We start from the raw sequence: 56,332 nt of genomic DNA, 5'->3' as shown, positions 1-56,332 counted from the left end.
GATGGGCGACCCGTGGGGGTCGCGGGTGCTGCGCCTCGGGGCGGTCACGGTCGCCGAGACCAGGGTCGTCGCGCTGGCCGTGGCGGGAGTGCTGATCACGGCGTTCCTGCTGGCGTTCAAGTACACCGGGTGGGGGGTGGCGATGCGGGCCACCGCCGAGGACCCCGAGACGGCCGCGCTCATGGGCGTGCGGCTCGGCCGGGTCTCGGTCGGCGCGTGGGCCGTGGCCGGGGCGCTGGCGGCGGTGGCCGCGCTGTTCCTGTGCGTCTTCCCGACGCCCGGCCTGGACCGCGGCACCTCGGTGGCCGCGCTGAAGGCCTTCCCCGCCGCGATACTCGGCGGCCTGGACTCCACCACGGGCGCCCTGGCCGGCGGCCTGATCGTCGGCGTCACCGAGGCCCTGACCACCGGCTACCAGAACGACCTGGCCTTCCTCGGCCGCGGGATCGGCGACGTGGCGCCGTTCCTCGTCATGGTCGTCGTGCTGCTGCTGCGGCCCGCCGGGCTGTTCGGGACGAGGGAGCGGGCCCGTGTCTAGGACCGTCGTGTCACTGGCCGCCCTGGCCGCCTTCGTCGCCGTGCCCTTCTACCTGGAGGGATTCTGGCTGCAGGCGGGGCTGTTCGCCATGGCGGCCGCGATCGGCGCGATCGGCGTCAACCTGCTGACCGGGGCGACCGGGCAGCTGTCCATGGGCCACGCGTTCTTCCTGGCCGTGGGCGCCTACGCGTACGTGTACCTGGCCGCCGAGCCCACCGCGTCGCTGGGCGGCCTGGGCCTGCCGCCGCTGCCGTCCGCCGTGCTGGCGGTGGCGCTGGCGGGGGTCGCCGGCGGGCTGTTCAGCCCGATCGCCGGGCGGCTCAAGGGCGCCTATCTGGGCATCGCCACGCTGGCGCTCATCTTCGGCGGGCAGCACCTGCTGTTCAACGCCGGGCCGGTCACGGGCGGGTTCAACGGGCGGCCCGTGCCGGCGATGGAGGTCTTCGGGTTCGCCTTCGCCGACGGGCCCGAGCTGGTCGTCCTGGACGTGCCGTTCGGCGCGCTGGAGCGGCTGTGGTTCCTGGGCGGCCTGGCGCTGCTGGGGGCGGCGCTGTTCGCCCGCGGCGTGCTGCGCGGACGGCCGGGCCGGGCGCTGAACACGATCCGCGACCACGAGATCGCGGCCGGGGTGATGGGGGTGCCCGTCACCCGCTACCGGGCCGGCGTGTTCGTGCTGTCGTCCATGTACGGCGGCCTGGCCGGCGTGCTGCTGGCCCTGGTCTTCCAGCGGACCGTGCCGGACCACTTCGGCATGCTGCTCTCCCTCGACTACCTGGCGATGATCGTCATCGGCGGCCTGGGCTCGGTGGGCGGCGCGGTGCTCGGCGCCGTCTTCGTCTCCCTGCTGCCGCAACTGCTCACCCGTTACGGCGACGCCATCCCCCTGGTGTCCCCTCCCGGCTCCGGCGGCGGCCTGTCCCCCGCCGAGGCCGCCCGCATCCTGTACGGCGCCGCCGTCGTCGCCGTCGTCCTCTTCCTCCCCGGCGGCCTGCTCGGCCTGCCGCGCGCCCTGCGCCGCGGATCACCGGGCCGCCCGTCGACGTCCCCGGAACCGTCCCCCGAGACCAGGAGCTCACATGTCACGTAACCGAACGGCCGTCCTGGCCGCGCTGCTGGCGCTGGGGCTGGCGGCCACCGCGTGTGGCAGCGGCAAGGCCACCGGCGGCGGCCAGGCGTCCACCGCCGCCGGCGGCGACGGCGTCAGGACCGGCCCCGGCGTCACCGCCGACACCATCACCCTCAGCCTGCTCACTGACCTGACCGGCCCGTACGCCTCGCTCGGCAAGAGCCTCACCCAGGCGCAGCAGCTCTACTTCGAGCAGGTCAACCAGGGCGGCGGCGTCTGCGGCAGGAAGATCGAGACCATCGTCCGCGACCACGGCTACGACGCGCAGAAGGCGATGGCCGCCTACGCCGAGGTCGCGCCGAAGACGGCCGCCATCCCGCAGTTCATCGGCTCGCCGATGGTCACCGCGCTCAAGGACAGGATCACCGCCGACAAGATCCTCACCCTGCCCATGGCGTGGGCCACCGGCCTGCTCGGCAGCGAGGCCATCCAGGTCACCGGCACCACCTACGACGTGGACATGATCAACGCCGTCGACTTCCTGGTGAAGGAGAAGGGCGTCAAGGCCGGGGACCGCATCGGCCACCTGTACTTCGAGGGCGACTACGGCGAGAGCGCGCTGGCCGGGTCCAAGTACGCCGCCGGCGAGCTGGGGCTCACGCTGGTCGAGCAGAAGATCAAGGCGACCGACCAGGACATGACCGCGCAGGTGGCGGCGTTCAGGAAGGCGGGCGTCGAAGCCGTGCTGGTGTCGGTCGGCCCGCGCCAGACGGCCTCGCTGGTCGGCGTGGCCCTGGCCGCCGGGATGGACGTGCCGTTCGTGGGCAGCAACTCGGCCTACAGCCCGCAGCTCCTGGCCACCCCGGCCGCCCCGGCGCTGCTGAAGGACTTCTTCTACGTGACCGCGGGCGCCCCGATCAGCGCGCCCCTGCCGGCCTACGCCAAGCTCATCGCCGACTACCGGGCCAAGTACGCCGGCCAGCCCCTGGACAGCGGCGTCGCGGCCGGCTGGACCGCGGCGGTCATCGTCGGCGACGCGCTGCGCAAGGCGTGCCAGGCCAAGGACCTCAGCCGGGCGGGCATCGTGGCGGCCCACCGGTCGCAGAAGTCGTGGGAGGCCGGGCTGGGCGGCACGCCGATGGACTTCAGCGTCTTCGACCGGCCCGCCTCGCGCGCCTCCTACGTCGTCAAGCCCGACAGCAAGGCGGTGGGCGGCGCCGTCGTCCTGAAGGAGGCGGCGGTGTCGGAACCGGCCGGGAAGTACACCGTGCCGACGGCCGGCTGACCGGGGCCGGCGGGCTCACCGCCCCTCGTCGGTGAGCCGCACCGGGCGGGGGGCGGCCAGCAGGCGGCGGTAGACCGCCTCGTAGGCCGCGGCCATCGCCTCCACGCCGAAGTGCCGCTCGACGTGGTCGCGGCAGGCCCGCGGGTCGAGCCGCCCGGCCGCCTCGATCGCCGCGGGCAGCTCGGCCGCCTCCCGCAGCACGAACCCCGTCACGCCGTCCACGACGATCTCCGGCACCGCACCCCGGCCGATGGCGACGACGGGCGTGCCGCAGGCCATGGCCTCGATCACCACCATCCCGAACGGCTCCTCCCACTGGATGGGGAAGACCATGCAGCGGGCGGCGGCCAGCAGCTCGCGCTTGCGCTCGGCGTCGGCCTCGCCCACGTAGGAGACGCCGGGGCCCAGCCGGGGCCGTACGTGCTCGTCGAAGTAGTCCCGCTCGCACGGCTCGGTGAGCTTGCCCGCCAGCACGATGGGACGGCCCGCCGCGCGGGCGGCGTCGATGGCCAGGTCCGGCCCCTTGCTGTGGCTGAACCGGCCCAGCCACAACACCCAGTCCTCCTTGTGCTCCCGGAAGGGGAAGGAGGCGGCGTCGAGCGCGTTGTGCACGGTGGCGACCCAGTTGAGGTCGGGCGCGTCGGCGCGCTGGGCGTCGGAGACCGCGATCAGGTTGACGTGCTCGCCGAGCGCCCGGTACACCTCGCCCAGCTCGCCGCCGGCCGGGCCGTGGCAGGTGACCACGGTCGGGGTCGCCCGGCCGAGCGCGGTGAGCGGCCCGGCCAGCGAGTGGTCGTGCACGATGTCGGCGGGCAGCCCTTCGAGCGCCCGCCAGGCGTGGGCGGCGTGCAGCACCTCGGGCAGCGACTCGCCGATCCGCTGCGAGGGCGCCTCGGGGTAGGTGGCCAGGAACTTGGCCGGGACCGCCGTGCTGCCCGAGCCGATCAGCGTCACCTCGTGGCCGCGTGCGGACAGGCCCGTGATCAGGTCGGCGAGCATCTGCTCGATCCCGCCGTAGGCCCGTGGCGGCACCTCCTCCCAGGGTGGGGCGACCATCACGATGCGCAGCGCGCCTGCCCAGTCGTCCTCGGAATCCGTCATCCCGGCACCTCCCCGTGTCGATCCGGTCGTCACAGCGCCGTGTCATCGCGCCGGCAGCTCGTGTGCTCCGCGGCCGGAGCCGCAGGGGCCGCTGATCGGGCGGCGCGGTTCGGTGACCAGCTCGACGCCGTCGGGCAGGCCGGACACCATCGGCGTGCCGCCGTCGCCCCTGACGCGGATGCCGACCCTGGAGCCCCCCACCGGCATGCCCTTGATCGTCACGTCCCCGAACCCCTCGGGCAGCGCCGGGACCAGCCACAACTTGCCGTACGGCACCCCCGGGTCCAGCCGCAGCAACGTGCGCACGAGCTGGATGGGCGCGGCGGCGGCCCACGCCTGCGGCGAGCACGACGTCGGGTACGGCACCGGCCGCCGGTACTCCTCCTTGCCGAACCCGCAGAACAGCTCCGGCAGCCGCCCGCCGAAGGAGTGCGCGGCCTCCAGCAACCCGACGGCGACGCGCTGGGCCTCCTCGACGTGGCCGTAACGCATCAGCCCGGCGGCGACGATCGCGCTGTCGTGCGGCCACACCGAGCCGTTGTGGTAGCTCATCGGGTTGTAGGCCCCCATGGACGAGGCCAGCGTGCGCACCCCGAACCCGGTGAACATCTCGGGCGAGAGCAGGTGGCGGGCCACCTGCTGCGCCTTGTCCTCGTCGGCGATGCCGGCCCACAGGCAGTGGCCCATGTTGGAGCCCAGGCCGTCGATGGGCCGGCCGCGCCCGTCCAGGCCCATGGCGTAGTAGCCGGGGCCGGGCAGCCAGAACCGCTCGTTGAACGCCTCCCTGATCGCCTGCGCCCGCTGCGCGTAGCGCCGCTCGCCGGCCTCGTCGCCCTGCTGGCAGGCGAAGCGGGCGCGGGCCAGGTAGGCGGCGTAGACGTAGCCCTGCACCTCGGCCAGGGCGATCGGCGGGCGGGCGATGGTGCCGTCGGCGAAGTTGACGCCGTCGAAGGAGTCCTTCCAGCCCTGGTTGACCAGGCCGCGGTCGGTCTTGCGCTGGTACCAGACGAAGCCGTCGCGGCTGCCGTACTGCTCGATCCAGTCGAGCGCGGCGTCGGCGTGCGGCAGCAGTTCGTCGACCGCCTCGCCGTGCACGCCCCAGCGGCGCAGCTCGCCGAGGAGCATGACGAACAGCGGGGTGGCGTCCACCGAGCCGTAGTAGGCCCGTCCCCCGTACGGCGAGGAGCCGTCGTGGACGCCGAAGCGCAGCTCGTGCATGATCTTGCCGGGCTCCTCCTCCGACAGCGGGTCTACCTTCTCGCCCTGGAGCCGGGCCAGCCTGCGCAGGGTGCCGAGCGCGAGCGTCTGGTCCAGCGGCAGCGCCATCCAGGAGGTCAGCAGCGAGTCGCGGCCGAACAGCGTCATGAACCAGGGCGCGCCCGCGGCGATGGCGGGCGGCTCGTCGGGGTGGTCGCGGTCGAACAGGCGCAGGCTGCCCAGGTCCTGGCGCGAGCGGTCGAGCGCCTCGACGAGGCCGGCGTTCGTGCTCTCCAGGGTGGGGGTGCTGGCGGTCCACTCGGCCAGGCGGCGGGCCGGCTCGGCGTTGTGGGCGGGACGGGCGACGGGGAACCAGGCCGAGGTCTCCTCGCCGTCGTGGATCGGCGTCACGAGCACGGTGGCGTGCCATTCGCCGCGGGCGGGGACCACGATGTCGAAGGTGAGCAGCCCCTGCGCGGTGACGACCGGCGTGCCGGCCGGCTCGACGGCGATCTTGGCGCCGCGGGCCCGGCTCGACGAGTGGATCTCGATGCCGTGCTCGCCGGGGTTCACCTCGACGTCGTCGGCGGGCCAGATGCGTTCGGACTTCACCTCGAACAGGTCGGCCAGGTCGGCGCCGGCCTGCACGCACACGACGCAGCCCGCGGCCTCCTCGGACATGTTGCGCAGCGTGAGGTCCTCGCGCAGCCCGACGCCGACGAAGCGGTCGCGCACCACGAGCAGCGTGCTCTCCGCCCACCCGGGACGCGGCCTGGCCTTGCCGAGGAATGTGGCGTGGTACGGCTCGCCCATGATCACTTGCAGCGGTTCGACGGGATGGTCGTCCACCCGCAGCATCCAGCGGGACAGCAGCCGGGTGTCGGAGTGATAGACGCCCTGCGCGCCGCCGGGGACGATGTCACCGCAGTGCTGGGACACGCAGAACGAGGCGCCCTCCACGAGCGTGACCGTGTCCCCCAGCGCGCCGGGTTGTCCCTCGAAGGTCCATGCGTTCACCGACGAGCCCCCCCCCAGTCCTTCCCCCGGCCCCGTGGCCTGCGGGGGCAGGTCCCCGCACGTCAGGAGTGCTATCCGGGGGAAGAATGGGGAATCCCATGGCTGTCTAGATTCTTAACACTTCATCCCGATATTTCGGGATTCAGGGGGTTTTCGGCCAGGGAGGGTGGTCCCTCCCTGGCCGGGGGCTCAGGCCGCGGCCTTGGCGGTGATCGCCACGCTCGCCTGGCGGGTGACCCCGCTGACGGTGACGGCGACCGTCACCTGTCCGGCCCGCAGGGCCGTGATCGTGCCCGCGTCCGGGTCGAGCACCGCCACGTGCCACGGCTTGGCCGTCTGACGGGTGCCGACGTGCAGGTTGGGCGAGCCCGACCAGGAGACCGAGACCGGGTAGGCGGCCGGCACGGTCCGGTCGTCCTGCCGGATCGCCGCCGTGACCGGCGCGGGCGCGCCGACCGCGAGGGTCGCGGGCGCGGTGAGCGTCAGCTCGTCCACGTGCGGCCGCACCTGCGTGCCGATCCAGCCGGGCGCGTCGATGAACCAGTTGCGCCGTACGTGCTCGGCCTCGGCGGGCGTCACGGGGTCCACGCCCCACAGCGACCAGCCGGTGAAGCCTCCGTCGTCGGGGGCGGTGGCCGGGTTCTTGCCGGAGTTGCCGTTGACGAAGTACGGCACCGCGTCCACGCGCGAGGCGTTGAACGTGCCCACGTGCCCACCGATGTAGGCCGCGCCCTTGCCGGTGTCGCGCTGGAAGTCGGCCAGCCAGCCCTCGACCAGCGCGGCCTCCTTCCGGTCGCCGAGCTGGCTGCCCTTGCCCGGCGTCGGGTCGCGCGGCGGCACGTGGAACAGCACGGTGACCGACCCGACGGAGGCGTCCTTGGCCGCCTTGTCGAGCTCGGAGCGGAGCATCGCCACCTGGTCGTAGTCGCCGCCACGCAGGTTCAGGCGGGAGGTGTCCAGGGTGATGAAGCGGGTGCCCTTGTGGTCGAACGTGCCGTACGTGTCGCCGAAGACGGCCTTGAAGTTGTCGATCTTGCCGCCCATGACCTCATGGTTGCCGGGGATGTAGCGATATTTCAGCTCTCCTCCCAGCTCCTCGTCGAGGATCTTCTTCGCCAGCGCGAAGTCCTCCGGCGACGCCTCGTCCACCAGGTCGCCGTTGATCAGCAGGAAGTCGGGCTTGGCGGCCTTGATCTCCTTGAGCGTGCGGCGGGCGTTCCTGACGATGTCGCTGTCGGGGTTCCGGGCCACGAACTGGGCGTCCGACATGACCGCGAACCGCCATGGCGCCTTGGCCACGTCCGCCTTGACGACGGGGTCGGCGACCTTGGGCACGGCCGGCGCGGTGATCGACGGCGACACCTTGGCCACCAGGCCGTCGATCAGGATGTCGTTGCCGTACTTGGCGTCGGCCCTGGTCTCGGCCACGTAGAAGCGCCGGAGCTTGAGCGGGTAGTTGACCCCGGCGGGCACCGGGAACTCGACGTACTGCCAGCCGGTCCACGTCATGTACGGCCCACGCAGGATCTGCGACTGGCCGAGCGCGTCGTAGAACTCCAGGCTGGGCCACTCCCCCTTGCCGGTGGAGTTGATCCACAAGCCGAACGCCTGCGGCTGCCCGTCCACCACGATCTGCTGCGGCGGGCTGGCGTAGGCGGCCCGGGTGGCGGTCGAGGTGGTGAAGTCGTAGGACAGCTTGAGCCCACCGCCGCTCTGGCCGGGCGCGGCCGACAGCGAGCCGGTGGCGCGGGCGGCGGCGAAGGTCCACTTGGCCGCGTCCTCGAAGTCGGCGACCGGCTTGGACTCGAAGCCGACCGTCACCGGGACGGCCGTGGTGATCTTCCCGACCTTGGCGGTGATCAGCCCGGAGCCGGTGGCCTGCCGGGCCTTGACGGTGAAGTACCCGTGCTCGGCCGGGGTGACCTCGAACAGGTTCCGGTCGTAGTCGAGGGTGAGGTCGTCCGGCTCGATGGGCGCGGAGTTGCCGTTGTGGTCGTAGCCGACGACGCCGAAGGCGGCGCTGCCGTCCGCGCCCGAGATGCCGAGCCGGTCGGCCGTCGCGCCGAGCCGCTGCAACGGCTGGAGCACGGTCAGGCCGATCGTGCCCTTCGCGCCGCCGCGCGAGGCGGTGACGGTGGTCTGGCCGGGCACCAGAGCGTGGAACCTGCCGTTCCTGATCACGCCGTGCACGGCCGGGTTGGCCCGCCACGACGGCGTGCCGGCCGCGGGCCCGTACGTCTCGTCGTAGCCGGCGGCGGTCAGCCGCCTGGTGAGGCCGGGGAAGACGCGGTCGGGACGGCCGCCCGCGACGGGCCCGACGCCGGGCGCCTTGGCCGGGTCGCTCGCGGTCTCCAGCCAGAAGCCCTTGAGCTTGCCGCTGCCCTCGGGCGCGTACAGCGCCAGGCCGTTGGGCACGTGGCGCTCGCCGCCGTCGGAGGGGCTGTTCTCCACCTGCACCTCGGCCGAGCCGGGCTCGCGCGCCAGCAGGGTGGAGGAGCCGCCGCCGTCGAGGTTGAGCGCGTTGGCCGCCCCCAGGTCCACCATCATGGCGGCCAGCTCGTTGAGCGTGACGCCGCGGCTGTCGGCCTGGCGGCCGTCCACGGTCAGCAGGTACATCTTCCTGCCGTCGGCGGAGAAGCCCACGGCGGTGCGCGGGTGCGCGGCCGGGTCGGTGCTGTTCTGCACGACGCCGTCCTTGACCAGGACGTAGTTACCGCCGACGGCCGCCTTGACGGCGGAGCCGTCCGACGCCTTCGGCTGGTACTTCACGTCCACCCGGTCGCCGGCCTTCAGAGCCGACAGGGCGGCGGCGCCGGCGTCCCGGCCGAGCAGGATCGTGGTCCCGGCGGGGATGGGCCCGCTGCCGGCGGCGGCGCGCACCTCGGTGACGACGCCGTCCACCAGCACGACCTCGGCGACCGTGGCGGCGCCCTCGACGGCGCGGGCCCGGTTGTAGGAGCCCCACAGCGGCGTGAACAGGCCCACGCCGCCGTTCTGCACCATCTGGTTGAACTGGGTGAGCGCGATCGGCGCGGCGCCGGAGGGCGTGGCGGTGCCCTCGAAGTACATCTTGAGCACCCGCCCGACGCCGTCGCCGGTGACGGCGACCGCGTTGTCGTGCCCCGCGACCGGCGACTGGACCAGCGTGCCGTCCTGCACGCCGATGCCCTGGGCGGCGCCGGAGTTGTTGATGTCGAAGAAGTCGCCGTTGACCGCCGCCACCGCGCGGGAGCGCCCGGCGGGGCCGGACAGCGGCTCGGTCCTGGTCACCTCGCCGGAGAAGACGTAGTCGGCCTTGGGCCCGCCCTTGCCGCCGCCGAGGTCGGCGGTCAGCGCGTCGGCGCGCAGCCAGCCCAGCGCGTCATAGGTGTCGAACGAGGTCAGCGAGAGGCCCGGCGCGACCGGCCGGGTCCTCTTGGCCGTCTCCAGCCGGGGCTGCCCTGCGGCGGCCTGGCTGATCAGCGTGGAGGGCGGCGGGTAGGAGGACGCCGTCAGCGCGTCCTCGGCGGGCGTGGTCGGGTCGGCCTGCGCGGGCGCGCTCAGGGCCACCGGCCCTAAAACGAGCGCGGCGGCGGCCAGGAAACGGAGGGTCTGCACGACCGAACTCAATCGCTCGTGGATATAAGTTTCAAGACTTGAGAGTGAACTAAAAGAAAATTTCAGATCTTGTCGCGTCCCCGGCCACGCCGGACGATGGGACGCGTGGATCGACAGGCGCTCTACCGCGACCCGTACCCGCTCTACGCCCGTGCCCGCGCCGCCCCCGGGCTTACCTTCGCCGAGGAGCTGGACGCCTGGCTGGTGGCCCGGCACGACGACGTGCGCGAGGTGCTGTCCAGGCCGGACGACTTCTCCTCCAAGGGCGCCCTGCGGCCGGACGTGATCCCGAGCCCGCGGGCGTTCGCCGAGCTGGCCGGGGTGCCGGGCGGCGCGCCCGTGGTGCTGAGCACGGACGGCGAGGCGCACCAGCGTTACCGCAGGCCGCTCACCCGCGGCCTGTCGCCCGCCCGGGTGGCCGCCGCGCTGCCGTTCGTCACCGCCACGGCCGCCGAACTGGTCGCCGGGCTCGTCAAGACGGGTGGAGGCGAGTGGATGTCCCGCTACGCCAGGCCGCTGCCCGCCGCCGTGATCGGCCACCTGCTGGGCCTGGACCCGGCCGATGTGCCGACCGCGATCAGGGGCGGCTTCCGGGCCGAGGAGCTGCTGTTCACCCCGATGCCCGAGGAGCGGCAGATCGCCGCCGCCCGCGAGGTGGCCGCGCTGCGGCGCCTGCTGGCCGCCCACGCCGGCCGCTCAGCCGAGGCCGCCGACCTGACCGGCGAGGTGGTGCGCGGCCTGGCGCCCGGCCCCGGGGAGCCGACGGCCGCCCAGCGCGACGAGATCGCCTCCAACGTCGAGAACGTCATGCTCGCCGGACATCTCACCACGACCGCGCTGCTCGGCTCGGTCGTGCACCGCCTGCTGCGCGACCGCCGCCAGTGGGAGCTGCTGTGCGCCGCCCCGGCCGAGCTGATCCCGGCCGCGATCGAGGAGGCCGCCCGGTACGAGGCGCCCGTCCAGGGCTTCCGCCGCCGTGTCACCAGGCCGCTCACCCTGGCCGGCACGCCTTTGGAGGAGGGCGCAACGGTGTTCGTCTCGTTCGCCTCGGCGGGCCGCGACGAGGCGGCGTACGAGCGGCCCGACGTCTTCGACATCACCCGTCCGCGCGCCCGTCACCTGGCGTTCGGTCACGGCGTGCACGGCTGCCCCGGCGCGTTCCTGGCCCGCGAGCAGCTCCGGGTGACGCTGGAGCTGCTGGTGGCGGAGCTGCCCGGCCTCCGGCTGGCCCGCGAGGACGTGGTGATGGCCGCCACGCTCATCCACCGCGCGCCCGAGGAACTCCATCTGACCTGGTGAGCCGGGCAAGGGTCTCCTCGTAGGCGGGGTCGAGCCAGTAGTCGGAGTGCCAGCGCGCCTCGGGCAGCGGCTCACCCGGCCCCGGCTGGAGCGGGTCCCAGCAGAACCGGTCGACGGTCTCCTCACCCTCGCCCGCCGGACGGGGGCCGAACGGGTCGACCCGGCGGAAGACGGGCCCGCCGATGGGATCGCTCAGCCGGTAGAGGTTCCGCCAGCGGACGGCGTCGCGCATCGCCGACAGGCCGGGGGTGCCGAAGTAGGCGGGGAAGAAGGCGGCGTACAGGCGGCGCAGCGGCGAGCCGTGGGTGAGCAGCCGGACCCGGGGCCGCAGCTCGGGCCGCACCTGGAGCACGAGCGCGGCGGTGAGCACGCTGCCCTGGCTGTGCCCGGACAGCACGACCTCGTCGTCGGCCGTCCTGGTCAGGATCTTGACGCGGGCCAGCAGCTCGGGGATCACCCGCTCGGTGTAGCAGGGCGGCGCGAGCGGGTGGATGGCCCGGGGCCAGAAGGTCGAGACGTCCCAGAGGATGCCGACCGTGCGCCGCAGCCGCGTGTCGCTGTACGTGCGGCGGCCCAGCAGGACCAGGCCCACGACGATCGCCGTCATGGCCCAGCTCCCGACCGAGGCCAGCAGTCCGGCCAGCCCGCCCACCGGGGCGAACAGGTGGAACCGGTAGATCACGGTCACCGCGGCGGACCCGGCCACGCCGAGGCCGGTGAGCACGGCCAGCACGAGCCCGGCGCGGTCGGTGAGCGAGGCCAGCGCCCACTTGCCCGCCACGTCACGGTCATAGGCGCCGTAGTAGGGGGTCAGCTTGGGCGTGAGCGCGGCGGCGGCGGACCCGCGGACCATCCACAGCTCGGCCGCCACGGCGACGAACCCGATCACCAGCAGCGGCACGAGCGCGGCCGTCCACCAGACCGGGTCGTCGAGGTAGAGCCTGCGGTCGACCGGACCGGGCTCGGCGACGGAGGCCGGCACGCCGAAGAAGGTGGCGGTCCAGAACAGCAGGCCGAGGGCGAGCACGTTCGCGCTGCCGGCCGCCACCATCAGCGTGAACCAGGCCGCCACGCCGCACAGCGCCCGCCGCTCGATCGGGTCGCCGGTCTCGGCCGGCCGGTCCATGCGGGCCAGGACGATCGACGCCACCAGGATGAACAGCCCGAGCCCGAGCGTCAGCCCGAACTGGAACGCTCCCACGCCGATGCCGGGAAGCTGCCGCCCCGGCAGCGCGGGCGACATCCCGGTGAGGGCGGCGGCGATCGTGGCCACGAAGGTCAGCGGCCCGGCCACCCGCAGCACCCGGCACGCGCCGGTGAGCCAGGACGGGACCGCCTCCCCCGGGGCCAGCCGCCTGGCGATCCCGGGCAACGCCGCCAGCACGGCGGCGGCGACCTGGACGGCGACGTTGGCCAGCGTCAGCGCCAGCCCCCGCGGGTCGCCCACGAACGGCGCCGACACCGCCAGGCTCACCGAACCCAGCGCGAAGGCGACGTGCACGGCCCGCAGCCGCCACACGGGCGCGCCGCCGTGCCACAGCCGCGGCCGGGCCAGCAGCGGCCCCGGACGCGAGCCGCCGCCGGGCGGGACCCCGGTCTGCTCGTCGCGCTCCCAGGTGCGCCGCGCCAGCCACCACAGCAGCACGACCACCGCGAACGGCGCCAGCGCGGCGACGGCCAGCCGCCGCGACGGCTCGGCCCCCCACAGCTCGCTCATCCAGTGGACCCAGGCCGGCGCGCTCTCGCGGGCGCAGGCCCGGCCGGCCGCGGTGCACTGCCAGCCGATGAGATCGACGCTCGCCCGGGTGACGGCGCCGACGAGGGTGCCGGTGAGCAGCAGCGCGAACAGCCGCTGCGCCGCCTCGGCCACGTGCCGCAGGCGGGCGCCGGCCGGCGGCCTCGGCAGCATGAAGTAGGACAGGTTGGCCAGGGAGAAGGGCAGCAGGAGCAGCCAGAGGGCGATGGTCCGGCCGCCCGAGGTGAGGCCGCCCCAGGCGTAGGCCTCGCGGTGGCGGATGCCGGGCAGGTCGTCCTGGTCGCCGTCGGGCCGGCCGCCCGGCCACCAGCGGCGGTAGAAGCCGGTGGTGGCGTCGCCGGCGATCTGGCGGGGGTGGGGGTGGTTGAGGATGCTCGCCGGCGGGGTGCCGGAGACGCCGTGCACACGTAGTTCGGTAATGCCTCCGCAGGTGGGGTCCAGGAATCCGTCCATGAGATCAGGATCACGCAAAGTCACCGATTACGCAAAGTAATGGAATGGTCACTCGAATGGGATGCCGCTCCGGCCCTCTCCTTCCGGCCAGAGCCCAGTGGGGAAAGCCGCATTTCCCCACGAAAACGCCTTGCCGGGCGTACATCTGAAGCCAGGGCACTGTGCGGGTGAAGCGAGGCATGATGACGACGATGCTGCCGCCGCAGAATTCTTCGGGGCCGAACGAGCAGATCCGCACCGCGCGGATCAACGGCTGGTACACCGTGCTCGCGGCGGCGCTGGCGGCCGTGGTGACGTTCGTGGGCACGGTCGCCTACCAGGAGGCCGCCAAGGAGCGGCAGGGGTGCGCCGCGACTCCGAGCCGCGACAACTGCGACAAGAAGTACGCGAGCGCCACCGGCTGCGAGAAGGACGCGATCACCGTTCCCGGTGGCACCGCCGTCCGGACGGTTCCCGCCGGACGGATGGTTCTGGAGCTTCGCTGGAGCCGTACCTGCCAGACGTTGTGGGCCCGGGCGCAGCCGCAGAACGACGTCTTCTTCCTCCAGCCCTGGATAGAGCCCGACAGGAAGGACGCCACCCGCTTCTTCGCCGCGGGTGAGCGCACCCGGGGATGGCTGGAGTCGCCGATGGCCTTCATCCCGGGAGGGAACGTCGCCGCCAAGGCGTGCTCGTTCGCGGGGCGCGGCCGGCCGGACGCCCAATACGCGTGCACGGCCATGCTGATGCCGGACGGCACCGACGTCACCGAGAGCTAGGCCGCACCGGGGCGATGTCCGGCCGTCCGGCGCGGCGTCCTGGCGTGGGCCGCCCGCGGACGGGCACCATGATCTACGTGACCGCGGACGGCGACGGCGAGGCGCGGGCCCACTGGATCGACAGGGAGACGGTCGCCTGGACGGTGGATCCGTCGCTGACGCACGCGCTGGCCTGCGCCCCCGACGGCGGCATCGCCTGCCGTGACGGCCGCCTGACCGGCCACACCCTGACCATCCCGCTCACCCCGGGCACACTGGACGACGAGCGGCGGCGGGCCTGGCCGCACCTGGCCGACCGCGCCGCGCTCAAGCTGCCGTCCGCGGACGTCGGGCTGGTGAGGGAGGCCCTGCGCGGCCAGGTCCTGGCCGTGGCCCGCGACGGGTCCGGCGCGGTGGCCGCCGCGACCGGCGTGCAGCTCCCGGGCGTGCTCGACGACGTCTACGCCGCAGCCACGCGGGCCCGGCTCGGGCCGTCGGGACGGCTGCTGCCCCGGCTGGCACTCTGGGCGCCCACCGCCCGGCGGGTGGAGCTGGCGCTCGGCGGCCGGGTCCACGCGATGCGGCTGGACGAGGAGACCGGCGTGTGGTCGATCCGCGGCCTGCCCACCTGGTACGGCAGGGACTACACCTATCTCGTCACCGTCTACTCCCCCGCCGCGGGCCGCGTCGTCACCCGCGAGGTCACCGACCCCTACAGCCTGGCCGCCGCGCCCGACGGCGTGCGCAGCAGGCTGGTCAGCCTGGACGACCCCGCGCTCAAGCCGCCCGGCTGGGACCGGCTGGCCAAGCCCGAGCCGGTCCCGCTGGACCGCGCGGTCGTCTACGAGCTGCACGTCCGCGACTTCTCCGCCTCCGACGCGACCGTGCCGGAGGAGCTGCGCGGCACGTACGCGGCCTTCTGCCGGGACGGCGACGGCATGCGCGAGCTGCGCGCGCTGGCCGCGGACGGGCTCACCCACGTGCACCTGCTGCCGGTGTTCGACCTGGCCACGATTCCCGAGCGCCGCGCGGACAGGACCGAGCCGGAGCACGACCTCGCCGCCCTGCCGCCCGACTCCGAACGGCAGCAGGAGATCGTGGCGCTCACCGCGGACCGCGACTCCTTCAACTGGGGCTACGACCCGCTGCACTACACCGTCCCGGAGGGCTCGTACGCGACCGACCCGGACGAGCGGATCAGGGAGTTCCGCGCCATGGTCGCCGCGCTGAACGAGGCCGGCCTGCGCGTGGTCATGGACGTGGTCTACAACCACACCCACTCGGCGGACGTGCTGGACCCGATCGTCCCCGGCTACTACCACCGCCTGCTGGAGGACGGTTCCCTGGCCACCTCCACCTGCTGCGCCAACACCGCGCCCGAGCACGCCATGATGGGCCGGCTCGTGGTCGACTCGGTGCGCACCTGGGCCAGGCAGTACAAGGTGGACGGCTTCCGCTTCGACCTCATGGGCCACCACCCGAAGGCCAACATCCTGGCCGTGCGCGCCGCCCTCGACGCGCTCACCCCCGAGCGCGACGGCGTGGACGGCCGCTCGATCATCCTGTACGGCGAGGGCTGGAGCTTCGGCGAGGTGGCCGGCGACGCCAGGTTCGAGCAGGCCACGCAGGCCAACATGGCCGGCACCGGCATCGGCACGTTCGACGACCGGCTGCGGGACGCGGTGCGCGGCGGCAGCCCGTTCGACGCCGACCCGCGGGTGCAGGGGTTCGGCTCCGGCCTGGCCGGCGCGCCCAACGGCGCCGCGGCCAACGGCCCGGAGGAGCAGCAGCGTGAACGCCTGCGCCACTGCACCGACCTGGTCATGCTCGGCCTGGCCGGCGGCCTGCGCGACTACGTGCTGCCCTCGGGCCGCAAGGGCTCGGAGGTCGTCCACAACGGCGGTCCCGCCGGTTACGCCGCCCGCCCGGACGACGTCGTGACGTACGTGGACGCGCACGACAACGAGACGCTGTTCGACGCGCTGGCCTACAAGCTGCCGGCGGGCACGCCGATGGCCGACCGGGTGCGCATGCAGGTGTTGTCGCTGGCCACGGTGCTGCTGGGGCAGGGGGCGGCGTTCGTGCACGCGGGCAGCGAGCGTTTGCGCTCGAAGTCGCTGGACCGCAACTCCTACGACTCCGGCGACTGGTTCAACCGGCTGCTGTGGGACTGCTCGGCGGGCAACGGGTTCGGCGCGGGCCTGCCGCCGAGGGCGGACAACGAGGCCGCCTGGCCGTACGCCCGGCCGCTGCTGGCCGACCCCGCGCTGCGTCCTGGCTGCGCGGCGATCGGGGCGGCGCGGGCGGCGTTCGGGGAGCTGCTGCGGATCAGGGCCTCGACCCCGGCGTTCGCGCTCGGGACGGCGGAGGAGGTGCGGCGGCGGCTGTCGTTCCCGGCCTGCGACGAGGGCGTGATCGTGATGCGCGTGGACACCGCGGGGCTGGACCCGCGCTGGGACGCGGTCATCGTGGTGCTCAACGCCACCCCCTCACCCGGTACGCGGGCGGTGGCGGCCCCGCCCGGCCGCCGGGTGGCGCTGCATCCCGTTCAGGCCGCCTCGGCGGACGAGGTGGTCAGGCGGTCGTCGTACGACCCGGCGGGCGGCACGCTGACGGTTCCGGCCCGCACAGCAGCCGTTTTCGTAATAAGTGCCGAAAATCCCTCTTAAATCGAATTTCTGGTGCCATAACCGTGAATAGCGGTTGAGGAATGATCGCCTCGCCTGGGGGAACCATTGCCTGTGGAAGATGCCCGATCACTGGCTTTGACGCGCACGACAGCGCAAACTGGATAGACGGCGATCGCGTGGAGCATGGAGCACCCGTGGACAATCACCTTGATCACATGCCGGTCCTGTCCCGCGGCAGGCATCGCAACCCGAAACGCGGCGCCTGTTTCATGGAACTGGCGTCCTATCTGGCCGGAGAGCGGTGGAGCGACCATCCGGCCTGCACCCATCCGCTGCTGGCCGCACTCGCCCGCCTGGTCAACGACAACACCGGCGACGAGAGCCGCGCCGAGCTGGTCGGGCTGGTGCCGTCCATCATCGGGCTGGCGGGCGACGACCTGCGGATCGACGCCCACATCGCGCTGCGCTGCGCGACCACGGCCCTGCCGGTCGCGGCCGCCGAACGCCAGCTCGCGCTGGCGGTGTCGGTGCTCGCGGCCGAGGAGATGCTGGCCAGGCTCGACGGCGCGCCGTCCGGGCGGCTGAGCGAGGCGAGCCGCAGGGCGATGGAGGAGGTGCCGCACGCGGCCGAGCAGGCCAGGCGCTTCAGCCGGGCGGCCAAGATCACCGAGAAGGGCTTCCGCCGGTACGCGGCGCCCAACGCGGTGCAGCTCGCCGTGGTCGGCATCGTCCAGGCGTGCATCAAGGACCCCGACGCGCTGCTGCGCAGGCTGCTGGAGGAGACGATCGCCGACTGCGAGGCGCTCATCCGCCGCCCGAAGGCCACCCGTCCGGCCGCCACGCCCGATTCCACTGTGCCCGATTCCACCGCGCCGGCACACGCCTGACCCGGTGACGTCCCTCCGGCGCCCGCTCGACGGGTTCCGGGGGACGTCCGCGTGCCCGTCCCGGAATGGGGGGAACGTGGGTGCGGGGCGGGAAAACCGCAGATCAGGCTAGCCTCTCCTTCGTTGCGGATCATGCCGGAAGGGCCTAGATTCCGTGGCGAATTGCCATTAAGGGGAGGATTGTCATGACTGTCGAGCTTGTTAGGCCCTACTCTCCTGAGAAGCACCACAGCCACCGTGACGTCACCGGCGGCTGGTTGCGTCCGGCGGTGTTCGGGGCGATGGACGGGCTGGTCTCCAACGTGGCGCTCATCGCCGGAGTCGTGGGGGCCGCGGGCGCCGGACGCGGCGCGGTGCTCGCCGGGTTCGCGGGCCTGGTCGCGGGGGCGTGCTCGATGGCGGCGGGCGAGTACACGTCGGTGAAGTCCCAGACCGAGCTGATGCGGGCCGAGATCGCCGTGGAGCGGCGCGAGCTGGCCCGCAACCCCGACGGGGAGCGGGCCGAGCTGGCCGCCCTCTACCGGTCGCGCGGCCTGGACGCCGACCTCGCGCGCCGCGTCGCCGAGGGCCTGTCGGCCGATCCGGAGCAGGCGTTGCGCGTGCACGTGCGCGAGGAACTGGGCGTGGACCCCGACGACCTGCCCTCGCCCTACCTGGCGGCGGGCTCGTCGTTCCTGGCCTTCGCGATGGGGGCGCTGGTGCCGCTGGCGCCGTTCCTGTTCGGGGCGTCGGGGCTGTTCCTGGCGCTGGCGCTGAGCATGGTGGCGCTGTTCGGGTTCGGCGCGGCGGTGGCCGTGATGACCGCGCGGCCGTGGTGGCTGGGCGGCCTGCGCCAGCTCGGGCTGGGCGCGGGTGCCGCCGCCGTCACCTTCGGCCTCGGGCACCTGCTCGGCGTCGCCGTCTCCTGACGCCGGCACGCCCGCCCAAAGCGCCCGCCCGCGGCCCCCGGGAGGCCGTTCAGGGGCGGCCGGCGACGGCCAGGTTGACGCCGAGGGCGATGAGCGCGGCGCCGGTCAGCCCGTCCACGGCCTTGCGCACGCCGGACCGGGCGAACACCCGGCGCAGCGTGCCGACCACGTTCGCCACCGTGAGGAACCAGACCACCGTGCCGGCCAGCGCGACCGCCGACAGCAGCAGCGTGCCGCCGAGCGCGGTGCCCTCCCTCACGAACTGCGGCACCAGGGCCACGAAGAACAGCGCGGCCTTGGGGTTGAGCACGTTGGTCAGCAGCCCTTCGGCGAAGGCCGCCCACGGGCCGTTGTCCGCGGGGCCCGGCAGGCCGAGGTCGAGCGGGCCGCCCTTGCGCAGGGCCGCGCGCAGCGCCTTGACCCCCAGGTAGAGCAGGTAGGCGGCGCCGACCACCTTGACCACGGTGAAGGCCATGGCCGAGGCCGCCAGCAACGCGGCCACGCCGGTGCCCGCGGCCACCACCCAGACGGCCACGCCCACGGCGATCCCGGCCGCCGCCGCCATGCCGTGCCCCCGGCCCGACAACGCCGAGCGGCGGACCACGACCGCGAAGTCGGGGCCGGGCGACATCGCCCCGAGCATCACCAGGGCACCGAGAGCCACGAAATGCGGCAAAGAGATCATCATGGCGTCCACCTTACGAGGACCCGGCCCTCCGGGACCAAGGTGGAGACCTCCCACGTCCAGCTCGGCACCGTGATCATCTCGGCGGGCTGGTCGAGCGTGACGGGCGTGTCCAGCAGGACGGAGTGAGGCGTGAGCGGCAGCCCGCCGCCGGGGATGACGACGGTGCACAGCGGGGTGCGCTGGCTGGGCCCGTCGGGCTCGTCCGCGTCGCTGGACACCCAGGTGGGCTCGCCGTCGAAGTACGTGCACACCAGCGCCCCCGCCGGCGCCGCGCAGGAGTGGCGCAGGGCGCCGGCGGGCAGCCAGGCGTGCTCCCCCGGCAGGTACGTCACTCCTGACACCCGCAGCTCGCCCTCCAGCAGCACGAACTCCTCCCCCGCCAGGTAGTGGCCGCGGCCGGGCCGGCTCCACCGGGGCGGGAGGCGGACCAGCGACGTGCCGCCGCCGAGCGGGGTGACGCGCATCGGCAGGTCGGAGCCGGGCACCAGGGCGTCGTGTCCGGGCAGCCCGGCGTCGAGCAGATCGATCAGCACATCAGTGGATGTGCCCGTTACCTCCTGCGATGCCACTTCTTGAAGATGGTCCGGATCGTCAGCACCAGGGCGAGCCCGACGAGCTGGCCGCCGAGCACGATCCGGTTGACGTCGACGGCCGGACGCCACCGCACCTCGCCGTCCTTGATCACGAACACCCCGGCGGGGGTGGCGCTGTAGCCGAAGCCGCCACCGCCGCCGCTGCCTCTCTCCTCACCCTTCTCGTCGAGGCCCTGCCCGTGGCCGGCCCCGCCGCCCTGGGCGACCCGGGCGACGGGGACGACCAGGACGTCGCCGTGGCGGATCGGCTCGCCGAAGACGCGCCTGACCGTGACGACGTCCTTCGACTGCTCCAACAGCTCCTTGATGTCCATGGCCCTCATCGTTCACCCGGATCGGCCGCTAGTCGAACGTGGTGGAGATCTCGTGCCAGCCGCCCGGCGCGATCTTCTCGGCCGGCTCCGGCCCCCAGGTGCCCTTCTCGTACGGCATCGGCCGGTCGGGCAGGTCGAGCAGCCGGCCCACGATCCGCCACGACTCCTCCACCAGGTCGAACCTGGCGAAGCGCCGCGGGTCGCCGCTGACGGCGTCGGTCAGGATGCGCTCGTAGGCGGCCTCCATGGGCCCGAGCACCTTGGTGAAGTCGACGCTCACCGGCACCGGGATCGTCCGTTGTCTGCCCGGCTCCTTGGCCAGCACGTCGAAGGTCACCCCGGCGTCGGGCTGCAGCCGGAACCTGATGAGGTTCGGCCCCGGCGGCACGTCGCCGCCCCGGAACATCGTCACCGGCGGCCTGCGCAGCTCGGCCACGATCTCCAGGTCGGTGGTGGGCAGCGCCTTGCCCGAGCGGATGCACCAGGGCACGCCCGCCCACCGCCAGCTGTCGATGTAGAGCCGCATGGCGACGAACGTCTCGGTGGTGGAGCCGGGCCGGACGCCCGGGGTGTCGAGGTAGCCGTCGTACTGGCCGCGTACGACGTGGGCCGGGTCGATGGCCTGGACCGCGCGCAGCACCCGCCACTTCTCGTCGAGCTGGGCGCGGGCGTCCATGGACGGCGGCGGGTCCATCGCCAGGATGGCCAGCAGTTGCAGCAGGTGGTTCTGGACCACGTCGCGGACCGTGCCATTGGCGTCGTAGAAGCCCCCGCGGTCGGCGACGTCGAAGTCCTCGGCCATGGTGATCTGCACGCTGCGCACGTAGTTCCGGTTCCACAGGGGTTCCAGCAGCATGTTGGCGAAGCGGAACACCATGAGGTCCTCGACCGGCTCCTTGCCCAGGAAGTGGTCGACCCGCCGCAGGTGGTCCTCGTCGAAGTACTTCAGCAGCTCGTCGTTGAGCCTGCGCGCCGAGTCCAGGTCGTGCCCGAACGGCTTCTCCACCACGAGCCTGGCGTCGTCGTTGAGCCCGGCCCCGGCCAGCCCCTCGGCGACGACGGAGAACAGCGCGGGCGGCACCGCCAGGTAGTGGACGAGGAACCCCTTGCCCTCCACCTCCGCCTTCAGCTTCGCGAACGTCTCGGGATCGCGGTAGTCGCCCGCCACCAGCCGCAGGTTGCCCGCCAGCTTCTCGAACGCCGCGTCCTGGACGCCGCCGCAGGCCTCGCGGGCGTGCTCGCGCAGCCCGTCGAGGTCCATGTCGGTCTTGGCGACGCCGATGATCGGCAGGTCGAGCCTGCCGTCGGCGCTCAGGTGGTAGAGCGCGGGAAGCAGCATCTTGCGCGCGAGGTCGCCGGTGACGCCGAACAGGACCAGCGCGCCCGCCTTCCCCTCCCCCATCTCAGACCTGCCTTCCGCGCAGCTCGCGGTACCTGCGGACGAGCTGTTCGGTCGAGGAGTCGGGGAAGGTCTGCGGCGGCTCCTCGGAGGTGAGCGCGGGCGCCACGTCGAGCGCCATCTTCTTGCCCAGCTCGACGCCCCACTGGTCGAAGGAGTCGACGCCCCAGATCGTGCCCTCGACGAACACGATGTGCTCGTACAGCGCGACGAGCTGGCCCAGCGTGGACGGCGTGAGCTTGGTCACCAGGATCGTCGAGGTGGGCCGGTTGCCCGGCATCACCTTGTGCGGCACGATCTCCGGCGGCGTGCCCTCGGCCGCGATCTCCTCGGCGGTCTTGCCGAAGGCCAGCGCGCTGGTCTGGGCGAGGAGGTTGGCGGTGAGCTGGTCGTGCATGCCCTCGCGGTCCTCGAACGGCTCGGCGAAGCCGATGAAGTCGGCCGGGACGAGCCGGGTGCCCTGGTGCAGGAGCTGGTAGAAGGCGTGCTGGCCGTTGGTGCCGGGCTCGCCCCAGAAGATCTCGCCGGTCGGGACGGTGACCGGGCGGCCGTCGGCGCGCACCGACTTGCCGTTGGACTCCATCGTGAGCTGCTGGAGGTAGGCGGGGAAACGGTGCAGCCGCTGGCTGTAGGGCAGCACGGCGCGGGTCTCGGCGCCGAAGAAGTCGGTGTACCAGATGCCGAGCAGGGCCATCAGGACCGGCATGTTGGCGTTGAACGGCGCGGTGCGGAAGTGCTGGTCCATGCTGTGGAAGCCGGACAGCATCTCGCGGAACCGCTCGGGCCCGACCGCGATCATCAGGGACAGGCCGATGGCGCCGTCGTAGGAGTAGCGGCCGCCCACCCAGTCCCAGAAGCCGAACATGTTGTCGGTGTCGATGCCGAACTCGGCGACCTTCTCGGCGTTGGTGGAGACGGCCACGAAGTGCTTGGAGACCGCGTCCTCGCCCAGCGCGCCGACCAGCCAGGAGCGGGCGACCCTGGCGTTGGTCAGCGTCTCCAGCGTGGTGAAGGTCTTGGACGCGACCACGAACAGCGTGGTGGCCGGGTCGAGGTCGCGCAGGTTGCCGAGGATGTCGGCGGGGTCGATGTTGGAGACGAACCTGGCCTCGACGCCGGCGTCCACGTAGTCGCGCAGCGCCTCGTAGGCCATGGCCGGGCCGAGGTCGGAGCCGCCGATGCCGATGTTGACCACGGTCCTGATCGGCTGCCCGGTGGCGCCCTTCCACTCCTTGGACCTGACCCGGTCGGCGAAGGCGCTCATCTTGTCCAGCACCGCGTGCACGTCGGCCACGACGTCCTGGCCGTCCACGACCAGCTCGGCGTTCTTCCGCATGCGCAGCGCGACGTGCAGGACGGCGCGGTCCTCGCTCACGTTGATGTGCTCGCCGCCGAACATCGCGGCGATGCGCTCGCGCAGGCCCGACCGCTCGGCCAGGGCCACCAGCAGGCCGATCGTCTCCTGGGTGGCGCGGTGCTTGGCGTAGTCGAGGTAGAGGTCCCCGGCGCTCACCGTCATCCGCCCGGCCCTGCCCGGGTCCTCCGCGAACAGCTCACGCAGCTGCTTTCCCGCCAGCTCCTCGTGATGCTTGCCCAGAGCCGCCCACTCCTGGCTCTGGCTGATGTCGCCGTTCACCGCTTCCTCCTCGTGTGTCGCCAAACCTGATCACATCGTCCCGTACTCGCGGGAGATCCGCTGAACCGGGCTCCCGACAGGGAACCCCGTACCCCACGGGGATGATTCCGCGCACGGCGGCGGTCACTCTTTGCCTTCAGTGGGACTCGCGGCCGACGGCGTCGCCGGAGGAGCCCGTCAGGAAGTCGAGATCGGCGCCCTGGTGGGCCTGGGTGACGTGGTCGACGTACAGGCGCTCCCAGCCGCGGGCCGGGCGGGCATGGCCGGTCATGACCGGTTTCCTGGCGGCCAGCTCGGCCTCGGGGACGTCCACGTCGAGCCTCCTGGCGGCCACGTCGAGCACGATCGGGTCGCCGGTGCGCACCCTGGCCAGCGGGCCGCCGGCCGCCGCCTCGGGCGAGGCGTGCAGGACGACCGTGCCGTACGCGGTGCCGCTCATCCGGGCGTCGCTGACCCGCACCATGTCGCGGACGCCCCTGGCCAGCAGCTTGCGCGGCAGCGGCAGGTTGCCGACCTCCGGCATGCCCGGGTAGCCCTTGGGCCCGCAGCCGCGCAGCACCAGCACCGAGGTCTCGTCCACGTCGAGGTCGGGCGAGTCGAGCCGGGCGCGGGCGTCCTCGACGCCGTCGAAGACGATCGCCCGGCCGCGGTGCCGCAGCAGCTCCGGCGAGGCGGCCGCGGGTTTGATCACGGCGCCGTCGGGCGCGAGGTTGCCGCGAAGCACGGCGATGCCGGCGTCGGGCAGCAGCGGGTCGGAGCGCCGCCTGATCACGGTGTCGTCCCAGATCTCGGCGCCGGCCAGGTGCTCGACCAGCGGCCTGCCGGTGACGGTGATCGCCGCCGGGTCGAGCAGGTCCTCGACCTCCCGCAGCAAGGCGGTCAGCCCGCCGGCCCTGAACAGGTCGTCCATCAGGTGGCGTCCGGCCGGCTGGAGGTCGGCCAGCAGCGGCACGCCGGAGCCGGCGCGGTCGAAGTCGTCGAGGCCCAGCTCGACGCCGAGCCGCCCGGCGACGGCCAGCAGGTGCACGACCGCGTTGGTCGAGCCGCCGATCGCGGCCAGCGTCACGATGGCGTTGAGGAAGGAGGCCCTGGTCATCACGTGGCTGGGCCGCCGGCCCGCGCGGACCAGCTCGACGGCGAGCCTGCCGCTCTGGTGCGAGCGCTCCAGCAGGCGGCTGTCGGGGGCGGGGGTGCCGGCCGTGCCGGGCAGCGTCATGCCCAGCGCCTCGGCCATGCAGGCCATGGTGGAGGCGGTGCCCATCGTGTTGCAGTGGCCGCGGCTGCGGATCATGGACGACTCGGAGGCGAGGAACGCCTCGCGGGAGAGCGTGCCGGCCCGCACCTCCTCGCTGAGCCGCCACACGTCGGTGCCGCAGCCGAGCGGCACGCCGCGGAAGTGCCCGGTCAGCATCGGGCCGCCGGGCACCACGAGCGCCGGCAGGTCGACCGAGGCGGCGGCCATGAGCAGCGCGGGAATGGTCTTGTCGCAGCCGCCGAGCAGCACCACGCCGTCGATCGGGTTGGCCCGCAGCAGCTCCTCGGCGGCCATCGCGGCCAGGTTGCGCCAGAGCATCGCGGTCGGGCGCACGTTCGTCTCGCCCAGGGACAGGACGGGCAGGTCGAGAGGCACGCCGCCGGCCTCCCACACGCCGTTGCCGACGCTGCGGGCGATCTCGTCGAGGTGGGAGTTGCACGGCGCGAGGTCGGAGGCGCTGTTGGCGATCGCGATGTGCGGCCGCTCCCCCTCGAACGCCTCGCGCGGCAGGCCGCGGCGCATCCAGGCCCGGTGGATGTAGGAGTTCCGGTCGTCACCCGCGTACCAGAGGGAACTGCGCAGTGCCATGTGACGGCACATTATCGGCAGTCCGGGGGATTCAGCATCGCCTGTAGAGGAATGGGCAGGGCATGGACCACATAGACGCGTACTGGCGGGCGGCCAACTACCTGTCCGTCGGGCAGATCTACCTGCTGGACAATCCGCTCCTGGCCGAGCCGTTGCGTCCCGAGCACATCAAGCCGCGCCTGCTCGGCCACTGGGGCACCACCCCGGGGCTGAACTTCTGCTTCGCCCACCTCAACCGGGTGATCTCCGAGCGCGACCAGGACATGATCTACATCGCCGGGCCCGGGCACGGCGGACCGGCCGCCGTGGCGCACGCCTGGCTGGAGGGCACCTACACCGAGCGTTATCCGGACGTCTCGCAGGACGTCGAGGGCATGCGGCGGCTGTTCCGCCAGTTCTCCTTCCCCGGCGGCATCCCCAGCCACGTCGCGCCCGAGACCCCCGGCTCCATCCACGAGGGCGGCGAGCTGGGCTACTCCCTGGCCCACGCCTACGGCGCCGCGTTCGACAACCCCGGCCTGGTGGTGGCCTGCGTCATCGGCGACGGCGAGGCCGAGACCGGCCCGCTGGCCGCGAGCTGGCACTCCGGCAAGTTCCTCGACCCCCGGCACGACGGCGTCGTGCTCCCCATCCTGCACCTGAACGGCTACAAGATCGCCAACCCCACCGTACTGGCCCGCATCCCCGAGCAGGAGCTGTTCAAGCTCATGGAGGGGTACGGCTACCGCCCCCACCTCGTCGGCCCCTCGCACGAGGAGATGGCCGCCACCCTCGACACCGTCTTCGACGAGATCGCCGAGTACAAGGACGGCCAGGACCGGCGGCTGCCGATGATCGTCCTGCGGACGCCGAAGGGCTGGACCGGCCCGCGCGAGGTGGACGGCAAGCCAGTCGAGGGCACCTGGCGGGCCCACCAGGTGCCGCTGTCGGCGGTCCGGGAGAACCCGGCGCACCTGGCCATGCTGGAGGAGTGGATGCGCTCGTACCGGCCGGAGGAGTTGTTCGGCTCCGGCGGGAAGCCGGTCGAGGAGGTGCTGGCGACGGTGCCGCGGGGGCCGCTGCGGATGAGCGCCAACCCGCACGCCAACGGCGGCGAGCTGCTTCAGCCGCTGCGGCTGCCGGACTTCCGCAGGCACGCCGTCGAGGTCAAGTCACCGGCCGCCCGGCTGACCGAGCCGACGCGGGTGCTCGGCGCCTTCCTGCGGGACGTGATCGCCGGGAACCCGCGCAACTTCCGGCTGATGGGCCCCGACGAGACCGCCTCCAACCGGCTGCAGGACGTGTTCGAGGTCACCGACCGGGCGTGGGAGGCCGAGCTGCTGCCCACGGACGAGAACCTGGCCCCCGGCGGCCGGGTGATGGAGGTGCTGAGCGAGCACCTGTGCCAGGGCTGGCTGGAGGGCTACCTGCTGACCGGCCGGCACGGGCTGTTCAACTGCTACGAGGCGTTCATCCACATCGTGGACGCCATGTTCAACCAGCACGCCAAGTGGCTGGAGTCGTCGCAGAAGATCTCGTGGCGGCGGCCGGTGGCGTCGCTGACGTACCTGCTGTCGTCGCACGTGTGGCGGCAGGACCACAACGGCTTCAGCCACCAGGACCCGGGCTTCCTGGACGTGGTCGTCAACAAGAAGGCGTCGGTGGTGCGGGTCTACCTGCCGCCGGACGCCAACACCCTGCTGTCGGTGGCCGACCACTGCCTGCGCTCGCGCGACTACGTCAACGTGATCGTGGCGGGCAAGCAGCCGGTGCTGGACCTGTTCACCATGGAAGAGGCGATCGCGCACAACACGCGCGGCCTGGGCATCCTGCCGTGGGCCTCCACCGACCAGGGCAGCGAGCCGGACGTGGTGCTGGGCTGCGCGGGCGACGTGCCGACGCAGGAGACGCTGGCCGCGGCGGCGCTGCTGCGCGAGCACCTGCCCGAGCTGAAGGTGCGCGTCGTGAACGTGGTGGACCTGATGCGGCTGCAACCGCGGTCGGAGCATCCGCACGGCATGCCGGACGCCGAGTTCGACACGCTGTTCACCGTGGACCGGCCGATCATCTTCAACTTCCACGGCTATCCCTCGCTCATCCACCAGCTCGCCTACCGCCGGCGCGGCCACGCCAACCTGCACGTGCGCGGCTACAAGGAGGAGGGCACCACGACCACGCCGTTCGACATGGCCATGCTCAACGACATCGACCGCTACCACCTGGTCATCGACGTCATCGACCGGGTGCCGGGGCTCGGTTCCAAGGCGGCGCACCTGCGGCAGCGGATGAGCGACGCGCGGCTGCGGGCCCGCGCGTACACCAGGGAGCACGGCGAGGACCCGGCGGAGATCAGGTCGTGGACATGGCCGGCCGAATTCTCGTCCTGAACACCGGCTCCTCCTCGATCAAGTACGAGCTGGTGGACCTGGGCACCGGCGGGCGTCCGGCGCGCGGGCTGGTGGAGCGCATCGGCGAGGAGCGCGGGCGGCTGACTCACCAGACGGGCGGCGGGCCGCCGTACGTGCGGGAGGAGCGCTTCCCGGGGCACGCCGAGGGGCTGGAGGCCATGCTGAAGGCGTTCGCGGAGGCCGGGCCCGAGCTGGATCCGGACGCGGTCGGACACCGGGTCGTGCACGGCGGCACCCGCTTCACCGGCCCGGCGCTCGTCGACGACGACGTGATCGCCGCGATCGAGGACCTGGCGCCGCTCGCGCCGCTGCACAACCCGGTGAACCTGGCCGGGATCCGGGTGGCGCGGGCGGCCTTCCCCGGGGTGCCGCAGGTGGCGGTGTTCGACACGGCGTTCCAGCTCACGTTGCCGCCGCAGGCGTACACGTACGCGGTGCCGCGGGACTGGCGGGAGCTCGGCGTGCGCCGCTACGGCTTCCACGGCACCTCCTGCGCCTACGTCTCCCGCCGCGCCGCCGCCTTCCTCGGCCGCGACCTCGACGGCCTCGACCTCGTCGTGCTGCACCTGGGCAACGGCGCCAGCGCGACGGCGATGTCCGGCGGGCGCAGCGTGGACACCTCCATGGGGCTGACCCCGCTGGAGGGGCTGGTGATGGGCACCCGTTCCGGCGACGTGGACCCCGCGATCGCCGGCTACCTGGCACGGGTGCGCGGCATGGGCGGCGAGGAGGTGGAACGCGCGCTCAGCCACGAGGGCGGCCTGCGCGCCCTGGCCGGGACGCTCGACATGCGCGAGGTACGGGCCCGCGACGACGAGGAGGCCCGGCTGGCCCTGGAGGTCTACACCCGGCGCATCCGCAAGTACGTCGGCGCCTACTACGCGCTGCTCGGCCGCCTGGACGCGATCGTGTTCACCGGCGGGGTCGGCGAGCACGACGCGGCCACCCGCGCGGAGTCCCTGGCCGGGCTCGACCGGCTCGGCATCACCGTGGACCCGGAGCTGAACGCGGCGGGCCCGGACGGGGAGCGGGCGGTGTCACCGCCGGGCGCGGAGGTGGCGGTGCTGGTCATCCCCACCGACGAGGAATGGGAGATCGCCCGCCAGGCCCTGGAGGTCCTCCCCCGCTCGTGAACCTCGTGCGGTCAGGGCCGGTGGGGGACGGCGGGGACCCAGAAGTCCACCGTGGTCCCGCAGCCGGGGCGGCCGCTCAGGCTCCACCAGCCGCCCGCGATCTCGGCCCGCTCGCGCATCTCGACCAGCCCGAAGTGCCGCAGCGGCCCCTCCGCGGGCGGCGGCGGCCCGGCGTCGTCGTCGGCTACCCGTACGTGCACGCCGCGGTCGAGCGAGACCAGCGAGAGCCGGATCGAGGTGGCGCGGGCGTGCTTGCGCACGTTCGTGATCGCCTCCTGGCAGATCCGGAAGATGGTGACGGCGGCCTCGGGCGGCGGGTCGGCGTCGAGGCGATGGGTGATCTCGAACGTCAGCCCGGTGCCGGCCGTCACCTGCCGCAGGTAACCGGCCAGGCCCTCGACCAGGCCCTCCTGGTCGAGGGCCGGCGGGCGCAGCTCGAACGTCAGGTCGCGCAGGCGGGCGACGGCGGCCTCGACCGCCTCGCCGACGCCCCGGAGCTCGGCGGCCTGCTCGCGGCCGAGGCCGCCCTCCATCGCGCGCAGGCGCATGCCGACGGCGACCATGGTCTGGATCGTGTCGTCGTGCACGTCGTAGGCGATGCGCCGGCGTTCCATCTCCTGGGCCCGCACCAGGTGGGCCAGCAGCATGCCGCGCTCGTCGAGGGCGCGGGCCACGTTGCGGCGCTCGGTGAGGTCGCGGGTGACCTTGCCGAACCCGCGCAGCTCGCCTCGGTCGTCGTAGAGGGCCGTGATGACCACGCTGGCCCAGAACCTGGTGCCGTCCTTGCGGACGCGCCAGCCCTCCTCCTCCCACCGGCCGTCGGCGACGGCGACCTCCAGCTCCATGGCGGGCTTGCCGGCCGCGACGTCCTCGGGCGGGTAGAAGACCGAGAAGTGGGTGCCGAGGATCTCCTCGGCGCGGTAGCCCTTGATGCGTTCGGCGCCGGCGTTCCAGCTCACGATCCGGCCCTGGTCGTCGAGCATGAAGATGGCGTAGTCGACGACGTTCTGGACCAGCAGGCGGAAGCGCTCCTCGCTGTCGCGCACCGCCTGCTCGGCCAAGCGGCGCTCGGTCAGGTCGCCGGTGACCTTGCCGAACCCGCGCAGCAGGCCCCGCTCGTCGCGGAGGGCGGTGATGACCACGCGGGCCCAGAATCTGGCGCCGTCCTTGCGGATCCGCCAGCCCTCGTCGGCCACCCGGCCGGCGGCCGCCGCCCGGCCCAGCAGTTGCTCGGGCCGGCCGGCCGCGACGTCCTCGGGCGGGTGGAACACGGAGAAGTGCCTGCCGATGATCTCCTCGGCCCGGTAGCCCTTGATGCGTTCGGCGCCGGCGTTCCAGCTGGTCACGTGGCCGGAGGAGTCGAGAAGGCAGATCGAGTAGTCGACGACGCTTCGGACGAGCAGCTGAATGTCGTCTGACTGCCTGTCTTGACCGGGCATACTGCAGCTTCGCACGGTCCGGCGGAAGACCGGAACCCGGTCAGGCCCGGGAGTGCTCCTGGGCGGGCGCGCCGACGTGCTGCGCCATCTCGCACCACACCACCTTGCCGCCGTCCTCGCCGTCGTCGCCGTCCTCGTCGCGGGAGAAGCCCCAGCCGGTGGACAGCAGCTCGATGACGCGCAGACCCCAGCCGTTGTCCGGTCCGGGCTCGCGCGGCTCGGGCAGGCCGGCGCCGGAGTCGCGCACCTCGATCCGCACGTGGGAGGAGGTGCAGCGGATGCGTAAGGCGGGCGGGCCGTCGCCGTGGACGAGCGCGTTGGTCACCAGCTCGGAGACGACGAGCAGGACGTCCTCGCGACGTCCGCGGTAGCCGCACTCGGCCAGCGCCTCGCGTGCTCTCTGACGCGCCGCGGTGATGCTGCCCATTTCCTCCGGCAGCCGGGTGTCCACCTGGTACGGCGCAGCGAAACTGCCCATCCTCCAACTGTCGGGCAGTACAGGGTCGATCACGAGACGCAGTGGAACCAGCGCGTCCGGTGCGGATGCGGGACGCGTACTGGTGCATCTGCGTCAGTCGAGCAGCCCTTCCCTGCGCGCGACGGCCACGGCCTCCAGCTTGGACCGGGCCCCGAGCTTCTCCAGGACATGCTGGACGTGGTTGCGCGCGGTGTTGCGGGCCACGCCGAGCCGCGCGCCGATCTCGATCGTGCTCGCCCCTTCGGCCAGCAGCCGCAGCGTCTCGCGCTCGCGCGCGGTCAGCGCCGCGCCGGGGCTGCGCACCCGGCCGGTCAGCCGGTCGAGCACGCCGGGCAGCAGGCCGGGCGCGAACACCACACCGCCGGCGGCCACCTCGCGCACCGCCGACTCCAGCTCCTCCAGCCTGGACGACTTCACCAGCAGGCCCGCGCCGCCCGCCTCCACCACCCGGGCGGCGACGGAGGCGGTGGCCTCGCCGGTCAGCACCAGCACCCGGGCCATGGGCGCGGCGGCCCGGAACCGGCCGATGGCCTCGACACCGTCGCCGTCGGGCAGCCGCCGGTCGAGCACCACGACGTCGGGCCGGCGGCGGGCGGTCTCGGCGAGGGCGGCGGCGACGGTGCCCGCCTGCGCCACGACCTCGATGCCCGGCGCCCGGCCGAGCGCCAGGCCGATGGCCTCGGCCACCATCGCGTGGTCCTCCACGAGCAGCAGCCGGATGGAGGCGGTGGTCGGCATCGCTTCGTCTCGCTTCTCCCGCGGCAACGTCCCCAGCAGTCTGCCACCCGCGTCCGGCCCCCGCCGCCCGTTCGCGCCGCCCGTTCCCCCAGGCCGGACGGGCGGAGCGACGCCGCGCGCGTTCCCCGCCGGGCGGGGGCGGGCGGGATTCGAGGAGGTCGGAGGGCCGGGAGCGTTGGTAGTGTTGTCCAGAAATATGCGCATTTTTTAGATGGGTGGGATAGGTGGAGGTTGAGCAGACAGCGTTGCCGGGCATCGGGCTTCGGCACGATTTCACCACCCGCGCCGGCCAGCGGGTAGGCATCGTCTCGCACCGCACCGGCCGCCGGGACCTGGTGATCTACGACAAGGACGACCCCGACCGCGCCTGTCAGACGGTCAAGCTGAACGACGAGGAGGCCGACGCCCTGGCCGAGCTCCTCGGCGCCCCCCGGATCGTGCAGCGGCTCAACCAGCTGCACCAGCAGGTCGAGGGCCTGGTCAGCGTCCAGCTCCCGATCCCGTCGGGCTCCCCCTACGCCGGGCGCACCATGGGCGAGGCCCGGGTCAGGACCCGTACCAGCGCCTCCATCGTCGCCGTCGTACGCGGCGGCCAGGTGTTCGCCAGCCCCGGCCCCGACTTCGTCTTCCGCGAGGGCGACGTCGTGGTCGTGGTGGGGAGCGCGGACAGCACCGCGGACGTCGCCGGCATCCTGGCTGACGGGTAGGACCGCGGGTGCACGAAACCGCGGTCATCTTTCTGGAATTCGGTGCTGTTCTTCTGGGTCTGGGGGTTCTGGGCGCGCTCGCGCTGCGCGGCGGCATCTCCCCGATCCCGCTCTATCTGATCGCCGGTCTGGCGTTCGGCACGGGCGGTGTGCTGCCGCTGGCCACCAGCGAGGAGTTCATCTCGGTCGGCGCGGAACTGGGCGTCGTCCTGCTGCTGCTGACGCTCGGTCTGGAGTACAACGCCGACGAGCTGGTCACCAGCCTCACGAGCAACGCGCGGGCCGGGATCGTCGATCTCGTGCTCAACGCCGCCCCCGGCGCGATCTGCGCGTTGCTGCTGGGCTGGGGGCCGGTCGCGGCCGTCGCCATGGCCGGCGTCACGTACGCCACCTCCTCGGGCATCACCGCCAAGGTGCTGTCCGACCTCGGGTGGATCGGTAACAGGGAGACGCCGACGGTGTTGTCCCTGCTGGTGTTCGAGGACCTGACCATGGCGGTCTACCTGCCGGTCCTCACCACGTTGCTGGCGGGCCTGAGCCTGGTCAGCGGGGCCATCTCGGTCGGCATCGCGCTGGGCACGGTGAGCGTCGTGCTCGTCGTGGCGCTGCGGTTCGGGCGCTTCATCGAGGCGTTCGTGTCGAGCCCCAACTCCGAGGTGCTGCTGCTCAAGGTGGTCGGGCTGGCGCTGCTGGTGGCCGGGCTGGCGCAGCAGCTGCAGGTGTCGGCGGCGGTCGGCGCGTTCCTGGTCGGGATCGCGCTGTCGGGGCAGCTCGCGCACGACGCGCAGGCGCTGCTCGCGCCGCTGCGGGACCTGTTCGCGGCGGTGTTCTTCGTGTTCTTCGGGTTCCAGACCGACCCGGCGAAGATCCTCCCGGTGGCGGGGCTGGCCGCGCTGCTGGCGCTGGTCAGCATGGTGACCAAGCTCCTGACGGGCGCGTACGCGGCCAGACGGGCGGGCATCGGCAAGGCCGGTCAGGCACGGGCGGGCATCGCGCTCATCCCGCGCGGTGAGTTCAACATCGTCATCGCGGGCCTGGCGGTGGGCGCCGGCGCCCATCCCGACCTCGGGGCCCTGGCGGCCGCGTACGTGCTGATCCTGGCGGCGTTCGGTCCGCTGGCGGCCAAGCTCGTCCAGCCGCTCATCACGGCCATCGCGAACAAGGCGTGATCCGCTAGTTTGTTCGCATGGCCGACCGCAAGCACGGGGTGCCCGCGCCCCCGATCGAGACGACGATCCACGCCGACGACTGGGACAGGACGGAGATCACCGGTGAGACCTTCCACCGGGTCCTGTTCCAGGGCGTCGACCTGACCGAGCTGGTCGACCAGGGGTCGTCGTTCGAGGAGTGCACGTTCAGGAACGTGCGGCTCAACGTCTCCACGCACGAGGACGCGCGGTTCCTCAACTGCCTCTTCAGCCGGTGCTCGCTGTTCGACGCCACGTTCAAGGGCTGCAAGCTGACCGGCAGCATGTTCGACGGCTGCACCTTCGGGCTGCTGAAGGTCGACGGCGGCGACTGGTCCTACACCGGGCTGCCCGGCGCCGACCTGCGCGGCAGCGCCTTCCACGGCGTCCGGCTGCGCGAGGCCGACCTGACCGGGGCCCGGCTCGCGGGGGCCGAGCTGCGCCGGGCCGACCTGTCGGGGGCCTGGCTGCACGGCGCCGACCTCACCGGGTGCGACCTGCGCGGCAGTGATCTCGGCACGCTCGACCCGCACGCGGTCACCCTCAAGAAGGCGGTCATCGACCCCTTCCAGGCCACGGTCATCGCCGAATCCCTGGGCCTGGAGGTCCGCTCCTGACCCCAGGCCGTGACCGCGGGCGGTTCGGCCGTGGGAGCGGGGTCGGGGATGATGGCGGTGTGCCGATCGCCGATCTCAACGACGCCGAGCGGGCCGTGGCCGCCGCGCTCGCGCACGGCCGCGCGGTCGACCTGCGCGCCGGCGACCCCGCCGCCGACGACCCCGCCGCCGCCGCGTCCTGGGACGCCGGGCGTACGGTCCGGGGCGAGGTGCTGGCCGGGCTGCTGCTCGGGGGGTTCGACGAGCCCGCCGCCAAGCCACGGCTGATCCTGGCGGGGGCGCGGATCACGGGCGTGCTCCAGCTGGCGTTCGCCGAGCTCGCCTTCCCCGTCACCTTCCAGGGCTGCGCCTTCGACGCCGCCCCCGACCTCTACCACGCCCGCACCCGCTTCCTCAGCTTCAGCGGCTCGCTGCTGCCCGGCCTGACCGCCTCGAACGTCCAGGTCGAGGGCAACCTGCGGCTGGCCGGCACCCGCGTCACCGGCGAGTTACGGCTGCCCGGCGGCCGGATCAGCGGCAACCTCGTGCTCAACGGCGCCCACCTGAGCCATCCGGCGGGCACGGCGCTCAACGGCGAGCACCTCGACGTGGCCGGCCACCTGCGCGCCCAGGACGGCTTCGCCTGCGACGGCACGCTCGTCCTGTCCTCCGCCCGCATCGGCGGCGCGGTCGAGCTGGACCGGGCCCGCCTGAACACGCCGGGCGGCACGGCCCTGGAGGCGTCCAACCTGATCGTCCAGGTCGGGCTGTTCGCGCGGAAGGTCGAGGCCGACGGCGAGGTCAGCGTGCGCTTCGCCCGCGTGTCCGGCCCGCTGACGCTGCGCGGCTCGCACATCCGGCGGCCGGGCGGGCTCGCGCTGCGCGCCACCGGGCTGAACGCCGAGGCGGGGCTCTTCCTGGCCGGGCTGACGACCGAGGGCCAGGTGCGCCTCAACCGCTCGGTCATCGTCGGCACCCTCGGCCTGGAGGGCGCGCGGCTGAGCGCCCCCGGCGGGCTGGTGGTCGGCGCCGACGGGATCACCGTGAACGGCTCGCTGCTGGCCTGGCGGGGGCTGCGCGCCGAGGGCGAGTTCAGCCTGCTCGACGCCACGGTCACCGGCCCGGTCCACTTCGAGGGCGCGACCCTGGTCAACCCCGGCGGGGCCGCCCTGTCGGCCAACGGCCTGTCGGTGGGCAAGGTGCTCAACCTCTGCGACGGCTTCTCCGCCCACGGCCGGATCAGGCTGACCAGCGCCCAGATCGGCAGCCGCCTGTGCCTCGACGACGCCACCCTGGCGGCGCCGGGCGAGGTGGCGCTGAAGTGCTGGCGGCTGGAGGTCCGCGAGCTGGCGCTGCGCCCGGCCGCGCCGGTCGAGGGGCTGGTGGACTTACGTTACGCGCGGATCGGCGTCCTGCGGGACGACCCCGGCGGCTGGCCGCGGGCGACGCGCATGGACGGGCTGTCGTACGAGGTGCTCGACCCCATGCTGCCGGCCGCGCGGCGGCTGCGCTGGCTGCGTACCGACGCCGACGGCTACCTGCCGGGCGCCTACGAGCAGCTGGCCTCCATGTACCGGCGGCTCGGCGGCGACGCCGACGCCCGCGAGACCCTGCTGGCCGGTCAGCGGCAGCGCCGCGCGGCCCTCCCCTGGTACGCCCGCTTCTGGGGTCACCTCCAGGACGTCACCGTCGGCTACGGCTTCCGCCCCCTGCGCGCGGCGGCCTGGCTGCTCGCGCTGCTGGCCGCAGGCACGGCCGTGTTCGGGCTCGACGTGCCGCCGCCGCTGAAGGCGGGTGAGGCGCCGCCGTTCCACGCGCTGGTCTACACCCTCGACCTGCTGCTGCCGATCATCGACCTCGGCCAGGAGAAGGCCTACAACCCGCAGGGCGGCGCGCAGTGGCTGGCCTGGGGGCTCATCATGGCCGGCTGGGTGCTGGCCACGACGATCGCCGCCGGCCTGACCCGCTCGCTGCGCCGGACCTGACCCGCGCGGTCTTCCCGGACCGGCCCACGGCGGTCGGCCGCCGTCGGCACAGCGCCCTCGGGCCGGTCAGCACAGTGCCATGGCCGTCTGCCACAGGCTGGGGAGGGCGGCCAGCACGTGGTCGCCGCGGCGGCGCCGGTCGGCGAACGTCGCGGCTCCGAGGTCGGCCAGCAGCTCCTGGAAGCCCTCCTCGTACCCGGGCGGCGCGCCGGCGGCGGCGCGTTTGTCCAGGCAGCGGGCGTATGTGGCGACCAGCCAGAAGACCGCCTCCCGGTGGAGACCGGCGTCGACCAGCTCGCGGCTGCCGTCGATGGCCACCGCCCGCGCCTCCGGCGTGATGTCGGAGGTGAAGCGGTAGGAGGGCGCCCGCAGCCCGGAAGTGGCGTCGAAGACCTTCTCCAGCGCCGCCAGGTGCCGCTCCACCCGCTCGACGGTCATCCGCGCGCAGCCCAGCAGGTCGAGCAGGTGCTCGTGCCAGTCGAGGCGGCCGTGCCCGGCCAGCAGGTCGCGCACGGCGGCGTACCGGCGGCGCACGGTCGGGTTGCGCAGCCCGGCGACCAGCAGGACGTGCGTGGTCACGCCGGTGCCGAACAACCAGGCCGCCACCTGCTCGGGGACGGGCGCGTTCTCGTCCATGGAGTTGATCCAGCCACGCACCCGGTCCATCGCCTGCGTGCAGCGGGCGATGATCCAGGGCCGCTCGGCGAAGTCGCGGGCCACCAGGCGCTGGATCTCGGCCAGCCGCCCGGTCGGGTCGGCCAGCACGCTGGGCAGGTGGAAGCTGCCGGCCAGGTGGTAGTCGCTCAGCACCTCGTGGGTGGTGCCGACGCGGGCGATGCCGGAGACCTCCAGCAGGACGCCCTCGTAGCGGAACTTGCCGATCGCGGGCGGCGGGTCGGCGACCACCATCACGTCCACGTCGGAGGTGGGGCCCAGCTCCGTGCCCGGGGCCGCCCACAGCGTGGACCCGGTCAGGAACGCCCCTTCGAACCCCGGCAGGCCGACGCCCTCGTCGAGCACCCACTGCCGCGCGAGCTGCCTGGCCCGCTCAACCAGCATCCACGTCCTCCCGGTCAGGGCCTCGGCGCGCACCCCTGATCAGGAGGAACGCGCCCAGCACGACGAGCACCGCCAGCCCGCCCCAGATCCAGCCGGGGACGCCCGTCGCGGCGGGCGGTTCCTCGACGGTCGAGGGCGCCGCTGCCGGTTGCGAAACTGATCCTTTCATGACGAACGGGATTTCGCCTTCGATCGGATGTCCGTCCGAGGACACGACACGCCAGGCGATCACGTACGAACCGGGCGCGGGCGGGCGGGGCACGTCGGCGAACACCTTGGGCCCGTCGAGCCGGGGCTTGCCGACCTCGACGGCCTTGCCCGCCGCGTCGTGCAGCACGACGAACGGGAACTGGACGTGGGCGTTGAACTCCAGCTCGATCTGCTCCAGCGTGGCGAGCTGGGCGTTCTTGGCCGGCGAGCTGCTCTTCAGCGCGTCGTGGGCGAGCGCCGCGGTGGACGGCAGCACCGCCAGGAGGGCGGCGCAGGCGAGCGAGGCCAGGCGGACGGGCCAGGAGGACTTCATGGAGACTCCGATGCGGACGGCCGGACCGGCGCCGGGGCGCCGTCCGGGCACGGACAGGCGGGAGAACGCGTCGTGAGCGGACGCGGGACTTCAGCGGAGGCGGAGCCGCCGGGGTGGTCCTCGCCGGGTGAGCGTGCGGCAGGCGATCCTGCCCGTCGGAGTGGGGACGTCGGCGTGCGCCGGGGGACGCCGCGGCGGGATCGTCACCTCGACCGGCGCGAGGAGCAGCAGGCCGATGACCGGAGGCGGCGCGGCGTACAGGCGGATCATGAGCCACAGCGCGCGCTCGCCGCGGTACAGCCACCACGCCGTCAGCGCCGCCACGGTGAGGTGGACCAGCGCCATGGCGGGCGCGGGATGGCCGTGCCCGGCGGCGGGGCCGGCGGCGGGCGCGAGGTGTTCGAAGAGCTGGTGCAGCACGAGCTGGGTGACCGTGGTGGCGGCCAGGACGGCCGCGGGGCCGCGCTCGCGCCCGTCGATCAGGACGGCGGCGGCGAGGGCGGCCAGCACCCCCAGCGCGCAGCCCCACAGCGGGACGGCCCCGCCCCCGGCCAGCAGGTGCCCCGCCGCGGACACGAAACCGCAGACCGTCGCGAACACGACGGCCCGCGACAGGCGCAGCCAGACTGACGCGGCGGTCACAGCCGCCATCCTTACACAACCGCCACACTTCCGAAGCGGCGCATTCGGCGCGCGCCACAGGGGGCAGCGGACTCTGATGGACTTCGCCCGAGGCGATGGGCCGGATCTGGAAGTCGTGGTCCGGCAGGAACTGACCGATGCGGGCTTCGGCGTCGAACCGTCCCCGATGCCGGTCGACGGCGGTCTGACCGTCTGGCTCGACCCGTCCCGGGGTGTGGTGGTCGTCTGGGGTCCGGCAGGCACTACGACGGCCGCCCGCCTGGTGAAGTACGAGACCATCCGCACCGCGGTCCTGCTCGCGCTGCGGATGGTCCTGGCCGGGGCCGGCCATGAGATCCGGGAGGATCAGGAGGGGCTGGAACTGGTGGTCACCTCCTGAGGGGCGCGCAGCGGCGCTCCGACGGCGTGCAGGTGGCGCATGGCCTGGGCCCACGACTCGACGAGCCCGCACTCGGCGTACTCGACGCCCAGCTCGCGGCAGTACTCGCGGACGACGGGCCGGGCGCGGCGCAGGTTGGCCGACGGCATGCCGGGGAACAGGTGGTGCTCGATCTGGTAGTTGAGCCCGCCGAGCGCGACGTTCATCAGCCGGCCGCCGCGCACGTTCCTGGAGGTCAGCACCTGGCGGCGGAGGAAGTCCAGGGAGTCCTCGGCGGTGAGCACCGGCATGCCCTTGTGGTTGGGGGCGAACGTGCACCCCAGGTAGACGCCGTAGCACGCCTGGTGCATGGCGAGGAAGACGAGCGCCTTGCCGGGCGGCAGCACCGCGAACACCCCGGCCAGGTAGGCCAGGTTGTGCGCGACCAGCAGCAGCCCCTCGGTACGGCCGCCCTTCACCCTGGGCAGCGCGCGGAAGCCGGCCACCTTCAGGTTCAGCCCCTCAAGGGTGAGCAGCGGGAAGAACAGGAACGCCTGCCAGCGGCCGATGAAACGGGGCAGCCCGCGGCTGACCTCGGCCTGCCGCCGCGACCAGATGAGGATGTCGGGCGCGACGTCGGGGTCGTGGTCCTCGTGGTTGGGGTTGGCGTGGTGGCGGGTGTGCTTGTCCATCCACCAGCCGTAGCTGAGCCCGACGGTCAGGTTGCCGACCAGCAGCCCGGCGATCCTGCTCCGGCGCCGCGACCGGAACACCTGGCCGTGCGCCAGGTCGTGGGCCAGCAGCGTGACCTGGGCGAAGGCGACGGCCAGCAGCGCCGCGACGCCGAGCTGCCACCAGGAGTCGCCGACCGTGGCGAACAGCGTCCACCCTCCGGCGAACAGGGCGGCCACCAGGCCGATCCTGATCACGTAGTAGGCGGGCCGCCGCTCCATCAGCCCCGCCTGGGCGATGCGGCGCGACAGGTGCGCGAAGTCGCTCCCCCGGGACGCGGCGCGAGGGGTTTCCACCACGGTCAAGGTTCTCTCCGATGCTGACGATGCCGGTCTGATCACTCATCAGCATCGCGGCGGCGGCGCTCCGGCGGACCCCCGCTGTCACCCTTCCTCGTGGTGGTGCAGGCCCTACCATCGGGGGCCGCCGCCGGGGCGGGCGGTCAGCGGTAGTAGCCCTCCAGCGGGGCGGTGGCCTCGGCGTACAGCGCCGGGCCGTCCTGGGGCACGTGCGGCCAGCCGGGGCCGGGTTTGAGGCCGGCGAGCTGCTCGTTCGACAGGGCGTACACCACGCGGCCGAGGCCGGAGCGTTCGATGGCGCCCGCGCACATGCCGCACGGCTGGCAGCTCGTGTACATGGTGGTGGCCGCCGCGGTGCCGGGGTCCAGCTCGCGGGCGGCCCAGCGGGCGAGCTTCAGCTCGGGGTGGGCGGAGATGTCGCGGTCGCCGAGGACCGTGTTGTGCTCCTCGGCCAGCACGTCGCCGCCGGGGCCGACCAGCAGCGAGCCGAAGGGGGCCTCGCCGCCCGCGCGGGCGCGGGCGGCGAGCTCGATGGCCCGGCGCAGGAAGGTCTCGTCATCGGGTGTCATGGTCGTCCTCCTTGGACGGGTCGCGGGGGTCGCGGGGGTCGCGGGGGTCGAGGTCCCAGTGGTCGGCGACGGTGGCGAGCGCGTGCCAGGCCGTCTGGGGGTGCAGCGTCTCGGCGGGGTCCCCGGCGAACGGGTCGAGCACGACGGTGTCGGCGCCGAGCAGCCGCAGCTCGTCGAGGTCGGCCAGGACCTGGTCGAGGGTGCCCTCCCCGGCGTGGCGGCGGGGGCCGGTGACCGGCTCGGCGGTCAGGCGCAGGAGGATGCGGGGGGCGAACGCGGGCGCCGGGCGTCCCAGCTCGTCCGCGGTGTCCGCCAGCCGCCCGGCGGCCTCCCGCAGCCAGGGCAGGGTGTTGCGCAGGGGGTGCCACGCCTGGCCGAGCCGTACGGCGCGGCGCAGGCCGGCCTCGCCGTTGCCGCCCACCCAGAAGGGGATCGGCCCGGCGCGGTAGTCGTCGGCGGCCGACCAGGCGGCGCGCATGGCCTGGAGGTGGTCGTCGGTCAGCCGTCCGCGCCGCTCGAACGGCACCCCGAGCGCGTCGAACTCCTGCCGCGCCCAGCCGACGCCGACGCCGAGCACCAGCCGCCCGCCGCTGAACCGGTCGAGGTTGGCCGCCATCCTGGCCATGACCAGGGGATTCCGGTACGGCACGATGAGCACCGAGGTGCCGATCCTGATCCGCGTGGTGATCCCGGCCAGCCAGGCGAGCGTGGTGAACGGCTCGTAGAAGGGGGGCGGGTACTGCTCGGCGACGTCGGGCGTGATCGCGACGTGGTCGGAGATCATCAGCAGGTCGTAGCCGAGGGACTCGGCGGTCAGCGCCCATCGTCGCAGCGTGGCGGGGTCGGTGCCGGGCCCGAAGTTCGGTACGTTCACGCCGATTCTCATGACACCGAGGCTATCCAGGCCGTCCTGCCCGGCTGAAGGCCCTGCTCACGGCGTACGGCGGGGTTCGCCGGGGATCTGCCGGTATATTCGCCGGATGGCCGAGGATCTCGACGAGACCGACTGGGCGATCCTGGTGGAGCTCCAGCGCGAGGGCCGGGTGCCCCTGACCGAGCTGGGCCGCCGGGTCAATCTCAGCGCCTCGGCGACGACCGAGCGGGTCAGGCGGCTGGAGGCGCTGGGCGTCATCGCCGGCTACCGGGCCGAGGTCGACCTGGGCAAGGTGGGGTTCGGCGTGCTGGCCGTCGTGCGCCTGAAGTACCCCGGCAGCCGGCACGAGCCGCTGCGCCGCCTGCTGGGCGAGCGTCCGGAGATCCTTGAGTGCCTGCGCACCACGGGCGAGGACTGCTACACGCTGAAGGTCGCCGCGGGCTCGATGCCGCACCTCGAACGGGTCATCGACGAGCTGGCCCGGTTCGGCGGCACCACGACCAACATCGTCTACAGCCAGACCCTGCCCTACCGGGGCCCGGCCGCGCCGCCCGCCGGACTCTGACCCGGCGGGGGCGCGGTGACCTCCTCCGGAGGCCGGAGGGGGTCAGATCGGCTGGAGCGCGGGGGTCGTGCGCGGGGCGGCCTCGTCGCCGTAGATGTGCAGGTCGGCGCGGAAGGCCCGCAGGTACGCCCGCCGGTCGTGGAAGGTGGTGGCCAGGGCGTCGCCGTAGTCGATGAGCTGGCGGTGCGCCTGGCGGCGCGGCTCGTAGCGGGCCTGGAGCAGCTTGTCGAGCAGCGGCAGGTCGCCGTCGGCCGCGGAGATGACGTCGGCCAGGATCTCGGCGTCGTACAGGGTGTAGCTCATGCCCATGCCGGTCATGGGGTGGCAGGCGAAGGCGGCCGAGCCGAGCAGCGCGGCGTTGCCCCGGTGGTACGCCCCCACCCGCAACGACGAGACCTTGATCGGCTGCCAGGCGGCGGCCTGGAGGGAGCCGAAGGCGTCGGTGCTGTCGGTGACGAAGCCCTTCAGCATGTCGGGCAGGCTGGTGGCGCCCCGGCCGAAGACCTCGTCGTCCTGCTCGGGGGGCAGGCCGACGAACACCCGGGCCTGGTCCCGGTCAAGCGGGTAGAGGTAGGCCAGCCAGCCGCCGGAGCTGAAGTAGAGCCGGTTGAGCTGGGCGACGCTGGCGCTCAGCGGCACGGTGGCCACCCGCATCAGCAGCCGGTCGTACGGCATGGCGACCTGGTCGATGTCGAGCGCCCGGCGCACGGCCGACTTGGTGCCGTCGGCGCCCACGACCACGTCGGCGCGCAGCCGGCCGCCGTCGGACAGCGTCAGCAGCTCGATGCGGTCGCCGTCGCGTTCGACGTGCTCGATGGCGGCGTCGAAGACGAACTCGACGCCCTCCATCGCGCAGCAGGCGTAGATGAGCTCGACCAGCTCGCGGTAGGGGCGGATGAGGAAGCCGCCGTCGGGGAAGCGGCACTCCCTGATCGGCTCGCCGTCGTGGTAGTAGCGGATGAGGTCGCGCCGCAGGCCGTGGCGCTCGACGAGCTCGGCCAGCCCGTGGCGGGCCAGCACCCGCAGGCCGGGGGGCTTGAGGAAGTCGGCGCCCGCGCTCGGGATCGAGGGTCCCTGCTCGATGACGACGACGCGCTGTCCGCGGCGGCGCAGCAGCAGTGCGAGGAAGCAGCCGCCGAGCCCGGCGCCGACGATGGCCACGTCGCACGATGTGGTTGCCATGACGAGAGCCCTTCTTGAGGTTGAACTAGACGTGCGTGGTTCCGTAGGTCTCCGAGCTCTCGGCGGCCCGGGGCCTCGGGATGTGATCCCTGGGGGTCGTGCGGGTCTCGGCAGGCAGCAGCGCGTCGGCCTCCGCCGCGACGGTGGCGAGGGTCATGCGCAACTCCAGCAGCAGCCGGCGCGGCACCTTGATCATGTCGTCGCCCGGGTCGGTCCGCAGCCGGGTGATCTTGGTGAGGGCGATGGCCCCGATGAACACCGAGATGGCCACGCACATGGCGAGCGCGCCGGCCAGCCCGGCCAGCGGGCCGGTGAGGATGAACGGGTGGTCGATGACGAGGGACACCACGGCGATGCCGACGGCCCCGCCGACCATCCGGGCCATGGTGGCCGCGCCCACGGCGGAGGCGTACTGGCTGGGGTGGGCGGCCAGGGTGGTGGCCACGGAGGTGCCCGGCGCCAGCGCGCCGACGCCCATGCCGACCACGACGCTGGCGATCAGGCCCCACACGGTCGGCCCGGACTGGGTCAGCACGAGCACGCACGCGCCGCCGCAGAGCAGCGAGCCGGCGTAGATGAGGCCGTACGCGCCGATGTGCTTGAGCAGCTTGCCGGCCAGGTAGCTGGTCACGACGACGGCCACCGAGGTGGGCGTCAGCCACATGGCCACCTCCAGCATCGGGTAGCCCAGGTGCAGCAGGTACAGCGGCTGCACGGTGAGCAGCCCGTACGACAGGGCGCCGAAGAACCAGGTGGCCAGCCAGCCCCAGACGAACTTGCGCTGCCGCCACAGCGCCAGGTCGATGGCGGGCAGGCGGTGGTGCCTGGCCTGGGCCAGCGCGCCGCCGAGCAGCGCGAGGGCCGCGACGGCCAGCCACACGACGTCCAGGCCCCAGGCCATGGCCTTGGAGATGGCCAGCACGATCACCGCGATCCCGGCGGCCAGCAGCCACGCGCCGAGCACGTCCGGCACGCCCTTGGCCGTGGTGCGCCTGCCGGACGGCAGAGCGGCGCAGGCGATCAGCAGCGCGATGCCGATGACGACGTCGGGCACGAACAGGGCGCGCCAGTCGACGGTGGCGGCCAGCCAGCCGCCGCCGGCCTGCATGAGCAGGCAGCCGAGCCCGGAGGCCGAGCTCCACAGGGCGATCGCGCCCCGGCGCTGCGACTCGGGCAGTTCGCCGAGCAGCAGCCCCAGGCTGGCCGGGATCATCGCCGCCGCGCCCGCGCCCTGCACCGCCCGCGCGGCCAGCACGAACGACCAGGACGACGCAGCCACGGTGGCGACCCCGCCGGCCACGAACACCACCAGCCCGAACGCCAGCACCCGGCGGCGGCCGAACAGGTCGGCCCAGCGCCCGGCCGTGGCCAGCAGCGCGGCGATCGGGATGAAGGCGGCGCTGGTCAGCCAGACCAGGTCGCCGAGCGGCATGCCGGCGCCCGCGGGGGTGTAACGCAGCACGCCGACGGCCAGGGTGGTGGCCGTGGTGTCGGCCATCACGGTCAGCATCACGCCCGCGCCGACCAGCCGCAGCATGACGGCGTGACGGCGGGTCACGCCGGTTCCTCTGACGGCCACTGGTGTCTCACGCACTCGGTCCTCCTCACAGGAAAGCCTCGGGTTCCACGCCGGCCGGCACACTCCGGTGGTGCGACCGGCGTGGTGGTGGTTCGGGTCAGGCGCCGTAACGGCCGGGGGAGATCAGGCCGTCCGGGTCGAGAGCGGTCTTGAGCCGGTGGAGCATGCCGAGGCCGGCGGTGCTGGTCTCGGACCAGACGTCGGCGGCGGCGTGGTCGATGTCGGAGCGGTATATGGCGCAGCCGTTGCCGCGCAGCAGGTTGCCCGCTTCGTTGCGGAGCTGGTGGGCGCGGTGGGCGGCGTCGGGGTCGGCGCCGTCGAAGAAGATCTGGATGACGGCGTTGGCCATGTGCGGGCTGACCAGGTTCCACTCCACCATCAGGCCGCTGCCGTAGGTGTCGACCGCGGACTGGAGGGCGTCCATGATGCGCTCGGTCCTGGCGGCGTGCAGCGGCATCAGCGGCAGCAGCACGAGGAAGCCCATGCGGCCGGCGTCGATCTGCTCGCACGACGTGACGCCGAGCGCGTTGCGCACGCCCTGGCAGGTCGGGATGCCCTGGGCGGTGAGCGCCCTGGTGTAGAGCGGGTCGTCGGGGCCGACCGCGGCGGCGTCGAGCACGCGCAGCGTCTCGCCGCCCTCGACCTCGATGAGCGCCTTGCGCAGCATCTCCTCGGCCAGCTCGACGGCGGCGTCGGTGCCGAGCAGCGGCCCGAGGACGGTGAACTTGCCGGTGTCCACGCCCGCCGGCAGCAGCCAGCCGTTGTCGCGGGCGGGCGCGAGGGCGAGCTCGCGGATCCGCATGAGCCCGTCGGCGGGGTTGCCGCGGCGCAGGAACCCGGCCATCGCGCCGATCGCGGCGCCGATCTGGTCGCGCCGGATGCGCGCGTGCACGAGCCCGATCGTCTCCGGACGCGGTACCAGCGCGACGGCCATGGCGGTGACGACGCCCAGGTTGTGCTGGACGAACGCGGCCGTCAGGTCGGGCCCGGCCACCCGGCCGTGGTAGACGCCGGTGGGGTCGAGCCCGCCGGTGGTGATCACGCTGCCGTCGGCCAGCACGACCTCCAGGCCGGCCATGTCGTGGACCCGGGAGCGGAAGCAGCCGTCGCCGCGTTCGAGGGCGTTGCCGATGACGGAGGTGTCGGCGCAGGAGGCCGTCACGTTGAGCATCCAGGGGGTGTCCCGCAGCGCCTCGGCGAGCTGGGCCTGGGTCACACCGGGCTCGATGACGGCGTGGCCGGTCTCCAGGTCGAGGCCGCGGATGCGGTTCATCTGGCTGAGGTCGACGACGACGTTGTCCTCGGTGACCGGCAGCGCGGAGCCCATGCCCCAGTTCCTGCCGGTGCTGACCGGGTAGAGGCGGCTCTTGCTCACCATGGCCCGGCGGACGAGGGCGCGTACCTCGTCCAGGGTGTGCGGGGTCTCGGTGCCCGCCAGCGAACGCGGTCGGTGGGCGCCCACGTCACGCGGCCGCAGTTCCACTCGCGATAGTCCCTGCATGGCTCTCCTCGGGGGATGCGATATCACGTCAGGCGGTGTGCTGGAGGAGGTCGTCGATGGAGCCGATGGCCTGGGTGGACATCTCCCTGATCTCACGCAGCCGCTGCTCGGTGAACGCCTCGAAGGGCGCCGGCGGGACGGCCGTGGGGGCGGGGAAGTCGAGTGAGCCGCGCGGCGCGGCCTGCACGGGCACCTCGTGCGGGCCGTAGGGGTGGCGGCGGGCGCGGGTGCGTTCGGTGTCGGATGACTCGTGCCGGACGAGCGCGGGCAGATGCGGTGGGGTTCGCATGACGGGAGCTCTCCTACAGGGTTCGTACGGGTTGTGCGTGCTGCCGCCCGCCGTGGAGCGGCACCTGGGTCGTCACGTGCCCTCCTGGTGGCCGGAGCGGGGGATGACGGCCGTGGGGGTCGCCCTCGGCACGCCGTGGTTGATGACGCTCGCGGCGATCCGGCGCTCGGTCAGCCCCATGTGCGGACGGGGCACGCCGGCCGGCCGTACGGTGGCCGTGCCGCGGATGATCGAGCTGGCGTGCACCCACCGGCGGGTCTCGGCCAGCACCTCGCGCTGTGCCCTGGGCAGGTCGCCGTGGGCTGAGTAGTGCTCGCAGACGGCCCACGCGAGGGCGCGGGCCATGATCAGGTGTTCTTCGCAGGCCGTGGCCACCTTCGACTCCAGCCCGACCACCTGGGCCAGGAGGAGTTGCAGGTGGGCCAGGCCCGAGCTGCGGTCGAACCCGTCGAGCTCGGCCAGCCGGGCCGGCCAGCGCAGCCGCCGCTCGACGGCGGCGCGGGTGGCGGCGGCGACCTCGGCCGCGGTGCGGCCCCGCGGGTCCTCGCCCTCCAGTTGCACGGCCCGCTGCGCGGTGTGCTCGAAGTCGCCCAGCCGCTTCAGGCCGCTCTGCAGCAGCCGGATGCGGTTGTGCAGGCAGGCGGCGCTCCAGCCGAGCACCAGCAGCCGGTCGCTGTCGGCCTCGCAGTGCCAGCCGACGAGGCTGACCTCGCGGGCCATGCGGTGGTGCAGCACCCATGACTCGCGCGGGTCGACGTGGACGGGGGCGTCGATCCACACCTGCAGGCCGCCGGGCGGCAGCTCGCCGACGCCGACCTCGACCCCTTCGGGGGCCACCCTGGCGCAGATGCGCTGGACGACCTTCTGCTGCGCCGCCGTCTCCGGCGCCACCGGCGCCGGGTCCGCCTCCCAGACCGGCGGCACGCGCTCGGGGGCGACTCGCGCCCTGGGCTCGATGCTCATCTGAGGCCACCTCCAGACCCGAGGGTCCCTGCTACGTAAATTGCCACTTAATCCTGCAGCTCCGATCCTCGGCTCACGCCCCGTCGCTGTCAACTGACACTTAACGAATACCTATGGGAACCGCTGTTGGCAACCCTGGGACGCAGGTGAACGAAGGGACGCGAGCAAATGAACAGGGGCTGAAGGGGGCAGAGATAAGGCAGAGCCCTCGCCCGTCGCGAGGCGGCCGCGCACGAGCGGCGACGACAGAGAGGAGTGCCCGGTGGCGATGCCCAGAGCCGCGCTGGCGGCGGTGTTCCTGGCCGCCGGCCTGCCCGCGGTCCACGGGGTGGCGCACGCCCCGGAGACGTTCTGCCGCCTGCCGGAGTTCACCGGCAAGTCGGTTCCGGAGGGGCCTTACCTGACCGACACTGATGTCTCACCGCGCTGGATTTATCCGTATCCGACGCCGGCCGAGCGCGAGCCGTCGTCGGAGCAGCGGCTCGACTTCGCCGGGTTCCCGAGCGTGGCGGCCCTCGACACGGTGGGCCGGGGCGGCGCGCCGGTGCGCAAGCTCCTCGTCACCTACGCCACGAACGTGGACAAGGTCGTCACCCTCTCCAGCGAGTCGGCGACCTCCGAGGACGGCGGCGTCACGTTCGGCGCGAGCAACCGGACCCCGCTGCGGGAGGCGCCGATCGAGCTGCGCGACGGCACGCTGCTCGCCCTGGAGTACTACCTGCGGCGCTCCGGGCCGGGCACCGCCAAGCTCGGCGTGCTCTCCTCCCGCTCGCCCGACAGCGAGAGCTGGGTGCGCTGGGAGGCGACGGTCTCCTCGCCGGACGCCGAGGCCGCCGGCGGCGCCGCGCACGGCCTGCCGATCCAGCTCGCCGACGGCACGATCCTGTTCACGGCCTACATCCGCCAGGGCGAGTCCGAGACCTACCAGCCGGAGGTGTTCGCCAGCGACGACGGCGGCCGCACGTTCGCCCGGCGCGGCGTGATCGCCCCTCCCCAGGCGCCCTTCGTCTACAACGAGACCGCCCTCGCCCAGACGCTCGACGGCTCCCTGCTGGCGGTGCTGCGCAGGGACGGCGAGCCCCCCTCCACGCTGCACCAGAGCCGCTCGTCCGACGGCGGCCGCACCTGGTCGCCGGTCCGGCCGCTGCGCATCGACGGCCAGGACTGCCTGGTGCGCGGCGTGGCGCCGCGGCTGCTGCTCATGCCCGACGGCGTGCTCGTGCTCAGCGCCGGGCGTCCGCACAACTGGCTGGCGGTCGCCCCCGACGGGATCGGCGAGGAGTGGCGGCAGCAGACGGTGACGTACCGCAACAGCGACGGCGTGCGGGACGTGCACGGCTCCTCCGGCTACACCGCCGTGGCCGCGATCGGCCCGCACCGGCTGATCCAGGTGTTCGACAACTGCAAGCTCCCCGGTGTGAGCCCCGACGGGCTGCTCAACGAGTCGGCCTGCCCGGCTCACGGCAAGTTCGAGAACGGCGGCTGGTACGCCATCAAGCGCCGCCTGTTCACCGTCACCGCCCCCGGCCCCGACCTGATCGACCTGGCGGGCCTGTACCACCGGGGCTCGCTCACGGTGGACACCGACATGCGCTGGACCGCCGCCGGCCGCCGGCGCACCGGCCCGGTGGGCGCCTTCGACGGCAGCACCGACTACTGGTCCAGCGCCGTCGCCGCCGGCCCCGGCCGGTACGTCCTGCACCTCGACCGCCCGTACGCGATCAACCGCGTCGGCATCAGCCTGCGCCCCGGGCACGCGGCCGGCGCCCGCGTGTACGTCTCCGCCGACGGCCGCACCTGGGGCGAGCCCGTCGTCACCATCGAGGACCGGACCGACTACGCCATGCGCTACCACACGGTGGCCCGCACCGGCGCGCACGTCATGATCGTCACCGAGCCGACCGACGACTGCGACGCCGAGATCGGCGACTCCTGCAGCATGCTGAACGAACTCGAACTCTACGGACGGTGACACCGGGCGGGAATTTCGCATTATCAGGCGGGCCGAAAAAGCGCCGCCCCCGGGAAATGTGACGCCGGATCCCGTGAAAGGGACCGGCCGTTTATCGTGGCCGGAATTTCCCTGTCGGACGGCTCGGTACTGTGACTTGCGTTCCTCTCTGCCCGCCTTCCGGCCCGCCACGGTGACGAATGGTGACGCACGGCCGGACCGATGCTCCGGAGAGCCGAGACATTGCCGCCCTACTCCCCCGGCGCCGAGGCGCCGCCGTGCGCCTGATCCCCTCCCGTCCCTTCGACAGCGCCGCCGTGTGCGGCGTGGCGGGCACCGTCATGCTGCTGTGCGCCGCCGAGGCGGCCGGCCGTCTCGGGCTGGTCTCCCAGCTGGAGCTGCCGCTCGTCTCGGCGGTGCTGGTCACCGCCGCCGGGCTCGCCGCCGACCCCGCCTTCCTGGCCGACGTGCTGGCCACGTGCGGCGCGTGGGCGCTCGGCCTGCTGACCGCCGTGGCGGTGGCCGTGCCCGCCGGGCTGCTGCTGGGCAGCGTGCCGCCGGTCGAGCGGGCCCTGCGTCCCGTGCTGGAGTTCCTGCGGCCCATCCCCTCGGTGGCGCTCATCCCCCTGGCCGCGTTCGTCTTCACCGGCCGGCTGGAGACGGAGGTCGCGATGATCGTGTACGCCGCCACCTGGCCCGTCCTGCTCAACACCATGTACGGCCTGCGCGAGGTCGACCCGCTGGCCAAGGAGACGATGCGGGCCTTCGGGTTCGGCCCGCCGGCCGTGCTGTGGCGGGTCAGCCTGCCGAGCGCGGCCCCGTTCGTGGCGACCGGCGTACGGGTGGCCGCGGCCATCGCCCTGATCCTGGCCGTCAGCACCGAGCTGCTGGCCGGGACGAGCGGCATCGGGCACTTCATCATCGTGGCCGAGAGCAGCCCGGACGGGCTGCGGCTGACCATCGCCGCCACCCTGTGGGCCGGCGCGCTCGGCCTGCTCACCAACACGCTGCTCGCCCACGCCTCCCGGCGGCTGCTGCGCTGGCACACGGCCCTGACGGGAGCGGCCCGGTGATCAGGTCCCTGGCACGGCTGTGGGCCGTCCCGGTCGTCGTGGCCCTCTGGGAGCTGGCCACCAGGGCGGCGGGCAACCCCTACTTCCCGCCGCCGTCCACGATCGCGCTGCGCCTGGGCGACCTGTGGATCAGCCGGGCGGCCCTGGACGACCTCTCCCGCAGCCTGGGCCGGCTGCTGACCGGGTGGGTGGTGGCCGGCGTCGCGGGTGTGGCGGCCGGGGTCGCCATGGGCCGTTCGCCGTTGCTGGCCAGGTTCGTGGACCCGGCCGTGCAGTTCTGCCGGGCGCTGCCGCCGCCGGCGCTGCTGCCGGTGTTCCTGGCGCTGTTCTCGACCGGCACGCTCATGCAGGTCGCGACCATCGCGTGCGGCATCGTCTGGCCGGTGCTGATCAACGCCGCCGACGGCGCCCGCAACGTCGACCGGCTGCACCTGGACACCGCGCGGGTCTTCAGGCTGTCGGCCGGTCAGCGCCTGCTGCGGGTCGTGCTGCCGTCGGCGGCCCCGAAGATCCTGGCCGGGTTGCGGCTCAGCCTGTCGCTCGCGCTGATCCTCATGGTCATCGCCGAGTTCTTCGCCACCGACGGCGTCGGTTTCCGATTGCGCGCGGCGCAGCGTTCCTTCGACCTGCCGGGCATGTGGGCCGCCGTCACCGTGCTCGGCGTTCTCGGATATCTGCTGAATCAGGTGTTCCTGATGGTCGAACGCCGGATGGTGGCGAATTATGGCGCGTCCGAATAAAGCCGCCCGGGAATGAAGGCGATTACTCGGCGGCTGTTCCTCTCGCGTTTCCCCGGCACGCTTTCGTTCACGAACCCACTCCTTGGAGCGTTCATGCGTCTGTTACTCGCGGCGGTCGCCCTCGCCCTCGCCATGACCGGGTGCGGCGGGGCGGACCCCCGGCCGTCGTCCGGCGGGCCGGAGAAACCCGTGCTCAACCTCGGCATGCTGGCCCTTCCCGAGGTCGCCCCCATACAGATCGCCATCGACAAGGGCTACTTCGCGGCGGAGGGCCTGACCGTCAAGCCCGTCGTGATCCAGGGCGGGGCCGCCGCGATGCCCGACCTGATCAGCGGCAAGCTGGACGTCCTGCACAGCAACTACGTCTCGGCGATGTTGGCCGCCTCGCGCGGCGTGGGCCGGTTGAAGGTCGTCGGCGAGGCGTACGTGGCCAAGCCCGGCAACTTCGTCCTCATGACGAGCAAGGACTCGCCCGTCACGGAACTGGCCGACCTCAAGGGCAGGAAGGTGGGCGTCAACACCCTCGGCAACGTCGCCACCCTGGCCGTGAGCGCGCTGCTCAAGCCCGCCGGCGTGACACCCGCCGACATCACCTTCGTCGAACGGCCGTTCCCGCAGATGGCCGGCGCCCTGGCCAACGGGGACGTGGACGCGGCCGTCCTGCCCGAGCCGTTCTGGCAGACCGCGGCCGCCACGAACGGCGCCCGCTCCCTGTCGGACCTGTTCACCGGGGCGACCGCCGACTTCCCGATGGCGGGCTACCTGACCACCGAGGGCTTCGCGGCCGACAATCCGCGCACGGTGGCCGCCTTCCAGCGCGGCCTGCGCAAGGCGGTGGACCTGGCGATCGCCGACCCGGCCCAGGCCAAGGCCGCGCTGCTGAAGTACACCAAGATCGACAAGGCCACGGCCGACCGGATGGCGCTGGGCGGCTACTCCACCGCCGTCGACAAGGCCCGGCTGCAGCGCGTGGCCGACCTCATGCTCCAGTTCAAGGGCAGCGGCTACCTGGAGGCGCCGTTCGACGTCTCCGCCCTGCTCCTGCCCGGAGGCTCCTCATGACGGGGTTCGCGGCGGGGCGTCCGAGGCGGGTGGTCATCGCCGGAGCGGGCATCGCCGGGCTCACCGCGGCCCTGTCCCTGCACGCCGCGGGCATCACCGACGTGACCGTGCGCGAGGCGGTCAAGGACGTCCGCCCGCTCGGCGTGGGCATCAACCTGCTGCCGCACGCCGTGCGCGAGCTCGTCGAACTGGGCCTGGGCGAGCGCCTGGCCCGCATCGGCGTCGAGACGGCCGACCTGACCTTCGTCACCCGGCGCGGGCAGCGCATCTGGTCCGAGCCGCGCGGCCGGGCCGCGGGCCACGCCTGGCCGCAGTACTCGATCCACCGCGGCCGATTACAGCTCATGCTCCTGGACGCCGTACGCGAGCGCCTGGGCCCGGACGCCGTGCTGACCGGCTCCCCCGTCACCGGGCTCGACCACGACGGCGACCTGCTCGTCGGCGCCGACGGCATCCGCTCCGCCGTCAGGGCCGCGCTGTTCCCCGGCGAGGGCGACCCGCTCTGGGGCGGTCACGTGCTGTGGCGCGGCACGTCCCGCGCCCGGCCGTTCCTGACCGGCCGATCCATGATCATGGCGGGGGACGGCACGCAGAAGATCGTCATCTATCCGATCGCGCCGCCGGACCCCGACGGCACCCAGCTCATCAACTGGGCCATCCAGCACCGGGCCCCCGAGACCACGCCCCGGGGCGACTGGAACCGCGAGGTCGAGATCGCCAAGTTCCTCCACCACGTGGCGGACGTGCGCTCCGACGCCCTCGACATCCCCGCCCTCATCGCCTCGGCCGACCAGGCGTACGAGTACCCGCTCGTGGACCGGGACCCGCTGCCGCGCTGGTCGTCGGGGACGGTGACGCTGATGGGCGACGCCGCGCACCCGATGTACCCGACCGGGTCCAACGGCGGCACGCAGGCCGTCATCGACGCCCGCGTGCTGGCCTACGCCCTGGCCACCGGTCAGGGGCTGGAGTTCTACGAGAGCCGGCGGCGGCCGGTCACGAACCAGATCGTGCTGGCCAACCGGGAGGACGGGCCCGAGGTCGTCCTGAAGCTGGTGCACGAACGCGCCCCGGACGGGTTCGCCGACATCGAGGAGGTCGTCCCCCGGGACACGCTGGAGAAGATCTCGCTGCACTACCAGCAGCTCGCAGGCTTCGAGCCCGCCGTCCTGAACGCCCGCCCGAGCTGGTCGGTCCCCCCGGACACCGGCCGGGGCTGAGCGGGGCCGGCGGCGGGCGCGTGGTGGGCATGTGGTGGACCTGGTGGGCGTGGTGAGGCGGGGGCGCGTGGGCGCCCCCGCACGGGACCCGGAAGGGCCTCCTACCGCTTCGGCGGGAGGTCGTCCCCGCGGTTGCGGGTGTGCTCGCGCGCGTTGCCGTCCTCGTCGACCTCCAGGCGTTCCCTCCTGACCTGGCCCTCGACGGTCTCCTCGTGCTGGACGGTCTCCTTGTGCACGCGGATGTGCTCGACCGGCCTGGTCTCCTTGCCGATCACCGGCCGCTCCTCGTGCAGGGTGATCTGCTGCTCGTCCTCGCCGATCTCGTACGTGCCGGGCTGGCCGTCCCTGATGGGCTCGCGCTCGATCACGACCTCCTCGTGCGAGAGCGGCACCCTTTCCTGGACGTTCTCCGTCTCGACGTACTTGCGCAGCCGGACGTGCCCGGTCTCGCGGCTCTCCTTGCCGACGCGCAGCCGTTCCTCGGACGTGGTCATGTCGATGTCGCGGTCGCCCACGTCCCGGCCGCGCAGCTTGCCCGGCTGTCCGGTCGGGACCGCCTGGCCCGTCTGTCCGGTCATGCCGGTGCGCCCGCCGCGCTCCTCGGCCGTCCGCGACTCCCCCATGGGCCGCTGGGCCTGCCGCTCCCCCGCGGCGGGCGAGCGCTGGGACGGGATGGTGGACGGCTGCATCCCGTAGTACCGGTAGAGCTCGGCCTCCTCCTCCAGGGAGAGGCGGCCGTCCACGTCGATGTTGGGCGCGCCCTTGATCATCTCCTTGTCGAAGGGGACCCTGATCTCGTCCCCGGCGCGGCGGGCGTTGGCCAGCGGCACGAAGGTCTGCCTCATGCCGAAGAACCCCGTGCGAACCGTGACCCACTCCGGCTCGCCGGTGCGGTCACTGAGGTAGACCTGGCCCACCTTGCCGATCGAATGTCCGTCCGACCCGATCACATGGCACTCGAGCAGGCTTCGGATCTCTGTTTGCATAGCCACGACGATCCCCCCGATTGTTCGTCCTGGTTCAAACAGGACAAATACCCCAGAATGTCGCATATGCACACATGGGTCGGCCAGTCTTTGCCATAAACGGTCTAGGGCGAAGGCACGCCGCGGCCCTGCCGGGAGCCCTCGTAGGCGGCCCGCCGCAGCCGGGCCGTCCATCCGGCCGGACGCAGGCAGGGATGGCTGTTGAGCACCGGGTCGAACGTCAGGTCCTCGCCGGGCAGCGCGGTGTGCAGGCGCAGGCGGGCGAGGTAGCGGCCACCGGCCCACAGATGGAACAGCAGCGGGCCGCGGGCCAGCGCGCCGGGCAGCAGCGCGGGGTCGGCGGGCACGCGCTCACCCTCGGGGCGGGCGACCAGCCGGTACCGTCCGGTTCCGTACACGTAGGGCGTCAGGGTGGAGTACGGTCCCGACGTGAAGGTGCGGCGCGGCACCGGCAGGCCGCCCACGCCGGTGGACAGCAGCAGATCGACCCCGTTGGGCAGCCGCACGGCCAGCCCCAGCACGTCGGGCAGCCGTCCCGGCAGGGACAGCCCCTTGGACAGCCGGGCCCGCACCTCGTGCTCGCCCGGCTCACCCAGCGGCGCCGCCTCGACCGTCAGCGTGCCCGCCAGGAGCAGGCCGCGCCGGTGCAGCGCCCGGCCGTGCCGGAGCCCGGCCACCTCGCGCGCGGCGGCGCGGGCCAGGGAGGCGACCGCGTCCGGCACGCCCGCGCCTTCAGGCGGCGCGGGCGTCTCCGCCGGTCCTGCGCCTTCAGGCATCGCGGGCACCTCCACCGGTCCCGCGCCTTCAGGCATCGCGGGCACCTCCACCGGTCCCGCGCCTTCAGGCATCGCGGGCGTCTCCGTCAGTCCTGCGCCTTCTTCAGCGCCTTCAGGTGCTCCTCCAGCGTCGGGGTCGCGGACTCGGCCAGGGCCACCACCGCCGGCGAGGAGCCCTTGGAGATCTCCTCCTTGGTGGCCTCGATCGCCGTCTTGTGGGCCTTGAGCATGCTCGCGACGAACTCCTTGTCGAACTCCTTGCCCTTGGCGTCCTGCAGGCGCTTGGCCATGGCGGCCTGCTCGGACGTCAGTCCGGTGGGAAGCTGGATGGCGAGCTGGCTCGCGGTCTGGGTCACCTTCTTGTCGAACTGGGTGTGGTCGTCGACCAGCATCCGGCCGATCGACTTGACCTGGTCGGTGGCACCCTTCTTCTCGGCCAGGCGGCCCGCCTCGATCTCGGCCAGGTTGCCCCGGTGGATGGTCGCCATCCAGGTCCTGTCCTGCTCGGACGGCTGAGCGTCGGTCCGCGGCGCCAGCCCCGCGGTGTTGGTGGTGGCGCTTTCGCCGCACCCTGACAGGGCGACGACGGCCGCGGCGGCCAGCAGCATGGTCAGACGAGTACGCATAAGTTTTCCTATGACATGGTGATACATCTCCGTCACAGAGCGTAACCATGCGGTCGCGACTTCCCCCTCAGGCGCGCCGCGCCATATGCCGGTCAGGCGGCGAGGGGGTCGCTGTCGCGCTCCTCCGCCGGGAGCCGTCATCATGTGACGGACGCGACAAGAGTGCGAGGAGAAGAATGACGCCACCGGCCCGTTCACCGGAGCAGCGCAAGCAGGACACGCTCGACCGGCTCGAACACGACGTCGACGCCTGGGTGGCCACGGCGGGCGACGGCGGCCCGTACATGACGCCGCTGTCGTTCCTGTGGGACGGGCACACGCTGCTGCTGTCCACCGCGGACGCCACGCCCACCGGCCGGAACCTGCTGGCCGGCGGCACCGTCCGGCTCGGCCTGGGCCTGACCAGGGACGTCGTCCTGATCGAAGGCACGGTGACCGCGCAACCGGCCGGCACGATCCCGGACGACATCGGCGACGCGTTCGCGGTCAAGACCGGGTTCGACCCGCGTGAGTCGCGCGGCCCGTACACCTACTTCCGGGTGACGCCGGTGCTGGTGCAGGCGTGGCGCGAGGTCAACGAGCTGGCGGGCCGCGACCTCATGCTCGACGGCAAGTGGACCGTCTGACCGGAACCCTCATCACGACGACGAGCCCGGCCCCCGAAGGTAAAGAAAACACCAAGGAGGGTTGGGTCCCGGCATCGGGGGAATGGCAGGCAACTCTCTGTACGTCGACCGTGAGGAGGAGCCGTAGTGCTCACCCTGACAGCCAACGCAGCCCAGGCGATTCGCGACCTGACCGCGTCCGCGCCGGAACCCGCGCAGGGCGGGATCCGCATCTCGTCGCAGGGCGACGGCGCGAATTCGCTCACCCTTTCCCTGGCCACGGCCCCGGAGCCGGCGGACGAGGTCGTCGAGACCGAGGGCGCCCGGGTCTACCTCGACCCCGTGGCCGCCACCGTGCTGGACGACAAGGCCCTGGACGCCGGGGCCGACGCGCAAGGGAGCGTGTCGTTCATGGTGACGCCGCAGGCGGTGTGACGGGAGCCGCCGTACCGGCGGTCACCCCGGGTCGGCGGGCACCCCCCGGGTCACCCCGCCCGGAGCGTGTGGAGGGAGCGGGCCAGCTCCTCGGTCGGGTTGCCGGACCCCCCCACGTGGCCCGTCCAC

Annotated in this window: 50 protein-coding genes (1 of these 50 cut by a window edge); 23 read left to right on the top strand and 27 right to left on the bottom strand. The window is 73.1% G+C overall.

Annotated elements, in window-relative coordinates; translation table 11 throughout:
• The 3 genes in view from AB0J97_RS14070 to AB0J97_RS14060 are tightly spaced (each overlapping or abutting the next) and all read left to right on the top strand, a layout consistent with a single transcriptional unit that may run on beyond the window.
• A protein-coding gene (locus AB0J97_RS14070) for a branched-chain amino acid ABC transporter permease (RefSeq protein WP_364088153.1) crosses the window boundary here: on the top strand, positions 1-538 show its 3' portion. Its footprint begins 353 nt before the window's first position; the window shows 538 of its 891 coding nt (coding positions 354-891); its start codon lies beyond the left edge, outside the window; the stop codon is at positions 536-538.
• Positions 531-1,625: a branched-chain amino acid ABC transporter permease gene (locus AB0J97_RS14065; RefSeq protein WP_364088151.1), complete on the top strand. Its 1,095-nt coding sequence runs from the start codon at positions 531-533 to the stop codon at positions 1,623-1,625. The genes AB0J97_RS14070 and AB0J97_RS14065 overlap by 8 nt, the downstream gene beginning before the upstream one ends.
• A complete protein-coding gene (locus AB0J97_RS14060; protein WP_364088149.1) occupies positions 1,615-2,889 on the top strand; it encodes an ABC transporter substrate-binding protein in 1,275 nt (424 codons plus the stop codon). Before AB0J97_RS14065 ends, AB0J97_RS14060 begins: the two co-directional genes overlap by 11 nt.
• 15 nt (positions 2,890-2,904) lie before the next feature.
• Here the strand turns inward: AB0J97_RS14060 and AB0J97_RS14055 are convergent, their stop codons facing one another.
• The 3 genes from AB0J97_RS14055 to AB0J97_RS14045 form a co-directional block, all read right to left on the bottom strand.
• Positions 2,905-3,990: a glycosyltransferase family 4 protein gene (locus AB0J97_RS14055; protein WP_364088147.1), complete on the bottom strand. Its 1,086-nt coding sequence runs from the start codon at positions 3,988-3,990 to the stop codon at positions 2,905-2,907.
• A 42-nt stretch (positions 3,991-4,032) separates the two neighbouring features.
• Positions 4,033-6,204 (bottom strand): glycogen debranching N-terminal domain-containing protein, encoded by a 2,172-nt coding sequence (locus AB0J97_RS14050; protein WP_364088145.1) that lies wholly within the window; start codon positions 6,202-6,204, stop codon positions 4,033-4,035.
• Between the two features lie 189 nt (positions 6,205-6,393).
• Positions 6,394-9,801 carry a phosphodiester glycosidase family protein gene (locus AB0J97_RS14045; RefSeq protein ID WP_364088143.1) on the bottom strand — a complete coding sequence of 1,136 codons (3,408 nt, stop codon included), beginning with the start codon at positions 9,799-9,801 and terminating at the stop codon, positions 6,394-6,396.
• 105 nt (positions 9,802-9,906) lie between these two features.
• Between AB0J97_RS14045 and AB0J97_RS14040 the strand changes: the two genes are divergently transcribed.
• Complete coding sequence (locus tag AB0J97_RS14040; protein ID WP_364088141.1) at positions 9,907-11,100, top strand: cytochrome P450; 1,194 nt, start codon at positions 9,907-9,909, stop codon at positions 11,098-11,100.
• On the opposite strand, the gene AB0J97_RS14035 is transcribed toward AB0J97_RS14040, so the two are convergent.
• The gene (locus AB0J97_RS14035; RefSeq protein ID WP_364088139.1) at positions 11,060-13,309 is read right to left on the bottom strand and encodes a hypothetical protein; all 2,250 of its coding nucleotides are present in this window, start codon (positions 13,307-13,309) and stop codon (positions 11,060-11,062) included. The two genes, AB0J97_RS14040 and AB0J97_RS14035, sit on opposite strands and share 41 nt — an antisense overlap.
• A gap of 179 nt (positions 13,310-13,488) precedes the next feature.
• Here AB0J97_RS14035 and AB0J97_RS14030 point away from each other — a divergent pair, with 179 nt between their 5' ends.
• The 4 genes from AB0J97_RS14030 to AB0J97_RS14015 all read left to right on the top strand — a co-directional run bounded on the left by AB0J97_RS14030 (position 13,489) and on the right by AB0J97_RS14015 (position 18,471).
• Positions 13,489-14,067 carry a DUF2690 domain-containing protein gene (locus tag AB0J97_RS14030; protein WP_364088137.1) on the top strand — a complete coding sequence of 193 codons (579 nt, stop codon included), beginning with the start codon at positions 13,489-13,491 and terminating at the stop codon, positions 14,065-14,067.
• A 68-nt stretch (positions 14,068-14,135) separates the two neighbouring features.
• Positions 14,136-16,715, top strand: coding sequence for a pullulanase-type alpha-1,6-glucosidase (gene pulA, locus AB0J97_RS14025; protein WP_364088135.1), 2,580 nt, complete (start codon positions 14,136-14,138; stop codon positions 16,713-16,715).
• A gap of 155 nt (positions 16,716-16,870) precedes the next feature.
• Entirely contained in the window at positions 16,871-17,563 is a 693-nt protein-coding gene (locus AB0J97_RS14020) for a hypothetical protein (RefSeq protein ID WP_357706486.1), read from the top strand.
• A gap of 185 nt (positions 17,564-17,748) precedes the next feature.
• On the top strand, positions 17,749-18,471 hold the full coding sequence (locus AB0J97_RS14015) for a VIT1/CCC1 transporter family protein (protein ID WP_364088132.1): 723 nt from the start codon (positions 17,749-17,751) through the stop codon (positions 18,469-18,471).
• A gap of 49 nt (positions 18,472-18,520) precedes the next feature.
• On the opposite strand, the gene AB0J97_RS14010 is transcribed toward AB0J97_RS14015, so the two are convergent.
• The 6 genes from AB0J97_RS14010 to AB0J97_RS13985 form a co-directional block, all read right to left on the bottom strand.
• Positions 18,521-19,159 carry a LysE family translocator gene (locus AB0J97_RS14010; RefSeq protein WP_364088130.1) on the bottom strand — a complete coding sequence of 213 codons (639 nt, stop codon included), beginning with the start codon at positions 19,157-19,159 and terminating at the stop codon, positions 18,521-18,523.
• The gene (locus AB0J97_RS14005; protein WP_364088128.1) at positions 19,156-19,692 is read right to left on the bottom strand and encodes a hypothetical protein; all 537 of its coding nucleotides are present in this window, start codon (positions 19,690-19,692) and stop codon (positions 19,156-19,158) included. The genes AB0J97_RS14010 and AB0J97_RS14005 overlap by 4 nt, the downstream gene beginning before the upstream one ends.
• Before the next feature lie 17 nt (positions 19,693-19,709).
• Positions 19,710-20,066 carry a spore germination protein GerW family protein gene (locus tag AB0J97_RS14000; RefSeq protein WP_357706492.1) on the bottom strand — a complete coding sequence of 119 codons (357 nt, stop codon included), beginning with the start codon at positions 20,064-20,066 and terminating at the stop codon, positions 19,710-19,712.
• Positions 20,067-20,094: 28 nt separating this feature from the next.
• The gene (zwf, locus tag AB0J97_RS13995; protein WP_357706493.1) at positions 20,095-21,468 is read right to left on the bottom strand and encodes a glucose-6-phosphate dehydrogenase; all 1,374 of its coding nucleotides are present in this window, start codon (positions 21,466-21,468) and stop codon (positions 20,095-20,097) included.
• 1 nt (position 21,469) lies between these two features.
• Positions 21,470-23,101, bottom strand: coding sequence for a glucose-6-phosphate isomerase (pgi, locus tag AB0J97_RS13990; RefSeq protein WP_364088125.1), 1,632 nt, complete (start codon positions 23,099-23,101; stop codon positions 21,470-21,472).
• Between the two features lie 136 nt (positions 23,102-23,237).
• The gene (locus tag AB0J97_RS13985; protein WP_364088123.1) at positions 23,238-24,944 is read right to left on the bottom strand and encodes an IlvD/Edd family dehydratase; all 1,707 of its coding nucleotides are present in this window, start codon (positions 24,942-24,944) and stop codon (positions 23,238-23,240) included.
• Between the two features lie 62 nt (positions 24,945-25,006).
• On the opposite strand from AB0J97_RS13985, the gene AB0J97_RS13980 reads away from it, so the two are divergent.
• Together AB0J97_RS13980 and AB0J97_RS13975 are read left to right on the top strand one after the other, a co-directional pair.
• The gene (locus AB0J97_RS13980) at positions 25,007-27,310 is read left to right on the top strand and encodes a phosphoketolase family protein (protein ID WP_364088121.1); all 2,304 of its coding nucleotides are present in this window, start codon (positions 25,007-25,009) and stop codon (positions 27,308-27,310) included.
• Positions 27,286-28,464, top strand: a complete 1,179-nt coding sequence (locus AB0J97_RS13975) for an acetate kinase (protein ID WP_364088119.1) — start codon at positions 27,286-27,288, stop codon at positions 28,462-28,464. Before AB0J97_RS13980 ends, AB0J97_RS13975 begins: the two co-directional genes overlap by 25 nt.
• 11 nt (positions 28,465-28,475) lie before the next feature.
• Here AB0J97_RS13975 and AB0J97_RS13970 read toward each other — a convergent pair whose 3' ends face one another.
• The 3 genes from AB0J97_RS13970 to AB0J97_RS13960 form a co-directional block, all read right to left on the bottom strand.
• A complete protein-coding gene (locus AB0J97_RS13970; RefSeq protein ID WP_364088117.1) occupies positions 28,476-29,903 on the bottom strand; it encodes a PAS domain S-box protein in 1,428 nt (475 codons plus the stop codon).
• A 40-nt stretch (positions 29,904-29,943) separates the two neighbouring features.
• Positions 29,944-30,381 (bottom strand): ATP-binding protein, encoded by a 438-nt coding sequence (locus AB0J97_RS13965; RefSeq protein ID WP_364088114.1) that lies wholly within the window; start codon positions 30,379-30,381, stop codon positions 29,944-29,946.
• A gap of 93 nt (positions 30,382-30,474) precedes the next feature.
• Positions 30,475-31,119 carry a response regulator transcription factor gene (locus AB0J97_RS13960; RefSeq protein ID WP_357706505.1) on the bottom strand — a complete coding sequence of 215 codons (645 nt, stop codon included), beginning with the start codon at positions 31,117-31,119 and terminating at the stop codon, positions 30,475-30,477.
• Positions 31,120-31,343: 224 nt separating this feature from the next.
• On the opposite strand from AB0J97_RS13960, the gene AB0J97_RS13955 reads away from it, so the two are divergent.
• Genes AB0J97_RS13955 through AB0J97_RS13940 form a run of 4 tightly spaced genes read left to right on the top strand, consistent with a single transcriptional unit; the run spans position 31,344 to position 35,594 of the window.
• Entirely contained in the window at positions 31,344-31,826 is a 483-nt protein-coding gene (locus AB0J97_RS13955) for a cation:proton antiporter regulatory subunit (protein ID WP_352351134.1), read from the top strand.
• Positions 31,827-31,834: 8 nt separating this feature from the next.
• The gene (locus tag AB0J97_RS13950) at positions 31,835-32,995 is read left to right on the top strand and encodes a cation:proton antiporter (RefSeq protein WP_352329071.1); all 1,161 of its coding nucleotides are present in this window, start codon (positions 31,835-31,837) and stop codon (positions 32,993-32,995) included.
• Positions 32,996-33,012: 17 nt separating this feature from the next.
• Positions 33,013-33,630 (top strand): pentapeptide repeat-containing protein, encoded by a 618-nt coding sequence (locus AB0J97_RS13945; RefSeq protein WP_364088109.1) that lies wholly within the window; start codon positions 33,013-33,015, stop codon positions 33,628-33,630.
• 59 nt (positions 33,631-33,689) lie between these two features.
• On the top strand, positions 33,690-35,594 hold the full coding sequence (locus AB0J97_RS13940; RefSeq protein ID WP_364088107.1) for a hypothetical protein: 1,905 nt from the start codon (positions 33,690-33,692) through the stop codon (positions 35,592-35,594).
• A gap of 66 nt (positions 35,595-35,660) precedes the next feature.
• On the opposite strand, the gene AB0J97_RS13935 is transcribed toward AB0J97_RS13940, so the two are convergent.
• From AB0J97_RS13935 to AB0J97_RS13925, 3 genes are all read right to left on the bottom strand, one after another.
• A complete protein-coding gene (locus AB0J97_RS13935) occupies positions 35,661-36,653 on the bottom strand; it encodes a hypothetical protein (protein ID WP_364088105.1) in 993 nt (330 codons plus the stop codon).
• Complete coding sequence (locus AB0J97_RS13930) at positions 36,643-37,176, bottom strand: copper resistance CopC family protein (protein ID WP_364088102.1); 534 nt, start codon at positions 37,174-37,176, stop codon at positions 36,643-36,645. The genes AB0J97_RS13935 and AB0J97_RS13930 overlap by 11 nt, the downstream gene beginning before the upstream one ends.
• 90 nt (positions 37,177-37,266) lie before the next feature.
• Positions 37,267-37,818 (bottom strand): hypothetical protein, encoded by a 552-nt coding sequence (locus AB0J97_RS13925; protein ID WP_364088100.1) that lies wholly within the window; start codon positions 37,816-37,818, stop codon positions 37,267-37,269.
• Positions 37,819-37,894: 76 nt separating this feature from the next.
• Here AB0J97_RS13925 and AB0J97_RS13920 point away from each other — a divergent pair, with 76 nt between their 5' ends.
• Entirely contained in the window at positions 37,895-38,197 is a 303-nt protein-coding gene (locus AB0J97_RS13920) for a hypothetical protein (RefSeq protein WP_364088098.1), read from the top strand.
• Here the strand turns inward: AB0J97_RS13920 and AB0J97_RS13915 are convergent.
• The 3 genes from AB0J97_RS13915 to AB0J97_RS13905 all read right to left on the bottom strand — a co-directional run bounded on the left by AB0J97_RS13915 (position 38,164) and on the right by AB0J97_RS13905 (position 40,662).
• Complete coding sequence (locus tag AB0J97_RS13915; protein WP_364088784.1) at positions 38,164-39,129, bottom strand: acyl-CoA desaturase; 966 nt, start codon at positions 39,127-39,129, stop codon at positions 38,164-38,166. The genes AB0J97_RS13920 and AB0J97_RS13915 overlap by 34 nt on opposite strands.
• Positions 39,130-39,350: 221 nt before the next feature.
• On the bottom strand, positions 39,351-39,776 hold the full coding sequence (locus tag AB0J97_RS13910) for a nucleoside deaminase (protein WP_357706518.1): 426 nt from the start codon (positions 39,774-39,776) through the stop codon (positions 39,351-39,353).
• A complete protein-coding gene (locus tag AB0J97_RS13905) occupies positions 39,763-40,662 on the bottom strand; it encodes an LLM class flavin-dependent oxidoreductase (RefSeq protein ID WP_364088096.1) in 900 nt (299 codons plus the stop codon). The genes AB0J97_RS13910 and AB0J97_RS13905 overlap by 14 nt, the downstream gene beginning before the upstream one ends.
• Before the next feature lie 94 nt (positions 40,663-40,756).
• Between AB0J97_RS13905 and AB0J97_RS13900 the strand changes: the two genes are divergently transcribed.
• Positions 40,757-41,215, top strand: a complete 459-nt coding sequence (locus AB0J97_RS13900) for an Lrp/AsnC family transcriptional regulator (protein ID WP_357706523.1) — start codon at positions 40,757-40,759, stop codon at positions 41,213-41,215.
• Positions 41,216-41,257: 42 nt separating this feature from the next.
• Here AB0J97_RS13900 and AB0J97_RS13895 read toward each other — a convergent pair whose 3' ends face one another.
• The 5 genes from AB0J97_RS13895 to AB0J97_RS13875 all read right to left on the bottom strand — a co-directional run bounded on the left by AB0J97_RS13895 (position 41,258) and on the right by AB0J97_RS13875 (position 46,729).
• Positions 41,258-42,397, bottom strand: coding sequence for an FAD-dependent oxidoreductase (locus AB0J97_RS13895; protein ID WP_357706525.1), 1,140 nt, complete (start codon positions 42,395-42,397; stop codon positions 41,258-41,260).
• A 25-nt stretch (positions 42,398-42,422) separates the two neighbouring features.
• Positions 42,423-43,991 (bottom strand): MFS transporter, encoded by a 1,569-nt coding sequence (locus AB0J97_RS13890; RefSeq protein ID WP_357706528.1) that lies wholly within the window; start codon positions 43,989-43,991, stop codon positions 42,423-42,425.
• Between the two features lie 82 nt (positions 43,992-44,073).
• On the bottom strand, positions 44,074-45,477 hold the full coding sequence (locus tag AB0J97_RS13885; RefSeq protein ID WP_364088092.1) for an FAD-binding oxidoreductase: 1,404 nt from the start codon (positions 45,475-45,477) through the stop codon (positions 44,074-44,076).
• Between the two features lie 28 nt (positions 45,478-45,505).
• A complete protein-coding gene (locus AB0J97_RS13880) occupies positions 45,506-45,766 on the bottom strand; it encodes a hypothetical protein (protein ID WP_357706531.1) in 261 nt (86 codons plus the stop codon).
• Positions 45,767-45,838: 72 nt separating this feature from the next.
• Positions 45,839-46,729, bottom strand: a complete 891-nt coding sequence (locus tag AB0J97_RS13875; RefSeq protein WP_357706533.1) for a hypothetical protein — start codon at positions 46,727-46,729, stop codon at positions 45,839-45,841.
• A gap of 268 nt (positions 46,730-46,997) precedes the next feature.
• Between AB0J97_RS13875 and AB0J97_RS13870 the strand changes: the two genes are divergently transcribed.
• The 5 genes from AB0J97_RS13870 to AB0J97_RS13850 all read left to right on the top strand — a co-directional run bounded on the left by AB0J97_RS13870 (position 46,998) and on the right by AB0J97_RS13850 (position 52,775).
• On the top strand, positions 46,998-48,701 hold the full coding sequence (locus tag AB0J97_RS13870; RefSeq protein WP_364088781.1) for an exo-alpha-sialidase: 1,704 nt from the start codon (positions 46,998-47,000) through the stop codon (positions 48,699-48,701).
• A gap of 257 nt (positions 48,702-48,958) precedes the next feature.
• Positions 48,959-49,753, top strand: a complete 795-nt coding sequence (locus tag AB0J97_RS13865) for an ABC transporter permease subunit (RefSeq protein ID WP_364088089.1) — start codon at positions 48,959-48,961, stop codon at positions 49,751-49,753.
• Positions 49,750-50,493, top strand: a complete 744-nt coding sequence (locus tag AB0J97_RS13860) for an ABC transporter permease (protein WP_364088087.1) — start codon at positions 49,750-49,752, stop codon at positions 50,491-50,493. The genes AB0J97_RS13865 and AB0J97_RS13860 overlap by 4 nt, the downstream gene beginning before the upstream one ends.
• 93 nt (positions 50,494-50,586) lie before the next feature.
• Positions 50,587-51,555, top strand: a complete 969-nt coding sequence (locus tag AB0J97_RS13855) for an ABC transporter substrate-binding protein (RefSeq protein ID WP_364088085.1) — start codon at positions 50,587-50,589, stop codon at positions 51,553-51,555.
• On the top strand, positions 51,552-52,775 hold the full coding sequence (locus tag AB0J97_RS13850; RefSeq protein WP_364088083.1) for a flavin-dependent oxidoreductase: 1,224 nt from the start codon (positions 51,552-51,554) through the stop codon (positions 52,773-52,775). The genes AB0J97_RS13855 and AB0J97_RS13850 overlap by 4 nt, the downstream gene beginning before the upstream one ends.
• A 101-nt stretch (positions 52,776-52,876) precedes the next feature.
• Here the strand turns inward: AB0J97_RS13850 and AB0J97_RS13845 are convergent, their stop codons facing one another.
• From AB0J97_RS13845 to AB0J97_RS13835, 3 genes are all read right to left on the bottom strand, one after another.
• Positions 52,877-53,761, bottom strand: coding sequence for a PRC and DUF2382 domain-containing protein (locus AB0J97_RS13845; RefSeq protein ID WP_364088081.1), 885 nt, complete (start codon positions 53,759-53,761; stop codon positions 52,877-52,879).
• A gap of 104 nt (positions 53,762-53,865) precedes the next feature.
• Complete coding sequence (locus AB0J97_RS13840; RefSeq protein WP_364088079.1) at positions 53,866-54,537, bottom strand: hypothetical protein; 672 nt, start codon at positions 54,535-54,537, stop codon at positions 53,866-53,868.
• An 86-nt stretch (positions 54,538-54,623) separates the two neighbouring features.
• Complete coding sequence (locus AB0J97_RS13835; RefSeq protein ID WP_364088077.1) at positions 54,624-55,163, bottom strand: DUF4142 domain-containing protein; 540 nt, start codon at positions 55,161-55,163, stop codon at positions 54,624-54,626.
• 176 nt (positions 55,164-55,339) lie between these two features.
• Here AB0J97_RS13835 and AB0J97_RS13830 point away from each other — a divergent pair, with 176 nt between their 5' ends.
• Together AB0J97_RS13830 and AB0J97_RS13825 are read left to right on the top strand one after the other, a co-directional pair.
• On the top strand, positions 55,340-55,789 hold the full coding sequence (locus AB0J97_RS13830) for a pyridoxamine 5'-phosphate oxidase family protein (RefSeq protein ID WP_364088075.1): 450 nt from the start codon (positions 55,340-55,342) through the stop codon (positions 55,787-55,789).
• Positions 55,790-55,915: 126 nt separating this feature from the next.
• On the top strand, positions 55,916-56,203 hold the full coding sequence (locus tag AB0J97_RS13825; RefSeq protein ID WP_357706551.1) for a Fe-S cluster assembly protein HesB: 288 nt from the start codon (positions 55,916-55,918) through the stop codon (positions 56,201-56,203).
• The last annotated feature ends 129 nt before the right edge of the window (positions 56,204-56,332 follow it).

Origin of the sequence: Nonomuraea sp. NPDC049607 (assembly GCF_040675375.1) — a bacterium.
Classification (GTDB): Bacteria; Actinomycetota; Actinomycetes; order Streptosporangiales; family Streptosporangiaceae; genus Nonomuraea.
Note: the sequence above shows the minus strand (reverse complement) of the source record. Positions and strands in the feature narration are given on the sequence as shown.

Coding starts and splice junctions, on each gene's coding strand:
- AB0J97_RS13975 (WP_364088119.1), top strand. CDS start 27,286: ATGGCCGGCCGAATTCTCGTCCTGAACACCGGCTCCTCCTCGATCAAG.
- AB0J97_RS13855 (WP_364088085.1), top strand. CDS start 50,587: ATGCGTCTGTTACTCGCGGCGGTCGCCCTCGCCCTCGCCATGACCGGG.
- AB0J97_RS14010 (WP_364088130.1), bottom strand. CDS start 19,159: ATGATGATCTCTTTGCCGCATTTCGTGGCTCTCGGTGCCCTGGTGATG.
- AB0J97_RS14015 (WP_364088132.1), top strand. CDS start 17,749: ATGACTGTCGAGCTTGTTAGGCCCTACTCTCCTGAGAAGCACCACAGC.
- AB0J97_RS14060 (WP_364088149.1), top strand. CDS start 1,615: ATGTCACGTAACCGAACGGCCGTCCTGGCCGCGCTGCTGGCGCTGGGG.
- AB0J97_RS13835 (WP_364088077.1), bottom strand. CDS start 55,163: ATGCGTACTCGTCTGACCATGCTGCTGGCCGCCGCGGCCGTCGTCGCC.
- zwf (WP_357706493.1), bottom strand. CDS start 21,468: ATGGGGGAGGGGAAGGCGGGCGCGCTGGTCCTGTTCGGCGTCACCGGC.
- AB0J97_RS13915 (WP_364088784.1), bottom strand. CDS start 39,129: ATGGAGCGGCGGCCCGCCTACTACGTGATCAGGATCGGCCTGGTGGCC.
- AB0J97_RS13885 (WP_364088092.1), bottom strand. CDS start 45,477: ATGCAGGGACTATCGCGAGTGGAACTGCGGCCGCGTGACGTGGGCGCC.
- AB0J97_RS13870 (WP_364088781.1), top strand. CDS start 46,998: ATGCCCAGAGCCGCGCTGGCGGCGGTGTTCCTGGCCGCCGGCCTGCCC.
- AB0J97_RS13875 (WP_357706533.1), bottom strand. CDS start 46,729: ATGAGCATCGAGCCCAGGGCGCGAGTCGCCCCCGAGCGCGTGCCGCCG.
- AB0J97_RS13920 (WP_364088098.1), top strand. CDS start 37,895: ATGGACTTCGCCCGAGGCGATGGGCCGGATCTGGAAGTCGTGGTCCGG.
- AB0J97_RS13985 (WP_364088123.1), bottom strand. CDS start 24,944: ATGGCACTGCGCAGTTCCCTCTGGTACGCGGGTGACGACCGGAACTCC.
- AB0J97_RS13895 (WP_357706525.1), bottom strand. CDS start 42,397: ATGGCAACCACATCGTGCGACGTGGCCATCGTCGGCGCCGGGCTCGGC.
- AB0J97_RS13900 (WP_357706523.1), top strand. CDS start 40,757: ATGGCCGAGGATCTCGACGAGACCGACTGGGCGATCCTGGTGGAGCTC.
- pulA (WP_364088135.1), top strand. CDS start 14,136: ATGATCTACGTGACCGCGGACGGCGACGGCGAGGCGCGGGCCCACTGG.
- AB0J97_RS13980 (WP_364088121.1), top strand. CDS start 25,007: ATGGACCACATAGACGCGTACTGGCGGGCGGCCAACTACCTGTCCGTC.
- AB0J97_RS13935 (WP_364088105.1), bottom strand. CDS start 36,653: ATGCTGGTTGAGCGGGCCAGGCAGCTCGCGCGGCAGTGGGTGCTCGAC.
- AB0J97_RS13945 (WP_364088109.1), top strand. CDS start 33,013: ATGGCCGACCGCAAGCACGGGGTGCCCGCGCCCCCGATCGAGACGACG.
- AB0J97_RS13850 (WP_364088083.1), top strand. CDS start 51,552: ATGACGGGGTTCGCGGCGGGGCGTCCGAGGCGGGTGGTCATCGCCGGA.
- AB0J97_RS13905 (WP_364088096.1), bottom strand. CDS start 40,662: ATGAGAATCGGCGTGAACGTACCGAACTTCGGGCCCGGCACCGACCCC.
- AB0J97_RS13830 (WP_364088075.1), top strand. CDS start 55,340: ATGACGCCACCGGCCCGTTCACCGGAGCAGCGCAAGCAGGACACGCTC.
- AB0J97_RS13930 (WP_364088102.1), bottom strand. CDS start 37,176: ATGAAGTCCTCCTGGCCCGTCCGCCTGGCCTCGCTCGCCTGCGCCGCC.
- AB0J97_RS13910 (WP_357706518.1), bottom strand. CDS start 39,776: ATGACACCCGATGACGAGACCTTCCTGCGCCGGGCCATCGAGCTCGCC.
- AB0J97_RS14000 (WP_357706492.1), bottom strand. CDS start 20,066: ATGGACATCAAGGAGCTGTTGGAGCAGTCGAAGGACGTCGTCACGGTC.
- AB0J97_RS13840 (WP_364088079.1), bottom strand. CDS start 54,537: ATGCCTGAAGGCGCAGGACCGGCGGAGACGCCCGCGCCGCCTGAAGGC.
- AB0J97_RS13960 (WP_357706505.1), bottom strand. CDS start 31,119: ATGCCGACCACCGCCTCCATCCGGCTGCTGCTCGTGGAGGACCACGCG.
- AB0J97_RS14030 (WP_364088137.1), top strand. CDS start 13,489: ATGATGACGACGATGCTGCCGCCGCAGAATTCTTCGGGGCCGAACGAG.
- AB0J97_RS13970 (WP_364088117.1), bottom strand. CDS start 29,903: ATGCCCGGTCAAGACAGGCAGTCAGACGACATTCAGCTGCTCGTCCGA.
- AB0J97_RS14055 (WP_364088147.1), bottom strand. CDS start 3,990: ATGACGGATTCCGAGGACGACTGGGCAGGCGCGCTGCGCATCGTGATG.
- AB0J97_RS13965 (WP_364088114.1), bottom strand. CDS start 30,381: ATGGGCAGTTTCGCTGCGCCGTACCAGGTGGACACCCGGCTGCCGGAG.
- AB0J97_RS14035 (WP_364088139.1), bottom strand. CDS start 13,309: ATGGACGGATTCCTGGACCCCACCTGCGGAGGCATTACCGAACTACGT.
- AB0J97_RS13880 (WP_357706531.1), bottom strand. CDS start 45,766: ATGCGAACCCCACCGCATCTGCCCGCGCTCGTCCGGCACGAGTCATCC.
- AB0J97_RS13845 (WP_364088081.1), bottom strand. CDS start 53,761: ATGCAAACAGAGATCCGAAGCCTGCTCGAGTGCCATGTGATCGGGTCG.